This window comes from Pseudomonas sp. GXZC, assembly GCF_026967615.1.
Classification (GTDB): domain Bacteria; phylum Pseudomonadota; class Gammaproteobacteria; order Pseudomonadales; family Pseudomonadaceae; genus Aquipseudomonas; species Aquipseudomonas azotoformans_A.
The window spans coordinates 5465739-5521868 of sequence record NZ_CP114115.1 but is presented as its reverse complement, the minus strand read 5'-3'; the positions used below and the strand labels follow the sequence as shown (position 1 = coordinate 5521868).

57 protein-coding genes (2 of these 57 running past the window's edge) are annotated in these 56130 nt (G+C 59.9%); 43 read left to right on the top strand and 14 right to left on the bottom strand.

Annotated features, from left to right (window positions below):
• On the top strand, window positions 1-1014 hold the 3' portion of the coding sequence (locus OZ428_RS26040) for an MFS transporter (RefSeq protein ID WP_269131775.1). The gene continues 372 nt to the left of window position 1, outside the view; 1014 of the gene's 1386 nt are visible here — the last part of the coding sequence; its start codon lies off the left edge, out of view; its stop codon occupies window positions 1012-1014.
• A 63-nt stretch (window positions 1015-1077) separates the two neighbouring features.
• On the opposite strand, the gene OZ428_RS26035 is transcribed toward OZ428_RS26040, so the two are convergent.
• The 4 genes from OZ428_RS26035 to flgA all read right to left on the bottom strand — a co-directional run bounded on the left by OZ428_RS26035 (window position 1078) and on the right by flgA (window position 3672).
• Window positions 1078-1827 (bottom strand): flagellar brake protein, encoded by a 750-nt coding sequence (locus OZ428_RS26035; protein ID WP_033901291.1) that lies wholly within the window; start codon window positions 1825-1827, stop codon window positions 1078-1080.
• Between the two features lie 96 nt (window positions 1828-1923).
• Entirely contained in the window at window positions 1924-2394 is a 471-nt protein-coding gene (locus OZ428_RS26030; protein WP_033901290.1) for a flagella synthesis protein FlgN, read from the bottom strand.
• 48 nt (window positions 2395-2442) lie between these two features.
• Window positions 2443-2766 carry a flagellar biosynthesis anti-sigma factor FlgM gene (flgM, locus tag OZ428_RS26025; protein WP_033901289.1) on the bottom strand — a complete coding sequence of 108 codons (324 nt, stop codon included), beginning with the start codon at window positions 2764-2766 and terminating at the stop codon, window positions 2443-2445.
• Between the two features lie 141 nt (window positions 2767-2907).
• Window positions 2908-3672 carry a flagellar basal body P-ring formation chaperone FlgA gene (flgA, locus tag OZ428_RS26020; RefSeq protein ID WP_269131774.1) on the bottom strand — a complete coding sequence of 255 codons (765 nt, stop codon included), beginning with the start codon at window positions 3670-3672 and terminating at the stop codon, window positions 2908-2910.
• A gap of 94 nt (window positions 3673-3766) precedes the next feature.
• On the opposite strand from flgA, the gene OZ428_RS26015 reads away from it, so the two are divergent.
• From OZ428_RS26015 to OZ428_RS25985, 7 genes are all read left to right on the top strand, one after another.
• Window positions 3767-4699 carry a chemotaxis protein CheV gene (locus OZ428_RS26015; protein ID WP_269131773.1) on the top strand — a complete coding sequence of 311 codons (933 nt, stop codon included), beginning with the start codon at window positions 3767-3769 and terminating at the stop codon, window positions 4697-4699.
• 43 nt (window positions 4700-4742) lie between these two features.
• Entirely contained in the window at window positions 4743-5570 is an 828-nt protein-coding gene (cheR, locus tag OZ428_RS26010) for a protein-glutamate O-methyltransferase CheR (protein WP_269131772.1), read from the top strand.
• Between the two features lie 237 nt (window positions 5571-5807).
• The gene (flgB, locus tag OZ428_RS26005; RefSeq protein ID WP_010208346.1) at window positions 5808-6215 is read left to right on the top strand and encodes a flagellar basal body rod protein FlgB; all 408 of its coding nucleotides are present in this window, start codon (window positions 5808-5810) and stop codon (window positions 6213-6215) included.
• A 3-nt stretch (window positions 6216-6218) separates the two neighbouring features.
• Complete coding sequence (gene flgC, locus OZ428_RS26000) at window positions 6219-6662, top strand: flagellar basal body rod protein FlgC (RefSeq protein WP_010208347.1); 444 nt, start codon at window positions 6219-6221, stop codon at window positions 6660-6662.
• Window positions 6663-6678: 16 nt separating this feature from the next.
• Window positions 6679-7407, top strand: coding sequence for a flagellar hook assembly protein FlgD (flgD, locus tag OZ428_RS25995; RefSeq protein ID WP_269131771.1), 729 nt, complete (start codon window positions 6679-6681; stop codon window positions 7405-7407).
• A gap of 31 nt (window positions 7408-7438) precedes the next feature.
• Window positions 7439-8755 (top strand): flagellar hook protein FlgE, encoded by a 1317-nt coding sequence (gene flgE, locus OZ428_RS25990; protein ID WP_033901284.1) that lies wholly within the window; start codon window positions 7439-7441, stop codon window positions 8753-8755.
• 184 nt (window positions 8756-8939) lie between these two features.
• Window positions 8940-10034 carry a hypothetical protein gene (locus tag OZ428_RS25985; protein ID WP_269131770.1) on the top strand — a complete coding sequence of 365 codons (1095 nt, stop codon included), beginning with the start codon at window positions 8940-8942 and terminating at the stop codon, window positions 10032-10034.
• 90 nt (window positions 10035-10124) lie between these two features.
• Here OZ428_RS25985 and OZ428_RS25980 read toward each other — a convergent pair whose 3' ends face one another.
• Window positions 10125-13022 carry a ribonucleoside-diphosphate reductase subunit alpha gene (locus tag OZ428_RS25980; RefSeq protein WP_033901283.1) on the bottom strand — a complete coding sequence of 966 codons (2898 nt, stop codon included), beginning with the start codon at window positions 13020-13022 and terminating at the stop codon, window positions 10125-10127.
• A 553-nt stretch (window positions 13023-13575) separates the two neighbouring features.
• Here OZ428_RS25980 and OZ428_RS25975 point away from each other — a divergent pair.
• Window positions 13576-14301 (top strand): response regulator, encoded by a 726-nt coding sequence (locus OZ428_RS25975; protein ID WP_269131769.1) that lies wholly within the window; start codon window positions 13576-13578, stop codon window positions 14299-14301.
• Window positions 14298-15908, top strand: coding sequence for an ATP-binding protein (locus OZ428_RS25970; RefSeq protein ID WP_269131768.1), 1611 nt, complete (start codon window positions 14298-14300; stop codon window positions 15906-15908). The genes OZ428_RS25975 and OZ428_RS25970 overlap by 4 nt, the downstream gene beginning before the upstream one ends.
• Here OZ428_RS25970 and OZ428_RS25965 read toward each other — a convergent pair.
• Window positions 15905-16621, bottom strand: a complete 717-nt coding sequence (locus OZ428_RS25965; protein ID WP_269131767.1) for a 4'-phosphopantetheinyl transferase family protein — start codon at window positions 16619-16621, stop codon at window positions 15905-15907. The genes OZ428_RS25970 and OZ428_RS25965 overlap by 4 nt on opposite strands.
• Before the next feature lie 146 nt (window positions 16622-16767).
• Here OZ428_RS25965 and OZ428_RS25960 point away from each other — a divergent pair, with 146 nt between their 5' ends.
• From OZ428_RS25960 to OZ428_RS25950, 3 genes are read left to right on the top strand one after another with little or no spacing between them, the layout of a single operon-like run.
• Window positions 16768-17076, top strand: a complete 309-nt coding sequence (locus tag OZ428_RS25960) for a hypothetical protein (protein ID WP_016979766.1) — start codon at window positions 16768-16770, stop codon at window positions 17074-17076.
• Window positions 17077-17094: 18 nt separating this feature from the next.
• Entirely contained in the window at window positions 17095-17772 is a 678-nt protein-coding gene (locus tag OZ428_RS25955; protein WP_016973689.1) for a response regulator transcription factor, read from the top strand.
• A complete protein-coding gene (locus OZ428_RS25950) occupies window positions 17769-19115 on the top strand; it encodes an ATP-binding protein (protein WP_061449297.1) in 1347 nt (448 codons plus the stop codon). The genes OZ428_RS25955 and OZ428_RS25950 overlap by 4 nt, the downstream gene beginning before the upstream one ends.
• A gap of 46 nt (window positions 19116-19161) precedes the next feature.
• Here the strand turns inward: OZ428_RS25950 and OZ428_RS25945 are convergent, their stop codons facing one another.
• Window positions 19162-20160 (bottom strand): AraC family transcriptional regulator, encoded by a 999-nt coding sequence (locus tag OZ428_RS25945; protein WP_269131766.1) that lies wholly within the window; start codon window positions 20158-20160, stop codon window positions 19162-19164.
• 338 nt (window positions 20161-20498) lie between these two features.
• Between OZ428_RS25945 and OZ428_RS25940 the strand changes: the two genes are divergently transcribed.
• The 3 genes from OZ428_RS25940 to OZ428_RS25930 all read left to right on the top strand — a co-directional run bounded on the left by OZ428_RS25940 (window position 20499) and on the right by OZ428_RS25930 (window position 23537).
• Complete coding sequence (locus tag OZ428_RS25940) at window positions 20499-21830, top strand: dicarboxylate/amino acid:cation symporter (RefSeq protein ID WP_061449296.1); 1332 nt, start codon at window positions 20499-20501, stop codon at window positions 21828-21830.
• A 139-nt stretch (window positions 21831-21969) separates the two neighbouring features.
• Window positions 21970-22956 carry an XdhC family protein gene (locus OZ428_RS25935; protein ID WP_269131765.1) on the top strand — a complete coding sequence of 329 codons (987 nt, stop codon included), beginning with the start codon at window positions 21970-21972 and terminating at the stop codon, window positions 22954-22956.
• Window positions 22953-23537, top strand: coding sequence for a nucleotidyltransferase family protein (locus OZ428_RS25930; protein WP_269131764.1), 585 nt, complete (start codon window positions 22953-22955; stop codon window positions 23535-23537). The genes OZ428_RS25935 and OZ428_RS25930 overlap by 4 nt, the downstream gene beginning before the upstream one ends.
• Window positions 23538-23600: 63 nt before the next feature.
• Here OZ428_RS25930 and rne read toward each other — a convergent pair whose 3' ends face one another.
• Window positions 23601-26741, bottom strand: coding sequence for a ribonuclease E (rne, locus tag OZ428_RS25925; RefSeq protein WP_269131763.1), 3141 nt, complete (start codon window positions 26739-26741; stop codon window positions 23601-23603).
• A 768-nt stretch (window positions 26742-27509) separates the two neighbouring features.
• Between rne and rluC the strand changes: the two genes are divergently transcribed.
• From rluC to OZ428_RS25910, 3 genes are read left to right on the top strand one after another with little or no spacing between them, the layout of a single operon-like run.
• A complete protein-coding gene (rluC, locus tag OZ428_RS25920) occupies window positions 27510-28469 on the top strand; it encodes a 23S rRNA pseudouridine(955/2504/2580) synthase RluC (protein WP_033901273.1) in 960 nt (319 codons plus the stop codon).
• Window positions 28456-29118, top strand: coding sequence for an HAD-IA family hydrolase (locus OZ428_RS25915; RefSeq protein WP_269131762.1), 663 nt, complete (start codon window positions 28456-28458; stop codon window positions 29116-29118). Before rluC ends, OZ428_RS25915 begins: the two co-directional genes overlap by 14 nt.
• 21 nt (window positions 29119-29139) lie before the next feature.
• A complete protein-coding gene (locus OZ428_RS25910) occupies window positions 29140-30123 on the top strand; it encodes a S49 family peptidase (protein ID WP_033901271.1) in 984 nt (327 codons plus the stop codon).
• 48 nt (window positions 30124-30171) lie between these two features.
• On the opposite strand, the gene OZ428_RS25905 is transcribed toward OZ428_RS25910, so the two are convergent.
• Window positions 30172-30750 (bottom strand): Maf family protein, encoded by a 579-nt coding sequence (locus OZ428_RS25905; RefSeq protein ID WP_269131761.1) that lies wholly within the window; start codon window positions 30748-30750, stop codon window positions 30172-30174.
• Between the two features lie 105 nt (window positions 30751-30855).
• Here OZ428_RS25905 and OZ428_RS25900 point away from each other — a divergent pair, with 105 nt between their 5' ends.
• The 20 genes from OZ428_RS25900 (at window position 30856) to OZ428_RS25805 (ending at window position 48342) form a co-directional block, all read left to right on the top strand.
• Entirely contained in the window at window positions 30856-31386 is a 531-nt protein-coding gene (locus OZ428_RS25900) for a YceD family protein (protein ID WP_010566563.1), read from the top strand.
• A 13-nt stretch (window positions 31387-31399) separates the two neighbouring features.
• Window positions 31400-31582, top strand: coding sequence for a 50S ribosomal protein L32 (rpmF, locus tag OZ428_RS25895; RefSeq protein ID WP_008152339.1), 183 nt, complete (start codon window positions 31400-31402; stop codon window positions 31580-31582).
• A 4-nt stretch (window positions 31583-31586) separates the two neighbouring features.
• Window positions 31587-32597 (top strand): phosphate acyltransferase PlsX, encoded by a 1011-nt coding sequence (gene plsX, locus OZ428_RS25890; RefSeq protein WP_177110762.1) that lies wholly within the window; start codon window positions 31587-31589, stop codon window positions 32595-32597.
• Between the two features lie 126 nt (window positions 32598-32723).
• A complete protein-coding gene (gene fabD / locus OZ428_RS25885; protein ID WP_269131760.1) occupies window positions 32724-33662 on the top strand; it encodes an ACP S-malonyltransferase in 939 nt (312 codons plus the stop codon).
• A gap of 24 nt (window positions 33663-33686) precedes the next feature.
• Complete coding sequence (gene fabG / locus OZ428_RS25880; RefSeq protein ID WP_005790544.1) at window positions 33687-34430, top strand: 3-oxoacyl-ACP reductase FabG; 744 nt, start codon at window positions 33687-33689, stop codon at window positions 34428-34430.
• Between the two features lie 191 nt (window positions 34431-34621).
• Complete coding sequence (acpP, locus tag OZ428_RS25875) at window positions 34622-34858, top strand: acyl carrier protein (RefSeq protein WP_003175607.1); 237 nt, start codon at window positions 34622-34624, stop codon at window positions 34856-34858.
• A 128-nt stretch (window positions 34859-34986) separates the two neighbouring features.
• Window positions 34987-36231 (top strand): beta-ketoacyl-ACP synthase II, encoded by a 1245-nt coding sequence (fabF, locus tag OZ428_RS25870; RefSeq protein WP_269131759.1) that lies wholly within the window; start codon window positions 34987-34989, stop codon window positions 36229-36231.
• Complete coding sequence (pabC, locus tag OZ428_RS25865; protein ID WP_269131758.1) at window positions 36231-37046, top strand: aminodeoxychorismate lyase; 816 nt, start codon at window positions 36231-36233, stop codon at window positions 37044-37046. Before fabF ends, pabC begins: the two co-directional genes overlap by 1 nt.
• A 1-nt stretch (window position 37047) precedes the next feature.
• Window positions 37048-38181: an endolytic transglycosylase MltG gene (gene mltG, locus OZ428_RS25860; protein ID WP_269131757.1), complete on the top strand. Its 1134-nt coding sequence runs from the start codon at window positions 37048-37050 to the stop codon at window positions 38179-38181.
• Window positions 38182-38200: 19 nt separating this feature from the next.
• Window positions 38201-38833: a dTMP kinase gene (gene tmk, locus OZ428_RS25855; protein ID WP_269131756.1), complete on the top strand. Its 633-nt coding sequence runs from the start codon at window positions 38201-38203 to the stop codon at window positions 38831-38833.
• Complete coding sequence (locus tag OZ428_RS25850; RefSeq protein ID WP_269131755.1) at window positions 38826-39815, top strand: DNA polymerase III subunit delta'; 990 nt, start codon at window positions 38826-38828, stop codon at window positions 39813-39815. Before tmk ends, OZ428_RS25850 begins: the two co-directional genes overlap by 8 nt.
• Window positions 39816-39878: 63 nt before the next feature.
• Window positions 39879-40664 (top strand): TatD family hydrolase, encoded by a 786-nt coding sequence (locus tag OZ428_RS25845; RefSeq protein ID WP_033901262.1) that lies wholly within the window; start codon window positions 39879-39881, stop codon window positions 40662-40664.
• A 445-nt stretch (window positions 40665-41109) separates the two neighbouring features.
• Complete coding sequence (locus tag OZ428_RS25840) at window positions 41110-41763, top strand: TetR/AcrR family transcriptional regulator (protein WP_016979740.1); 654 nt, start codon at window positions 41110-41112, stop codon at window positions 41761-41763.
• A gap of 115 nt (window positions 41764-41878) precedes the next feature.
• Window positions 41879-42847 carry a GTP 3',8-cyclase MoaA gene (locus OZ428_RS25835; protein WP_033901261.1) on the top strand — a complete coding sequence of 323 codons (969 nt, stop codon included), beginning with the start codon at window positions 41879-41881 and terminating at the stop codon, window positions 42845-42847.
• 75 nt (window positions 42848-42922) lie between these two features.
• On the top strand, window positions 42923-43528 hold the full coding sequence (locus tag OZ428_RS25830) for a DUF4823 domain-containing protein (RefSeq protein WP_269131754.1): 606 nt from the start codon (window positions 42923-42925) through the stop codon (window positions 43526-43528).
• Window positions 43529-43544: 16 nt separating this feature from the next.
• Entirely contained in the window at window positions 43545-44105 is a 561-nt protein-coding gene (locus OZ428_RS25825; RefSeq protein WP_269131753.1) for a DUF1285 domain-containing protein, read from the top strand.
• A gap of 70 nt (window positions 44106-44175) precedes the next feature.
• Window positions 44176-44889 (top strand): GntR family transcriptional regulator, encoded by a 714-nt coding sequence (locus tag OZ428_RS25820; protein ID WP_033901258.1) that lies wholly within the window; start codon window positions 44176-44178, stop codon window positions 44887-44889.
• Window positions 44886-45887 carry an ADP-ribosylglycohydrolase family protein gene (locus tag OZ428_RS25815; protein ID WP_269131752.1) on the top strand — a complete coding sequence of 334 codons (1002 nt, stop codon included), beginning with the start codon at window positions 44886-44888 and terminating at the stop codon, window positions 45885-45887. The genes OZ428_RS25820 and OZ428_RS25815 overlap by 4 nt, the downstream gene beginning before the upstream one ends.
• A 78-nt stretch (window positions 45888-45965) precedes the next feature.
• Entirely contained in the window at window positions 45966-47432 is a 1467-nt protein-coding gene (locus OZ428_RS25810; RefSeq protein ID WP_033901256.1) for a purine-cytosine permease family protein, read from the top strand.
• Window positions 47425-48342, top strand: coding sequence for a PfkB family carbohydrate kinase (locus OZ428_RS25805; RefSeq protein WP_269131751.1), 918 nt, complete (start codon window positions 47425-47427; stop codon window positions 48340-48342). The genes OZ428_RS25810 and OZ428_RS25805 overlap by 8 nt, the downstream gene beginning before the upstream one ends.
• 537 nt (window positions 48343-48879) lie before the next feature.
• On the opposite strand, the gene OZ428_RS25800 is transcribed toward OZ428_RS25805, so the two are convergent.
• Together OZ428_RS25800 and OZ428_RS34525 are read right to left on the bottom strand one after the other, a co-directional pair.
• Entirely contained in the window at window positions 48880-49131 is a 252-nt protein-coding gene (locus OZ428_RS25800; protein ID WP_269131750.1) for a bacteriocin immunity protein, read from the bottom strand.
• A complete protein-coding gene (locus OZ428_RS34525; RefSeq protein ID WP_330911112.1) occupies window positions 49131-50870 on the bottom strand; it encodes an S-type pyocin domain-containing protein in 1740 nt (579 codons plus the stop codon). Before OZ428_RS34525 ends, OZ428_RS25800 begins: the two co-directional genes overlap by 1 nt.
• Window positions 50871-51244: 374 nt before the next feature.
• Between OZ428_RS34525 and OZ428_RS25790 the strand changes: the two genes are divergently transcribed.
• Window positions 51245-51526 (top strand): recombinase family protein, encoded by a 282-nt coding sequence (locus OZ428_RS25790; protein WP_269131749.1) that lies wholly within the window; start codon window positions 51245-51247, stop codon window positions 51524-51526.
• A 153-nt stretch (window positions 51527-51679) separates the two neighbouring features.
• Here the strand turns inward: OZ428_RS25790 and OZ428_RS25785 are convergent, their stop codons facing one another.
• From OZ428_RS25785 to OZ428_RS25775, 3 genes are all read right to left on the bottom strand, one after another.
• Window positions 51680-51943 (bottom strand): hypothetical protein, encoded by a 264-nt coding sequence (locus OZ428_RS25785; protein ID WP_025854162.1) that lies wholly within the window; start codon window positions 51941-51943, stop codon window positions 51680-51682.
• Between the two features lie 51 nt (window positions 51944-51994).
• Complete coding sequence (locus tag OZ428_RS25780) at window positions 51995-52327, bottom strand: hypothetical protein (RefSeq protein WP_095017287.1); 333 nt, start codon at window positions 52325-52327, stop codon at window positions 51995-51997.
• A gap of 85 nt (window positions 52328-52412) precedes the next feature.
• Window positions 52413-53603 (bottom strand): MFS transporter, encoded by a 1191-nt coding sequence (locus OZ428_RS25775; protein ID WP_269131747.1) that lies wholly within the window; start codon window positions 53601-53603, stop codon window positions 52413-52415.
• A 184-nt stretch (window positions 53604-53787) separates the two neighbouring features.
• On the opposite strand from OZ428_RS25775, the gene OZ428_RS25770 reads away from it, so the two are divergent.
• The 3 genes from OZ428_RS25770 to OZ428_RS25760 all read left to right on the top strand — a co-directional run.
• Window positions 53788-54267, top strand: a complete 480-nt coding sequence (locus OZ428_RS25770; RefSeq protein ID WP_010208407.1) for a GNAT family N-acetyltransferase — start codon at window positions 53788-53790, stop codon at window positions 54265-54267.
• Window positions 54268-54424: 157 nt separating this feature from the next.
• Entirely contained in the window at window positions 54425-55246 is an 822-nt protein-coding gene (locus OZ428_RS25765; RefSeq protein ID WP_269131745.1) for an SDR family oxidoreductase, read from the top strand.
• 32 nt (window positions 55247-55278) lie between these two features.
• On the top strand, window positions 55279-56130 hold the 5' portion of the coding sequence (locus OZ428_RS25760; RefSeq protein ID WP_033901250.1) for a substrate-binding domain-containing protein. Its footprint extends 129 nt past the window's final position; 852 of the gene's 981 nt are visible here — the first part of the coding sequence; the start codon lies at window positions 55279-55281; its stop codon lies beyond the right edge, outside the window.

Below are 56130 nucleotides of genomic sequence, written 5' to 3'. Positions count from 1 at the left end.
GCCAAGCAGCGCGGCGTGGTGTTCAGCGGCTATATGATCGCGTCTTACCTGGGCCTGGTGCTCGGTCAGTTGATCCTGGTCATGCACCCTCAACTGGGGCTTGAGTTGCTGATGCTGGTCGCGCTGTGCTTTGCGCTGTGCCTGGTGCCGGTGGCCATGACGCGACGGATTCACCCGGCGCCTCTGCATCCTGCGCCGATGGAGCCGCGCTTCTTTATCAAGCGCGTGCCGCAGTCCTTGAGTACGGTGCTTGGGGCGGGGTTGATCGTTGGCTCGTTCTACGGTTTGGCACCGCTGTATGCCTCTCAGCAGGGCCTGACCACCGAGCAGGTGGGTCTGTTCATGGGCAGCTGTATTTTTGCCGGGCTGGTGGTGCAGTGGCCATTGGGCTGGCTGTCGGACCGCTATGATCGCGCGCTGCTGATCCGCTGCTTCGCGCTGTGCCTGGCAGTGGCAGCCTTGCCGTTGGCGATACTGACCCAGGTGCCGCTGGAAGTGTTGTTCGTGGCAGGTTTTGTCTGCTCCCTGGTGCAGTTCTGTCTGTATCCGCTGGCAGTGGCGTTCTCCAACGACCATGTGGAAGGTGATCGCCGTGTGTCGCTGACGGCCATGCTGCTGGTGACCTACGGCGTCGGCGCCAGTGTCGGGCCGTTGCTGGCGGGTGTGGTGATGAAGTTGTTCGGCAGCCACATGTTGTATGCGTTTTTCAGCTTGTGCGCGTTGATCCTGGTGTGGCGCATCCGGCCGAAAGCGGTGACCAACCTGCATCAAGTGGACGACGCACCACTGCACCATGTGGCAATGCCCGACAGTATGTCCAGTTCGCCGTTGGTCGCCGCACTTGATCCGCGGGTGGATGAGGCGGTGGTGCAGGAACAAATGCAAACCACGGCCCCGGAGCCTGAACCGCAAACGGAGCCAAGTCCGGAGGCAGAAGAACCGCCCTTCGTGGGGCCTCCTGAACCTGTGGGGCCAGACGAGCACCCTCACGACTTGAGCAGGGCACGCCCCTGAAAGCAAAAAACGGGCAGATCCCATCAGGATCTGCCCGTTTTTTTTTGCCGCGATCTTTAAGCTTTAAAAATCGTCGTCTTTGTCAAAGCGTCGTGCTTCGCGTTGCAACTGGTACACAAAGCGCTCGACCTGGCGCTGCACCAAGCCACTCATGTTGTGGAAGCGTACGCCGGCGAACGTGGTGTTGATCTTCTCTTCGAAGTGCAGGTAACGCAGTTCGACCGAGGTGGTCATGCTGCCAAAGGGCAGGGCGGCGATAAAACGGTCGTAGACCTGGCCCAGTTGCAGGCGCTCGGAGATATCCCCTTCAAAGCGCAGTTTGCAGCCGGTGGCGGAAATATCCAGCAGTTTGCCGCTGACGGGGGCTTTGAGCTTCTCGCCACCCAATTCAATATTGACCAGTTGGGCCAGCTTCAAAGCGGCGCGGAACGCATTGCGGCGCTGGTGGTAGACCACTTCGTCAGGCATGCCGCCGGTGTAGATGCGGTGACCGTCTTTTTCGCTGATGGTGTAAGTGCCGTTGCTTTCCCAGGCGACGCGCACGCCTTCATGAAAACCTTCGATACGAAACGGTTCGCCGCCTTCGAGGAAGCGCTCACCGTCGCGCGGGATCATTTCGTCCAGCGCCAGGGTCTTGCTGTCCCGGTCAACGTCCACCAGGTAGCTCTGGAAGCGCTGGCTGCGTTCGTGGAAGGTGATGATCAGCGGGTCATGGCTGTCTTGCAGCATCCGCAAGGTGCTGGCGATTTCCAGAGGCGTGGTGAGGACCTTGGGTGGCTGCGGGGCATCTTCCGCATTAAGGGCGTTGAACACGGTTCTTCCATCTCCAGACAAAATACGACTACACGCAAGAGCAGGCATTCTGCCAGTATGTGGCGCGCCTTGGATAGGTCGCGCTGTAAACCGGCGTCAGGCTTGGCTGCGGGTGCTTGGCTTGACCAGGCGCGAGGTGGAACCCTGAGCGTTGTAAAGCGCCGGAGGCTCTCCGCCGTGAAGTATACGCAACTGGTTGGCGGTCGTGGCTTGCTGAAGCTGGATCGACTGACCGTTGAGCAGGTTGGCTTCCTGGCACTGGCTGAGCAATTGATTGAGTTCGTTGCTCTGTGCCAGTAATTGATCGCCAACCGAAGAGTGGCTGGCCAGTTGCGCCAGGCCGTCATGGTCTGCCGGCAGGCCCAGGCTGGCGAGGATCTGGCTGCGTTTCTTGCCGTGCTGTTCCAGCAGGACAATCAACGACTGCTTGCGCGCCAGGATTTCTTCCAGCAGCGGCATGTCCCGGCCGTAGAGGGCCAGGGATTCTTCCCTGAGCAGCTCGAGCAGCTGTTGCGTCGGCGCAAGATCGTCAATGATCAGTTGAAGCAGATTTTCGTCGTGATGCATGGCTGGCCTTGGGGTTTAAGCGTCCAAAAGCCCGGCGCAGGCCTTAGCCTAGCGCTCGGCTTCGAAATTAAGCAGCTTGCTGGCTACACGGTTGCTGTCGACTTTATAGCTGCCATCGGCGATTGCCTGTTTCAATTCGGCCACACGGGCTTTATTGACCACCGGTTGATCGCGCAGCGAGTCAGTGACCTTCTGCAACTGTTGAGCCTCATTGCTCAGGTGTACGGATTCCCCGCTCTGGCTGGCGCTGGCCTGTTCTGCCTTGGCGGGCAGTGGCTGGGCCTTGGCTTCTACGCTGTCCTTGGTGACAGTGGCTCGCGTAGGGGCCGACGTGGTCGGGGTGTTATTTAAACGACTGAAATCGATGACCATGATCAAAAAACCTCTGGGTATTTGGACGCTTGCCATGTTTTCGGCCATACCCGGACAAACTTTAGGCTCGATTGACAATAAAACCTACAGGCCAGCATCCAACCGACAGTGTAGGAAAAGCGCGCGCCCGATACCAGTAATCTATAAAGCTACCTCCACCTGACCCGGTGCGGTGACCCGCGCCTTGATCACCCGGTTGGAGTTGAGGTTCTTGACGCGAATCTGTTCGCTCATACCGCCGTTGGACAACGCTTCCCCCGGCATTTTGACCTGCAACGCGCCGCTGCTGGCGGAAATCACTACCTGGTCGCCTTTGCGAATCACCTCCGCCTGCTCAAGATGCACCAAAGTAATGACCTGGTCGGTGACCACTGGTCGGGTCAATTTCTGCCCGACCGCCTGGTCGAGTGAGGTCAGGTAGCCTTGACTGATCATACTGATGTCGCGTTCGCGCAGCACAACGTCGTCGAAACCGATGATGCCGGTGCGTTTCAATGGCCGAGCAACCACTACCACATCGCGGAACAGCTTGACCTGCGCCGGCACGAACACGGTCCAGGGCGAGGCGCCGTCGCAGCGCACTTTGACCGTCACGCGGCCGATGGGCTGGGCGGGGCTTTCCAGGGTGGCTGTCAATTCCTTGTCGCACATGGGCATGCGCAACCGTGGGTCCAGCTGGTTGACCTGGATTTCATATCGCCCTGGCGTCTGGGTAGTCGCCAGATAATCTTCTACAGTGAACTCAAGAAAGCCTTGAGTGACGCCGATAAGTAGATCAGGCAAGGTGACGTTGTCTGCGCGGGCCGTGGCGCCCAGGTCCAAGGCGAGCAACGCCAGCGGTACGCAGAGCAAGCTGCGGTACCGTGTCAGGATGGGGCGTCGGGAAACTGTCGTTTTAATATCCATGACCAATAAATAGCAAAGGCCGTGCCGTTTAGAGTTGGGTGCGCGTCACTGCCCTTATAGGTATGGCCAAAGGTTTTAGCGTGGGAGTCAAGGCATGGCAGGAGTAATGGATTCAGTAAACCAGCGCACACAGCTGGTAGGGCAGAATCGCCTGGAGTTGTTGCTTTTTCGCCTGGATGGCAAGCAGTTGTATGGCATCAACGTGTTCAAGGTGCGGGAAGTGCTGCAATGTCCCAAGCTGACGATCATGCCCAAATCGAGCCCGGTGGTGTGTGGCGTCGCCAACATCCGTGGCGCGACGATCCCGATTCTTGACTTGGCCCTGGCCACCGGTTCGGCGGGTTTGCAGGACCGCGAAAACCCGTTCGTCATCATTACCGAGTACAACACCAAGACCCAGGGTTTCCTGGTGCGCTCGGTGGAACGCATCGTCAACATGAACTGGGAAGAGATTCATCCGCCGCCCAAGGGCACCGGTCGCGATCACTACCTCACGGCGGTGACGCGGGTCGATAACCAGTTGGTGGAAATCATCGACGTGGAGAAGATCCTTGCTGAAGTGGCGCCCACATCGGAGTCAATTTCCGTGGGGGTGGTGGACGCTGAAACCGCGCACAAGGCAATCTCCCTGCGTGTGTTGACGGTGGACGATTCCTCGGTGGCGCGTAAACAGGTAACCCGTTGCCTGCAAACCGTCGGTGTGGAAGTGGTGGCCCTCAACGATGGTCGCCAGGCGCTGGATTACCTGCGCAAGCTGGTGGATGACGGCAAGAGGCCGGAAGAAGAATTCTTGATGATGATCTCCGACATCGAGATGCCGGAAATGGACGGCTACACCCTCACGGCCGAGATACGCAACGATCCACGCATGCAAAAATTGCATATCATCCTGCATACTTCGTTGTCGGGTGTCTTCAACCAGGCGATGGTCAAGAAGGTCGGTGCCGATGACTTTTTGGCCAAATTCCGTCCTGATGACCTGGCATCCCGGGTAGTCGACCGGATCAAGGCAGCAGATCACGGCTAGGGGGATTTCCCCTGGCGGTCACACGATTTAAGAGGCGGTATCATTGTCTACGGGTAATTTGGATTTCGAACAGTTCCGGGTCTTCCTGGAAAAAGCCTGTGGCATATTGCTCGGTGAAAACAAGCAGTACCTGGTATCCAGCCGTCTCAACAAACTGATGGAGCAGCAGGGCATCAAGTCGTTGGGTGAGCTGGTCCAGCGCATCCAGGGGCAGCCGCGCAGCGGGCTTAAGGAGATGGTGGTCGATGCCATGACCACCAACGAAACCCTGTGGTTTCGCGACACCTACCCGTTTGAAGTGCTCAAGAGCAAAGTGCTGCCGGAGGCCATCAAGGCCAGCCCCGGCCAGCGCTTGCGCATCTGGTCGGCCGCCTGCTCTTCGGGGCAGGAGCCGTACTCGATTTCGATGTCCATCGATGAGTTCGAACGGACCAACATGAGCCAGTTGAAGGCGGGGGCGCAAATCGTCGCCACCGACCTGTCCGGCACCATGCTCACCAACTGCAAGACCGGCGAGTACGACAGCCTGGCCCTGGGCCGTGGTTTGTCCCAGGAGCGCTTGCAACGTTACTTCGACCCGAAAGGGGCAGGGCGTTGGGCGGTCAAGGCGCCGATCAAGAGCCGCGTGGAATTCCGCTCGTTCAACCTGCTCGACAGCTACGCCAGCCTGGGCAAGTTCGACATGGTGTTCTGCCGCAACGTGCTGATCTACTTCTCGGCCGAAGTGAAGAAAGACATCCTGCTGCGCATCCATGGCACGCTCAAGCGTGGCGGTTATCTTTTCCTCGGTGCTTCCGAAGCGCTGAACGGTCTGCCGGATCATTACCAGATGGTGCAGTGCAGTCCGGGGATCATCTACCAGGCCAAGTGATGCACGCTTGAACAAACAATGGGAGGCCCCACAAAGGCCTCCCATTTTTTTGGCCGCAAAGCGGCAAACGCCATTGCCGCTTTACTGGCACCACGCGGAAACCGCTTGCCGCTTTTCTGGCATTGCCGCCGGCAACCGCCCCCCCAAACCCTTGATATACGGGCCTTCGTAAGGTTGGCACACACCTTGCTATAACCCAGTTAACGAAAAGCAGGTCAGCCCTTAAAGGTTTCCGCCATGAGCATCAGCTTCGATAAAGCGCTCGGTATCCACGAACAAGCCCTGGGCTTCCGCGCCCAGCGTGCCGAAGTCCTGGCCAACAACATTGCCAACGCCGATACCCCGAACTACAAGGCTCGGGACCTGGACTTTTCCGCCGTGCTCGCCGCACAGCAGGACAAGACCAAGAACGGCACCTTCGCCTTGAACATGACCAACAGCCGTCATATCGAAGCGCAAGGCCTGAGCAATGGTGACGAGTCGTTGCTGTATCGCACGCCGATGCAGCCGTCGATCGACCAGAACACCGTCGACGCGCAGCTGGAGCAATCGGCCTACGCCGAGAACTCGGTGAACTTTCAAGCCAGCTTCACCCTGCTTAACAGCAAATTCAAAGGGCTGATGTCAGCCCTGCGTGGAGAGTAAGCCATGTCCCTGTCCAGTGTTTTCAATATTGCCGGCAGTGGCATGAGCGCGCAGACCACGCGTTTGAACACCGTCGCCAGTAACATCGCCAACGCCGAGACCGTGTCTTCGAGCATTGACCAGACCTACCGCGCCCGTCACCCGGTGTTCGCCACCATGTTCCAGGGCGGCCAGGCGGGCGGCAGCGATTCGTTGTTCCAGGACCAAGGTGCAGCAGGCTCCGGCGTGCAAGTGCTCGGCGTGGTCGAAGACCAAAGCAACCTTGAAGCCCGCTACGAACCCAACCATCCCGCCGCGAACGAAAAGGGTTATGTCTACTACCCGAACGTCAACGTGGTCGAGGAAATGGCCGACATGATTTCCGCCAGCCGCTCGTTCCAGACCAACGCGGAAATGATGAACACCGCCAAAACCATGATGCAGAAGGTCCTGACCCTGGGTCAGTGATAAGGGGCGCCAAATAATGGCCATTGTTGATACGAGTAACAACACGCCAGTCCAGGACCTTTTCAACTCCAAGGTCAAGACCGCGACAGACAACGCCAGCAGCCTGGGTGACGCTTCCAAGGCCGCGACCGGCAAACAGTCGCTGGGCAAGGATGCGTTCCTGCAACTGCTGGTTACCCAGTTGAAAAATCAGAACCCGCTGTCGCCGCAAGACAACGGCGCGTTCGTGGCCCAGCTGGCGCAGTTCAGCAGTCTGGAAGGCATCAACACCCTGAATGACTCGGTGAATGCGATCTCCAGCAACTTCAGCTCGTCGCAAGCGCTGCAGGCGTCGTCGCTGGTAGGGCGCTCGATCATCATCCAGACCGACAAGGCCATGGTGGATACCAGCAAGAGCATGACCGGTTCGGTGGATGTGAAAACGGCGACGGGCAACGTCACCATCAAGGTCACCGACAAAGACGGCAACCTGGTGCGCACCATCGAAATGGGCGCCCAGGCTGTCGGCAGCCAGAGCTTCATCTGGGATGGCAAGAACGACAAGGGCGAGGTCGCCCCGGCGGGCACCTACACCTTCAATGCCACCACCAAGAATGACAAGGGCGACGCCGTTGCCCTGACCACTTCGCTGCCAGCAACGGTAACGAGCGTGACCCTGAGCAAGACCGGCGGCGAAATGCTGCTGAACCTGGCTGGCGGCATGGGCAGCGTCAAGCTGTCGCAAATTCAGACTATCGGTACATAGAGCCGGCTAAATACGGCAGAGGGAGAGAAACATGTCTTTTAACATCGGCCTTAGCGGCCTCTATGCGGCCAACAAACAACTGGACGTGACCGGCAACAACATCGCCAACGTAGCGACCACTGGCTTCAAGTCGTCCCGTGCGGAATTCGCGGACATCTACGCCGCCTCCAAACTGGGCACCGGCCAGAACAGTATCGGCAACGGTGTGAACCTGGCGGCGGTGTCCCAGCAGTTCACCCAAGGTGACGTGAACGGCAGCGGCGGCATCCTGGACATGGCGATCCAGGGCGGCGGCTTCTTCGTGCAGAAGGGCAGCGACGGTTCGCTGGAGTACACCCGTAGTGGTGCCTTCCGTGCCGACAAAGATGGCTATATCACCAACAACACCGGCACTTCGCGCCTGCAAGGTTATGCCGCGGACGAGAACGGCAAGATCATCAAGGGCGGCCTGACCGACCTGCAACTGAACTTGGCGAATCTGCCGCCCAAGGCATCCACCAAAGTGGATTCCACCAGTAACCTGAACTCCTCGGAGCCGGTAATCGACCAAGTGGCGAAGCCGTTCAACCCGAACGACACCAGCACCTTCACCACCCAGTACAGCACCACCTTGTATGACTCTCAGGGCAATGCGCACCCGATGGTGCAGTACCTGGTGAAAACCGACGGCAACAAGTGGAATGCCTATACCCTGATTGACGGTCGCAACCCTGACGGTTCGCCACCTTTCGGTACCGGTGCGGATGTGAAGGCGCCGGTGCCGTCAACCTTGACCTTTGATGGGGCCGGCAAGCTCACCAGTGTCGTGACCGGTACTGTGTCGAATAAAACCCTGACCATTACCGGCTGGGTACCGGGTACCGTGACCGACGGTGTGTGGAAGAAAAATGGTGCTGATGCGAACCCCACCGGGATCGCCGTCAACATGGCCAACATTACCCAGTACAACTCGGCCACGTACCGCAACCCACCGGTCACCGATGGCTACGCCACCGGCCAGATCACCGGCCTGAAAATCGACGGCAGCGGTGTACTGTTCGCAACGTTCAGCAACCAGCAGAGCAAGGCCATTGGCCAGATCTCTCTGGCCAGCTTCAACAACGAACAAGGCCTGCAGCCCAACGGCGGTACTACCTGGAAAGAGACCTTCGCTTCGGGCCAGCCAGGTTATGACACCCCGCAAGCCGGCACCCTGGGGTCTATCGTGGCCAACTCCCTGGAGAACTCCAACGTCAACCTGACCAACGAGCTGGTGGACCTGATCAAGGCCCAGAGCAACTACCAGGCGAACGCCAAGACCATCTCCACCCAGAGCACCATCATGCAGACCATCATTCAGATGACGTAATGTCATTGGTCTGACGCTGGCGAAAGAAAACCCCTCAACGAGGGGTTTTTTTTGCGCGTTCATTTTATAGGCGCGACTTTTCGTACTGCCTGCGTCCCTACGAGACCACTCGTTTTTACTGGAACGGCCGACGCACTTTTCCCTACCAAGTACACCAACGGTGGCTTACGGGCGGGGGAAATTTATGCAATGGGCTCAACAGATATCAGGCCAAACGGCTCGGGTTTATTTTAGCGACAGAACCGCTGCTTTTCTTGCTGAAAACACCCAGGACAAAACCGATGGTGTTCAGAGCCTGGATGCCAATAAGGCGGTGGTATCCAATCTTCTGAAGGCATTGGAGGAGGCGCAGAAAACTGCCAAGAGCCAAACCGTCCAGGACTTGCGTGACAAGCTCAATGAGGTGCGCAAGAAACTCGGAGAGGAGAAGTTCAAGGCGATTATCGAGGCGTTAAAAAAAGACGCATCTGACAGTTGGCTCGCATTTTTGAAGGCGCTTTTTCCAGAGCTGTTTGCAGATGATGAATCGCCCTCTCCACCGGCCCCCCCAGACATTGGTGGCGGTGGAGGAGGTGGCGGTGGCGGACGTGGCCGCCGTGTGAACCCGGAGAATTTTGGCCCTTCCGAATCCATGAGCAACAAGCCCATCACTGAGGGGGCGAAGTACCATGATTACCAGCCCGATAAAAGTGTGCGTGGGAAAAAGCCGAATAACATTTGGAGTGGTTTCTCTCAAGGCTACGAAGGTAATTGCACGACGGTGTCTTCAATCAAGGCTGCCATGCAGCATTTCGGCCAGGACCCCAAAGATGTTTTCAAGAATGTCGAGTTGAAGGGCAATACCTATGAGGTGGAGATGCGTGATGGATTCAAACTCAAGCTGACCAAGGATGAGCTGCGCATGGCTGCGCGAGAGGCGCGCTTCAAGGGCGATGACCCGACCTTAATGACCAACGCCAACTTTATGTATGCGGCGAGTGCCAAGCGAGCGCAGATGGAAGGGAATAGTGGCTCTCCTGGCGAAAACGACAGAAATGCCACCAGAAGCTTCAAGGATGCGCTGATCAGCTTGAATGATGGCGAGCACTCCCGTGAAGGCTTGCACAGGCTTGGGCTGAAAGATCACTACAGGCCGGGCTTTCAAAGTGATTTTGCGCGGGGGATGGTGGGGACTTATGAAACGAATGCGCATTCCATGGCGGTGATTGGCAATCGTAAGGAGCTCTGGGGAGGGCGAGGCGGTGCGCCAGGACCAGGTATTTACACGGTGCTTTTCTAAGCGGCCATAAAAAAGCCGACAAACCCAATCATGCTCAGGTTTGTCGGCTTTTTTCAGTTCCGGATCATTGCGATCCGCAACCGCCTCAGCTTATTGGCAAGCTTCGCAATCCGGCTCATCGATCGCGCAGGCCTTTGGCACGGGGGCCGGGCCGGCTGGCGCTGCAAGCACCGAATCATCACCGTGGTTGCCGCCGCTGGAAACCGCGTTCAGCTTACCGGTGTTGATGGTCGACTTCTCGGTGCTGGTCGCGGCCAGGGCACGGAGGTAGTAAGTGGTTTTCAGGCCACGGTACCACGCCATGCGGTAGGTCACGTCAAGCTTCTTGCCCGAAGCGCCAGCGATGTACAGGTTCAGCGACTGGGCCTGGTCGATCCACTTCTGACGACGGCTGGCGGCGTCAACGATCCACTTGGTGTCCACTTCGAACGCCGTCGCGTAGAGCTCTTTGAGTTCTTGCGGGATGCGCTCGATCTGCTGCACGGAACCGTCGTAGTACTTCAGGTCGTTGATCATGACCGAGTCCCACAGGCCGCGGGCTTTCAGGTCGCGAACCAGGTACGGGTTGATCACGGTGAATTCGCCCGACAGGTTCGATTTCACATACAGATTCTGGTAAGTCGGTTCGATCGACTGCGATACGCCAGTGATGTTGGCGATGGTCGCGGTCGGCGCGATGGCCATGATGTTGGAGTTACGAATGCCTTTCTGCACACGGGCACGTACTGGCGCCCAGTCCAGGGATTCTTCCAGGTCAACGTCGATGTACTTCTGGCCACGTTGCTCGATCAGGATCTGTTGCGAATCCAGCGGCAGGATGCCTTTGGACCACAGCGAACCCTGGAACGTCTCGTAGGCGCCGCGCTCGTCGGCCAGGTCGCAGGAAGCCTGGATCGCGTAGTAGCTGACCGCTTCCATGGACTTGTCGGCGAACTCGACTGCAGCATCCGAACCGTAAGGAATGTGCTGCAGGTACAGCGCGTCCTGGAAGCCCATGATGCCCAAGCCGACCGGACGGTGCTTGAAGTTGGAGTTCTGCGCCTGTGGCACCGAGTAGTAGTTGATGTCGATCACGTTATCGAGCATGCGCACGGCGGTGTTGACGGTACGTTCCAGCTTGGCGGTGTCCAGCTTGCCGTTGACGATGTGGTTCGGCAGGTTGATCGAGCCCAGGTTGCAAACGGCGATCTCGTCCTTGTTGGTGTTCAAGGTGATCTCGGTGCACAGGTTCGAGCTGTGGACTACGCCCACGTGCTGCTGCGGGCTGCGCAGGTTGCACGGGTCTTTGAAGGTCAGCCATGGGTGGCCGGTTTCAAACAGCATGGACAGCATTTTGCGCCACAGGTCTTTGGCCTGGATGGTCTTGAACAGCTTGATCTTGCCAGGGTACTGAGCCAGGGCTTCGTAGTACTCGTAGCGCTCTTCGAAAGCCTTGCCGGTCAGGTCGTGCAGGTCCGGCACTTCGGAAGGCGAGAACAGGGTCCACTGGCCGTCGTCGAAGACACGCTTCATGAACAGGTCAGGGATCCAGTTGGCGGTGTTCATGTCGTGGGTACGACGACGGTCATCACCGGTGTTCTTGCGCAGCTCGATGAACTCTTCAATGTCCATGTGCCAGGTTTCCAGGTAGGCACAGACAGCGCCTTTGCGCTTGCCACCCTGGTTCACGGCGACGGCGGTGTCGTTCACCACTTTCAGGAACGGTACAACGCCCTGGGACTTGCCGTTGGTGCCCTTGATGTACGAACCCAGTGCACGCACCGGGGTCCAGTCGTTGCCCAGGCCGCCGGCGAATTTGGACAACATGGCGTTGTCGTGGATCGCGTGGTAGATGCCCGACAGGTCATCCGGCACGGTGGTCAGGTAGCAGCTGGACAGCTGTGGACGCAGGGTACCGGCGTTGAACAGGGTCGGGGTCGACGACATGTAGTCGAAGGACGACAACAGGTTGTAGAACTCGATGGCACGGTCTTCTTTCTGCTTCTCTTCGATTGCCAGGCCCATGGCCACGCGCATGAAGAACACTTGCGGCAGTTCGAAGCGGATACCGTCCTTGTGGATGAAGTAACGGTCGTACAGGGTTTGCAGGCCCAAGTAGGTGAACTGCTGGTCACGCTCGTGGTTGATCGCCTTGCCGAGTTTTTCCAGGTCGAAGGTGGCCAGGATCGGGTTCAGCAATTCGAATTCGATACCTTTCGCGATATAGGCAGGCAGCGCCTTGGCGTACAGGTCGGCCATTTCGTGGTGGGTGGCGCTGTCGGCGACTTTCAGGAAGCCCAGGCCTTCGGCGCGCAGGGTGTCCATCAGCAGGCGCGCGGTCACGAACGAGTAGTTCGGCTCGCGTTCAACCAGGGTACGGGCGGTCATCACCAGGGCGGTGTTGACGTCGGTCAGGGCCACGCCGTCGTACAGGTTCTTCAGGGTTTCGCGCTGGATCAGGTCACCGTCGACTTCTTCCAGGCCTTCGCAGGCCTCGGTGACGATGGTGTTCAGGCGACCCAGGTCCAACGGGGCAAACGTGCCGTCGGCCAGGGTGATGCGGATCGAAGGGTGAGCTTGTACCGCAGCTTCTTCAGCTGGGGTGCGTACAGCGCGTTCCTTGGAACGGGCGTCACGGTAGATCACGTAGTCGCGGGCAACTTTCTGTTCGCCGGCACGCATCAGGGCCAGTTCGACCTGGTCCTGGATTTCTTCGATGTGGATGGTGCCGCCCGAAGGCATGCGACGCTTGAAGGTCGCGGTGACTTGTTCGGTCAGGCGGGCAACGGTGTCGTGGATGCGCGACGAGGCGGCAGCGGTGCCGCCTTCAACTGCAAGAAACGCTTTGGTGATGGCGACGGTGATTTTGTCATCGGTGTAAGGAACGACAGTGCCGTTACGCTTGATCACACGCAATTGGCCGGGTGCAGTGGCGGACAGATCCAGGTTCGAATCGGCGGCCTGCGGCACGGAGCCTTGCGGGTTCTCGCGAGTTGTGTCGGTTTGCATGGGGGGTTGTCTCCACGTTCTATATTTGATTGCGAGTGCCAGGCTCTTCCTGCAACACCCGTACCGTTTTCCATATCGGGGATGGGAAACAGCTGCCATCCGCGTGAGCGGTTTGGTCTACTGAAAATCGGTTGGTTCCATGCTGCGCTAGCAATAAAACGCTTGAATTTCTTGCCACTTGTGTGGTTGGGCGCTTTCTTCGAAAACCCCACATGTAGGGTCTTCTCCAGTGCCGAGGTACAAGATAATGCGTTTTCGAGGGGTTAGCAACGCAGTAACCTGTGGATAACGCTGTGGGTAAAATGTGTAAGAAAGGTTGAATGGGTGTGTAGGCCGCACTGCTGCTGGATTACGCCGTTTGTCATTAAATGTTTCGGGCTTAAAACAACCTGCCCATTTTCGAAGGGCGCGAACCCTATCACAAAAAAACGCGATCACCGAATGGATTTCCCGGCTTGTGTTTGAGGGCTGGCCCATGGCTACAATCGGCCGCATCGGGCTGTGCAGTTACCCAGATCATGCCCGCCTTTTATGACAGACATTGAGGTCACCCGTGGAGCAAGAAGCCTGGCAGGTATTGATAGTCGAAGACGACCAGCGATTGGCCGAATTGACCCGTGAGTATCTGGAGAGCAACGGCCTGCGAGTGTCCGTGGAAGGCGATGGCGCCCTGGCCGCGGCGCGCATCATCGACGAACAGCCTGACCTGGTGATCCTCGACCTGATGCTGCCCGGTGAAGACGGCTTGAGCATCTGCCGCAAGGTGCGCGAGCGCTATGACGGCGTGATCCTGATGCTCACCGCACGCACCGATGACATGGACCAGGTGCTAGGCCTGGACATGGGCGCCGACGACTACGTGTGCAAGCCCGTGCGCCCGCGCCTGTTGCTGGCGCGCATCCAGGCCCTGCTGCGGCGCAGCGAACCGGCGGAACCGGCGGCCGTGGAGAACCAGCGTCGCCTGCAATTCGGCCCCTTGGTGGTGGACAACGCGCTGCGCGAAGCCTGGCTGAACAATGACGGTATCGAGCTGACCAGCGCCGAATTCGACTTGTTGTGGCTGCTGGTGGCCAATGCCGGGCGCATTTTGTCCCGCGAAGAAATCTTCATCGCCTTGCGCGGCATTGGCTACGACGGCCAGGACCGCTCCATCGACGTGCGTATCTCACGCATCCGCCCCAAGATAGGTGACGACCCGATCCATCCGCGCCTGATCAAGACCATTCGCAGCAAGGGCTACCTGTTCGTCCCTGAAGCTGCCGCCGACATGCCGCTGTGAACTCGATCTTCCTGCGCATCTACGGCGGCATGTGCGCGGCGCTGATCCTGGTGGCGCTGCTCGGCGTACTGGCCCTGCACCTGCTCAATGAAGTGCGCAGCGGCCAATACCGCGAGCGCCTGGCCCACGGCACCTTCGCCTTGATGGGCGACAACCTGCAGCCCATGAGCCCCATCGAACGCCAGCGCGCCTTGGCCGTGTGGGAGCGCTTGCTCGGCATTCCCTTGGAACTGCGCCCCCTGGCCGATGCGCAACTGGACTTGAGCCAGCGCAATCGCCTGCAACGCGGCCAAGTGTTGGTCGAGCAGACCGGGCCTCACGCCGCGCGGGTGCTGCGCCTGGTCAGTGATCAGTCGCAACTGGTGCTCACGGGCGAAGTGCAGCAGATCAGCGAACAGCTGGCGCGCGCGACCATCTACCTGCTCGCCGACGAACTGGTGCGCTTTCCGGTGGCTGAACAGCCGCAACGCCTGGCGGATATAAAAGACGCCAAAGGGTTTGGCTTCGACATGCACCTGATGGCCCTCGACCAGGCCGACATGGACGAAGACCAACGCCGCCGCGTCTCGGAAGGCGACACAGTGATGGCCCTGGGCAAGGGCGGCGATTCGATCCGCGTGTTCGCTGGCATGGTCGGCACGCCTTGGGTGCTGGAACTGGGGCCTTTGTATCAGATGAACCCTTACCCGCCGCAATGGCTGATCTTGATCGCGTTGATCGGCCTGACCCTGATCGGTTTGATCGTCTATCTATTGGTGCGTCAGCTTGAACGGCGGCTGCGCGGCCTGGAAGCCGCGGCCACCCGCATCGCCAAGGGCAACCTGGAAGTGCGTGTGCCGGCCCGTGGCGCTGACTCGGTGGGGCGTCTGGCCGCGGCGTTCAATGGCATGGCCGAGCACTTGCAGCAGTTGCTGGCGATCCAGCGTGAGCTGGTGCGCGCGGTGTCCCATGAACTGCGCACACCGGTGGCGCGCTTGCGGTTCGGCCTGGAGATGGTCGGCGATGCCACCACGGCCGAGGCGCGGCGTAAATACTTGGAAGGCATGGACAGCGATATCCAGGACCTCGATGGCCTGGTCGATGAAATGCTCACGTATGCGCGGCTGGAACAAGGCTCGCCGGAGCTGAATTTCCAGCGGGTCGACCTCGATGCGCTGCTCGATCAGGTGATAGGCGAATTATCGCCACTGCGTCCGCAGGTTAGGGTGAGCAGGGGCATTTGCCTGTCTTCGGCGCATTGGGAGGATGCGTGGGTGGATGCCGAGCCACGTTACCTGCACCGTGCGCTGCAGAATCTGGTGAGCAATGCCATGCGTCATGCCCAGGGTCAGGTGTTGATCAGTTATCAGGTGGGCCAGGTGCGCTGCCGTATCGACGTGGAGGATGACGGCCCTGGTGTGCCTGAGAGTGCCTGGGAGCGCATCTTCACGCCATTCTTGCGCCTGGACGACAGCCGCACCCGTGCCTCCGGCGGGCATGGGTTGGGGTTGTCGATCGTGCGGCGGATCATCTATTGGCACGGCGGACGGGCGCTGATTGGCAAGAGCAATAACCTGGGTGGGGCGTGCTTCAGCCTGAGTTGGCCGAGGGATCAGGAGAAAACCTAAGCCTTGATGGCCACCAGGCTCAATAGTTGCCCATCGTTCACCGAAAACTGCGCTGTCAGCTCTTTGCCATGGCACCACTCGCTGGACAGATCAGTCAGCAACCGCAGTCGCAATTGGCCCGAATCCGACCACTCCAGCATTTCGGCATGCTCAAAATAGAAACGCTTCTGCACAATCGGGTAGAGCGCCTTGAACAGGCTCTCCTTGGCCGAAAACGTCAATGTCACTAATTGTGCGATCTGCTCTCGCGGTAGCGTTGCCATACGTTGCAGTTCATCGGGCGTGAGGATTTCCCCAGCCAGCCGCTCCGCCCGTTCCAGGCTCAGCACGTTCTCCAAGTCCATCCCCAGCCCACGCCATTGCGCCTTGTGCGCGACAATCGCGGCGGCATGCCCAGTGCTGTGGGTGATGGAGCCACAGATATGCGCAGGCCACACCGGCGCACGGTCTTCACCGATTGCCGGGATGTAGTTCAGGTGATCGAGTTGTTGCAGGGCCGCGCGGGCACACACTCGACCGGCCAGGAATTCGGCCTGGCGCTTGGCCACCGAGCGCTGGATGCTGGCCGGTGGCGGTACGGCGCTACGTTGGAAATCGCCGGCCGTTAATAAGGCAGGGTCAAAGCGCGTGCTGAGAAACACCGTGCCTGGCAAGGGTTCGGGCAGCGGCCAATGGGCGTCGAGTGGGGTGCAGCAAGCGGGTAGGGAATTCATGGGCGGTATTTTGCCGAGTTGATGGGCAACAGGATAGCCCGCTGCGGTTCAGGTGAGGTTCAGAGCCTGTTCAGGGGGAGTTCAGGGGCGCCTGCGTAGTCTGGAACTCACACAAGGGCAGCAGCCAAACGCGTAGAGGTAACACCATGACCGTGATCAAACAGCTGATGTTGGCGTTAACCATGCTCAGTGCCACTGCCGGAGCCCAGGCAGGCGATCGTGCCTTTGCCGCGTTCGGCGGTGAGAAAACCAAGAAATCCAGCACTTTGATCCAGCGTGTCAGTTTCGAAGAATCTGCCAGCCAACCCACGCCCTGGGGCCAGTCCCTGGGCCTGGCAACCCCGCAGCCGGCCTATCGCGCCGGCTATGAACACCTGACCGGCCAGTTCAATGGCATTAAACTGCGCCCGCAAGACTTGCAGGGCCGCTATGATATCCCTCTGTCGGACAGTTGATTTGCTTTGGAGAGCCTTATGAAATTGCTGGTGGTGGAAGATGAGGCGCTGCTGCGTCATCACCTGTTGACCCGCCTGACCGACAGCGGGCATGTGGTCGAGGCCGTGGCCAATGCCGAAGAGGCCCTGTACCAGACTGGCCAGTTCAATCATGACCTGGCGATCATCGACCTGGGCCTGCCCGGCATGGGCGGCCTGGACCTGATCCGCCAACTGCGCACCCAGGCCAAGACCTTCCCGATCCTGATCCTCACTGCCCGTGGCAATTGGCAGGACAAGGTCGAAGGCCTGGCGGCCGGTGCCGACGACTACGTGGTCAAGCCGTTCCAGTTCGAAGAGCTGGAGGCGCGGATGAACGCTTTATTGCGCCGCTCCAGTGGCTTTACCCAGTCGACGATTGTCGCAGGCCCGCTGCTGCTGGACCTCAACCGCAAGCAGGCGTCCCTCGACGAACAGCCCCTGGCGCTGACGGCCTACGAATACCGAATCCTTGAGTACCTGATGCGCCACCACCAGCAAGTGGTGGCCAAGGACCGCTTGATGGAACAGCTCTATCCCGATGACGACGAGCGCGATCCGAATGTCATCGAAGTGCTGGTCGGCCGCCTGCGTCGCAAGCTGGAAGGCCCGGCCGGGTTCAAGCCAATCGACACGGTGCGTGGCCTGGGCTACCTGTTCAATGAGCGCTGCCGTTGATTCGCTCGTTACGCGTGCGCTTGATGCTGGCGGCCGCGACCCTGGCCGTGCTGTTCATGCTGGGCTTGTTGCCGGCCATGCAAGGGGCGTTCAGCCTGGCGTTGCAGGATTCCATCGAGCAACGCCTGGCGTCGGACGTCACCACGCTGATCTCTGCCGCGCGGGTCGAAAACAACCGCTTGCTGATGCCAGCGCAGTTGCCGGACGAACGCTTCAATCTCACCGACAGCCGCCTGCTCGGCTATATCTACGACCGTGAAGGCCACTTGGTGTGGCGTTCGCGGGCGACCAAGGAAGAAAATATCAACTACAAACCGCGCTACGACGGGCGCGGCAATGAATTTGCGCGGATTCGCGAGGCCAACGGTCAGGAGTTCTTTGTTTATGACGTGGAGGTCAGGCTGCTCGGCGGCAAGAGCGCGGCCTTCAGTATTGTCGCCCTGCAACCGGTGCGCGAATACCAACTGACCCTCGAAGGCCTGCGCGAAAACCTCTACCTGGGCTTTGGCGCCGCGTTGCTGGTGCTGCTGACCTTGCTCTGGCTGGGGCTGACCTGGGGGTTGCAAGCCCTGCGGCGGTTGAGCCAGGAGCTTGACCAGATCGAAGGCGGGACTCGCGAAAGCCTGTCCGAACAACACCCTCGCGAACTGCTGCGCCTTACCGGCTCCCTCAACCGCTTGCTGCACAGCGAACGTGAGCAACGGGCGCGTTACCGCGATTCCCTCGACGACCTGGCCCACAGCCTGAAAACCCCACTCGCCGTACTGCAAGGTGTGAGCGAAGACATGGCCCAGCGCCCGGAAGACCGCGACCAGGCCTGGGTGCTGCAATCGCAGATCGAGCGCATGAGCCAGCAGATCAGCTACCAGTTGCAACGTGCCAGCCTGCGTAAAAGTGGCTTGGTGCGGCACCAGGTGCGCTTGGAGCCGGTGCTGCAAAGCCTGTGCGATACGCTGGACAAGGTTTACCGCGACAAGCGTGTCACCGTGTCCTTTGAACTACCGGAAGAGTGCGACGTGCCGATCGAGAAGGGCGCCTTGCTGGAGTTGCTCGGCAACCTGCTGGAAAACGCCTACCGCCTGTGTTTGGGCGAAGTGCGCATCAGCTTCGTGGAAAACCTCGAAGGCAGTGAGCTGTGTATTGAAGACGATGGCCCAGGCGTGCCGCCGGATCAGCGGGCAAGGATTCTGCAGCGGGGCGAGCGGCTTGATCGCCAGCATCCGGGGCAAGGTATTGGGTTGGCGGTGGTCAAGGACATCATTGAAAGCTATGGCGCGCGGCTGACCTTGGGTGATTCGCCGTTGGGCGGCGCTGCGTTCAAGATCCACTTCCCCGCCGTTTGATCGGTTTTTGTGGTGAGCCCGCTCACCACAGAGATAACTTTTTCCTCTAGCTCTCTTGGGCCCGATAAGCCCCCGGCGTCAGCCCCGTCCACTTCTTGAACGCCCGATGAAACGCCGACGGTTCGGAAAACCCAAGCTGCTCGGCAATCTCCTGCAACGACAAATCCGCCCGGCCCAGATGATAGATGGCGATGTCCCGCCGCAGCTCATCCTTGAGTGCCTGAAAGCTGGTGCCTTCTTCGCGCAAATGCCTGCGCAGGGTCTGCGGGCTGATGTGCAGGTGCTGGGCCACGGCTTCCAGGTCCGGCCAGGGCGTGCGGTCGCGGCTGAGCAAGCGACGTAGCTGGCTGCTCAAGCTGTCGCCTTCGTCCGGACGAGAGAGCAAGTCGGCGGGGGAGCGTTCCAGGAAGTGCTTGAGCGTGCGTTCGTCCTGTAACAACGGCAGGCTCAGGTAGCGCGCGGGAAACACCAGGCTGCTGTTCGGTGCACCGAATACCTGGGCGCAGGGAAACAACAGGTCATATTCGCTGGCGTGTGCCGGCATTGGGTAGCTGAAGGTGGCCTGATGCAGCCGGATACGCTGGCCGATCAGCCAGCTGCCCAGGCGATGCCAGATCACCAACAGGCACTCGCTCAGGAAGTGATCCGGGTCCCATAGCTGTGAGTCGTCCAGGCTCAAGCGGGCCATTTCGCCTTCACGTGTCAGCTGCCAGCGCGGGCCTTGCGGGAATAGGCTATAAAATAATAAGCCGCGTTCCAGAGCCTTCTCCAGGGTGCGGCAGTGGATCAATGCGTGGCACATCATGGCAAAGGTGCCGCGTTTACTCGGGCCGTCGGCGAATCCCAGGTATTCGTCGTCCAGTGCCAGCCAGAGCATTTGCAGCAGGCGGGTGAACTGCTCCGGGGCGATGCGGGCGCGGGGTTCGGTCAGCAACTCCGGGGTGATGCCTACCTGTTGCAGCAGGCCCGAATAGTCATAGCCCGCCCGACGCGCCCCGCCCAGGGCGGCCCTGGCGTAATGACTGGCGATGGTACGTTCACGCATGCGAAGGCCTCGTCCTTGGAGTGGCGATGGTAGCCATCCCCGAAGGGGGTCACAAGGCGGATATCCGCCAAATTGTAGGACGGGATTGGTTGAGTGGGCGGAAATCCGCCACCTGCTTTGGCGCTTGGTAGGGTGCCTGAAAACCCCAAGCCCTGATGTCTAAAGGCCTCTAAGGTTTTTCAGCAAAGTGGCACGGCGTTTGCGATAAGGATTACAGCGCAGGCCTGGTCCTACAGATCTCGCAAACAACAAATCCCTCCAGTGCAGGAGGGTTCGCAATTCAAGTGTCGTGGGCAACGGCGGATATTTGCCACACGGGACGATTGAGGAACTTTGCAATGACGACTCGTCAGCCAATCTACAAATCCCTGTACTTCCAGGTGATCGTTGCAATCGTAATCGGTATTTTGCTCGGTCACTTCTACCCGCAGACCGGTGTGGCCCTCAAGCCGCTGGGTGACGGGTTCATCAAACTGATCAAAATGGTCATTGCCCCGATCATCTTCTGCACCGTTGTCAGCGGCATCGCTGGCATGCAAAGCATGAAATCGGTCGGCAAAACCGGCGGCTACGCGCTGCTGTACTTCGAAATCGTTTCGACTATCGCACTGCTGATCGGCCTGATCGTGGTCAACGTTGTGCAGCCGGGCGCCGGCATGCACATCGACGTAGCGACCCTGGACGCCTCCAAAGTGGCGGCCTACGTCACTGCCGGTAAAGACCAGAGCATCGTCGGCTTTATCCTCAACGTGATCCCTAACACCATCGTCGGCGCCTTCGCCAACGGCGACATCCTGCAAGTGCTGATGTTCTCGGTGATCTTCGGTTTCGCCCTGCATCGCCTGGGTGCCTACGGCAAGCCGGTCCTGGACTTCATCGATCGCTTCGCCCACGTGATGTTCAACATCATCAACATGATCATGAAGCTCGCGCCAATCGGTGCCCTGGGCGCCATGGCGTTCACCATCGGTGCCTACGGCGTAGGTTCGCTGGTGCAGCTTGGCCAGTTGATGATCTGCTTCTACATCACGTGCATCCTGTTCGTACTGATAGTGCTGGGCGGTATCTGCCGCGCTCACGGTTTCAGCGTGATCAAACTGATCCGCTACATCCGTGAAGAGCTGCTGATCGTTCTGGGTACTTCGTCTTCTGAATCCGCACTGCCACGCATGCTGATCAAGATGGAGCGTCTGGGCGCGAAGAAATCCGTAGTAGGCCTGGTGATTCCAACCGGCTACTCGTTCAACCTCGACGGTACTTCGATCTATCTGACCATGGCTGCCGTGTTCATCGCCCAGGCGACTGACACCCACATGGACATCACCCACCAGATCACCTTGCTGCTGGTGCTGCTGCTGTCCTCCAAAGGCGCTGCAGGCGTGACCGGTTCGGGCTTCATCGTACTGGCTGCGACCTTGTCGGCCGTAGGCCACCTGCCGGTTGCCGGCCTGGCGCTGATCCTGGGTATCGACCGCTTCATGTCCGAAGCCCGCGCGCTGACCAACCTCGTTGGTAACGCCGTTGCCACCATCGTCGTGGCCAAGTGGGTCAAGGAACTGGACACCGACAAGCTGCAAAGCGAGCTGGCGTCCGGCGGTACCGGTATCTCGGAAACCCGCGAGCTGGACGACCTGGGCGTGGCCGAAGGCCCTGCACCTGTCGTCAAGTAAGCCGCTGCTGGCGTAACCAGACGCCACAGCAACCCACAAACGCCCCGACTGGTTCGGGGCGTTTGCGTTTCTAGCGCATTACTTTGGCGGCTTTTGTTTTACAGTAAGTGAATCGGTTGTGACGCTTGCAGGAGGTTTTGTGGACAGTGTTGATTTGAATGTCCTGCGCAGCGTGCTCGAATGGCGCCTCGCCGGGCAGCGAGTGGTGTTGTACAGCGTGGTCCAGACCTGGGGCAGCGCACCACGGCCGCCGGGAGCCATGCTGGCGTTGCGTGGCGATGGCGTGGTGATCGGTTCGGTGTCGGGCGGTTGTATCGAGGATGATTTGATTGCGCGCCTGCAGGATGGGCGGTTGCCTGAGGACGGGCCACCGGTGCAGTTGGTGACCTATGGGGTTACCCGTGATGAAGCCGCGCGTTTTGGCCTGCCATGTGGTGGCACCCTGCGCCTGACCGAGGAGCGGGTGGACGAGTGGGCGTGGGTAGCCGACTTGCTGGCGCGATGTGAAGATCACCAGATCGTCGCACGTGAGCTTGACCTGGCCACCGGCAAGGTCAACTTGAGCGACGCGAGCAAGACTGATGTCGTGACCTTCGACGGCGAACGCTTGCGCGCCATCTACGGCCCGCGCTGGCGCCTGCTGCTGATCGGCGCCGGCCAACTGTCACGTTATGTGGCGGAAATGGCGCGTTTGCTGGATTTCGAAGTGTTGATCTGCGACCCCCGCGACGAGTTCGTCTACGGCTGGGAAGAACAGCACGGTCGCTTTGTGCCGGGCATGCCCGATGAAGCGGTGCTGAACATCCAGACCGATGAGCGCACGGCCATCGTCTGCCTCACCCATGACCCGCGTCTGGATGATATGGCGTTGCTCACGGCGCTCAATTCCTCGGCGTTCTACATTGGCGCCCTGGGTTCGCGGGTCAACACCCAGAAACGCCGGGAAAACCTGGCGGCGCTTGGCTTATCGACCGAGGCGATTGCGCGCCTGCACGGGCCGATTGGCTTGCATATCGGCAGCCACACACCGGCCGAAATCGCGTTGTCGTTGATGGCGGAAATTGTCGCGATCAAGAACGGCGTAGCGCCGATGCAGAAGAAGCCGTTGCCGGTAGTCGCAGAGTGACAGTCACGGCGATTGTGCTGGCGGCAGGGCAGGGCAGTCGTTTTCGCGCTGAAGCCGGGGCGGACCAGGATAAGTTGTTGGCGGATTGCGTTGGCCTGGATGGCGTGGTGCGGCCGGTGATCGAGCAGGTGCTGGTGAACCTGCCTGAGCGCGTCGTGAGGCGTTGGGTGGTGACGTCACCCGATCGTGCGGATGTCATTCGGTTGGCCGAAGCCTATGGTTGTGACGTCCTGCTGCTGCGTTCGGCTGGCATGGGCGACAGTATTGCAGCGGCGGTGGCGGCCAGTGGCCCGGCAGATGGCTGGCTGGTGCTGCTGGGGGACATGCCGTTTATCCGGTCGTCGAGTATTGAGCGCGTAATCGATGGGCTGGAGGCGGGAGGTATCAGCGTGCCGGTGCAGGATGGACGCTACGGGCATCCCGTGGCGTTTGGCCAGGCATTGGGACCTGGGCTGATGGCCTTGACGGGTGATCGTGGCGCCAAGCCGTTGTTTGCTCAGGCGACGGTGTGGGAGGTGCCAGTAGATGACCCCGGTGTGTTATGGGATGTGGATGTGCCTGCGTTGTTGCGCTACCCCTGACCGAGCAAATATAAAAAAGCCCCGCCTGATCACTCAGGCGGGGCTTTTTAGTGGCTGCTCGAATCAGGCGAGAGGTTTGCTCTCGTGTTCTGCTTCCTGTGCCGCGGCAGCAGCTGCTGCGGCTTCAGCTTCCTTGCGACGACGACGCACTTCACGTGGGTCGTTCGGTGCACGGCCGTTTTCAGTCAGGGCACTGACCGGTGCGGCTTCAACCACTGGCGCTGCCACTTCGGCAACGACCGGTGCTTCAACCACGGGCGCAGGTTCAACGACCGGAGCAGGCTCAACCACTGGTGCTGGCTCGGCAACCACGACTTCGGCAACCGGTGCCGGCGCTTCTTCTACCACTGGGGCAGGTTCTGGCGCTTCAACCGGAGCGGCTGGCTCGGCAGTCCATTGGAAGGCGGTCTGTTCTTCACGAACTTCACGAACTTCACGAACTTCTGGAGCGGCGTCGACAACCGGTGCTTCAACAATCGTTTCAACCACTGGCTCAGGCTCAACGACCGCCACTTCAACTTCTGGTTGGGCTTCAGGTGCCTGGGCAACTTCCACTTCCGGAACAGCCGGCGCTTCGATTGGGGTAGTGGCTTCGACAACCGGTGCCTCTACAACTGGCGCTTCAACTGCTGGTGCTTCAACAACCGGCGCTTCAACCACTGGGGGCTGGGCAGCAGGTGCTTCAACCACTACGGTTTCTTCGACAGCAGCAGTAGCGCGTTCAGCCTGCTCGTGAGCCTGGGCTTCAGCAGGAGCGCTGATGACCGAGCTGGCAACAGCCGCGGTAACGGCCAGGCCGGCAGCCAGTTCGGCGCCAGTCGGTTCGCTGGTAGCGGCTTCTGCGTTTTCGCCGGTCTCTTCCGAGCCTTCGATCACGTTGCCGTTGGCATCACGTTGACGCTCACGACGGTTGCTGCGACGACGCTGGCCACGGGAGCGGCGGCGTGGACGATCGCCTTCGGCGCCTTCCTGACCGTCTTCCTGCAGTTGCTCTTCACCGGTCAGCACTTCTTCTTCGCTGGCGGCAGCGGCTTGTTCGGCACGCGGTTGACGCTCTTCTCGCGGGGCGCGAGGTTGGCGCTCTTCACGTGGCGCACGCTCTTCACGTGGCTGGCGAGCTGGGCGCTCTTCGGTAGCAGCGGCGGCACCGGCTACGGCAGCAGGGGCTGCGTCCAGCGGCTCACGCAGTTCACGCACACGTTCTTCACGCTCGCCACGTGGCTTGCGGTCTTCACGTGGGGCACGCGGAGTACGTGGTGCGCGCTCTTCGCGTGGTGCACGTTCCACGGTCGGGGTTTCTTCACGGGCTTCGCGAGGGGCACGCTCTTCACGTGGAGCGCGTTCTTCACGCGGTGCACGTTCTTCGCGCGGCTTGCGTTCTTCGTCACGGCGACCGTTGCGGTTACGGCTCTGTTGGCGACCGTTGCGACGCTCTTCGTTGCGCGCAGGGCGCTCGGAGGCCGGTTTCTCAACCACGACCGGAGCCACTGGCTCTTCCTTGGTGGCGAACAGGCTGACCAGCGACTTCACCAGGCCTTTGAACAGGCTTGGCTCAGGCAGGGCGGCCGGCGCGGCAACTGGTGCTGCAACTTCAGCTGGAACCGGTGCATTGGCGCGAGCTGGAGCGGTCTTGACTGCAGCTTCCTGGCGAACCAGGGTGCGGGTCGCGGCGGCTGGCTGGACTTCTTCCACTTCGGCAGCGGCAGCGGCGATTTCGTAGCTGGACTGGCCGCTGTGGGCTTCCGGGCTGTCGTCACGCAGGCGTTGCACTTCGAAGTGCGGGGTTTCGAGGTGATCGTTCGGCAGGATGACGATACGGGCACGGGTGCGCAGTTCGATCTTGGTGATCGAGTTGCGTTTTTCGTTGAGCAGGAAGGCTGCAACCGGGATCGGCACTTGCGCGCGGACTTCGGCGGTGCGGTCTTTCAGGGCTTCTTCTTCGATCAGGCGCAGGATCGCCAGGGACAGCGATTCAACGTCACGGATGATGCCGGTGCCGTTGCAACGCGGGCAGACGATGCCGCTGCTCTCGCCCAGGGATGGACGCAGGCGCTGACGGGACATTTCCAGCAGGCCGAAGCGCGAGATGCGACCGACCTGTACGCGGGCACGGTCAGCTTCCAGGCATTCGCGGACTTTTTCTTCCACGGCGCGCTGGTTCTTGGCAGGGGTCATGTCGATGAAGTCGATCACGATCAGGCCGCCGATGTCACGCAGTCGCAGCTGGCGGGCGATTTCTTCAGCCGCTTCCAGGTTGGTCTGCAGGGCGGTTTCTTCGATGTCGCTGCCTTTGGTCGCACGCGCCGAGTTGATGTCGATGGACACCAGGGCTTCGGTCGGGTCGATCACGATGGAGCCACCGGAAGGCAGTTCGACCACGCGCTGGAAGGCGGTCTCGATCTGGCTTTCGATCTGGAAACGGTTGAACAGCGGAACGCTGTCTTCGTACAGCTTGATCTTGCTGGCGTACTGCGGCATCACCTGGCGGATGAAGGTCAGGGCTTCGTCCTGGGCTTCAACGCTGTCGATCAGCACTTCGCCGATGTCCTGGCGCAGGTAATCGCGGATGGCGCGGATGATCACGTTGCTTTCCTGGTAGATCAGGAACGGCGCGGAACGATCCAGGGACGCTTCTTTGATAGCGGTCCACAGCTGCAGCAGGTAGTCGAGGTCCCACTGCATTTCTTCGCTGCTGCGGCCCAGGCCTGCAGTGCGAACGATCAGGCCCATGTCGGCCGGTGCGATCAGGCCGTTCAGCGCTTCACGCAGTTCGTTGCGCTCTTCGCCTTCGATGCGACGGGAAATGCCGCCGGCACGTGGGTTGTTCGGCATCAGGACCAGGTAACGGCCAGCCAGGCTGATGAAGGTGGTCAGGGCTGCGCCCTTGTTGCCACGTTCTTCTTTTTCGACCTGGACGATGACTTCCTGGCCTTCGCTCAGGACGTCCTTGATGTTCACGCGGCCTTCAGGGGCTTTCTTGAAGTATTCGCGGGAGATTTCCTTGAGGGGCAGGAAGCCGTGGCGCTCGGAGCCGAAATCGACAAAGGCAGCCTCAAGGCTTGGTTCGATGCGAGTAATACGGCCTTTATAGATGTTGGCCTTCTTTTGCTCGCGTGCACCGGATTCGATGTCCAAGTCGTAGAGGCGTTGGCCATCTACCAGTGCAACACGCAACTCTTCGGGTTGAGTTGCGTTAATCAGCATTCTTTTCATGTTGTACCGTCGGTTTCCGGGCTGCCGGAAACGGCGTTCGGCACACACGACTTCTCACGGTCGGTGTCAGGTGCGTCAAGAGTGGTTGGCCACTCCAGTGTCCAGCAAAAACCAGCCAATTGGGCCGGTATCGCGACGGACGCGTCCTGCTTGTTAGCGGTGGTGACAAAGGCACCACTTCAACAAAAGCTAAGGTCAGGAGGAGGAATCAACCGGCGACTGTGGACGAGATGAAGCGTCTAAATATAAGCCTAGTGCTACACGGTCCGACGGTTGTGCATCTCCACCCTACACGTATCCCTGATAATTCGGGTGCTGCCGCGCGCAGAATCCGCAGCGGGTTGGCATTTACCGTGTTCTCCAATGGGGAGTCCACGCTCATGGCTAAACAAGACTAGGTGTGGGCGGTTGCGCTCTCACTCAGCTCTTAACAGGCGTTGTTTCCGAAGCATTCGCCGTGGTCTGGTCCAAGACTGACTGCACTTTGTGAACTGGCCGTAAATATCGGCGCAGAACGCGAGTATTCACTCTGCTTTCTGCACTCGCTTCAGGCCTCATGTCACCTGCGCTTGTTACAATCTTGAGCCTTCCAGGGTGGCGAAAGCCCCGTAGGACGGCCTCGCGTCCTGATGAATTGCGATGGTCAGGGCCGGCAGTTTGCCGCAAGTCCTCTGTCCAGGCCGCTTTTGGCGGCGTTCGCGACTATAGCAGCAATGATTAAGTGCTTCAATTCCATAAAAAATTGTTATCATCGCCGCCATGACGACTACCGCCCCCCAGACCCCCAGCGTCCAGCTGCTCGAGGTCTCGCCGGAATATGCCGGCCAACGCATCGACAATTTTCTCCTGGCCAGGCTCAAAGGCGTGCCCAAGACCTTGATTTACCGCATCTTGCGTAAAGGTGAAGTGCGGGTGAACAAGGGTCGGATCAAGCCCGAGTACAAGTTGCAGGCGGGCGATATCGTCCGTGTGCCGCCGGTTCGCGTGCCCGAGCGTGACGAACCTGTGCCCTTGGCCCAGGGTTTGTTGCAACGCCTGGAAGCCTCGATTGTCTTCGAAGACAACAAGCTGATCGTGATCAACAAGCCTTGCGGTATTGCGGTTCACGGCGGCAGCGGGCTGAATTTCGGTGTGATTGAAGCCTTTCGCCAGTTGCGCCCGGATGCCAAGGAGTTGGAGTTGGTCCATCGCCTGGACCGCGACACCTCAGGCCTGCTGATGATCGCCAAGAAACGCAGCATGTTGCGCCACCTGCACACCGCCCTGCGTGGCGATGGCGTGGACAAGCGCTACATGGCGCTGGTGCGTGGCAACTGGGCCAGTTCCATCAAGAGCGTCCGCGCGCCGTTGCAGAAGAGCAACCTGCGCTCCGGCGAGCGCATGGTGGAAGTGGATGAGGAGGGCAAAGAGGCCCTGACCCTGTTCAAGGTGCTGCGTCGCTTCGGTGACTTCGCCACCATGGTCGAGGCCAAGCCTGTGACCGGGCGTACCCATCAGATTCGCGTGCACACCTTGCACGCCGGCCATTGCATTGCTGGTGATACCAAGTACGGCGACGAGGATTTCTCCAAGGAAATCCGCGACCTGGGCGGCAAGCGCCTGTTCCTGCACGCCTACATGCTCACGGTGCCACTGCCTGATGGTGGCGAGTTGAAGCTGCAGGCGCCGGTCGATGAGATGTGGGCCAAGACCGTGGAGCGTTTGAGTGTCGCACCTTGATTACAAACTGCTGATTTTCGATTGGGACGGCACCCTGGCCAACTCCATTGGCCGGATTGTCGAGTCTATGCACGCGGCGTCGACCCGCTCGGGCTATGCGCTGTGCACCGATCATGCGGTCAAGGGCATCATCGGCCTGGGCCTGCCTGAGGCGATTCGTACCCTATACCCCGAGATCAGCGACGCCGAACTGGTCACCTTCCGTGATCACTATGCCGATCACTACATCGCCCTGGAGGCCACGCCTTCGCCGTTGTTCGACGGTGTGGTGCAGTCTCTGGATGCGTTTCGCGCCGAGGGTTATCACCTGGCGGTCGCCACCGGCAAGGCGCGTCGTGGGCTGGATCGGGTGCTCAAGGCTCACGGTTGGGAAGATTATTTCGATATCACCCGCGCCGCCGATGAAACTGCCAGCAAGCCTCACACTCTGATGCTGGAGCAGATCCTGGCCCATTGCGGCGTGTCGCCACGCCAGGCCTTGATGGTAGGCGATGCTTCTTTCGACCTGATGATGGCGCGCAATGCGGGCATGGACAGTGTGGCGGTCAGCTATGGCGCCCAGGCTGCCGAGGCCTTGCAGCAATACGAGCCGCGTCTGACGATCGATCATTTTTCCGAATTGCAGGCCTGGCTCAGCCGGGCCCAATAAGTCTTTGCTGGGGTTGATGGCATGAGTGACGAGTGGAAAGCGCCCGAAAAGGCTGAAAACAGCGACGACAAAAGCTGGAAACTGCTGGAGAAAACCCTCCTGGCCAGCGTCCAGGAACAGCGCCGTGCACGGCGCTGGGGGATTTTCTTCAAGCTGCTGACGTTCGTCTGGCTTATCGCCATGCTCGCATTGTTCAGTCCGCTGATGGACATGGAAAAAAGCGCAACCCGTGGTGCCAACTACACCGCCCTGATCGAAGTGCGCGGGGTGATTGCCGACAAGGAGTCCGCCAGCGCCGACAACATCGTCAGCAGCCTGCGTGCCGCGTTTGAAGACCCCAAGGTCAAGGGCGTGATCCTGCGCATCAACAGCCCAGGCGGCAGCCCGGTGCAGTCCGGTTACGTGTACGACGAGATTCGCCGCCTGCGTGGCCTGCACCCGGATACCAAGCTGTATGCGGTGATTTCCGACCTGGGAGCTTCGGGTGCCTATTACATTGCCAGTGCTGCTGACCAGATCTACGCCGACAAGGCCAGCCTGGTGGGTTCCATCGGTGTGACGGCAGCCGGCTACGGCTTTGTCGGCACCATGGAGAAGCTCGGTGTAGAGCGTCGCACCTACACGTCGGGCGAGCACAAGTCGTTCCTGGATCCGTTCCAGCCGCAGAAGGCTGACGAAACCCAGTTCTGGCAGGGCGTGCTCGACACCACGCATCGTCAGTTCATCGCCAGCGTGAAGCAGGGGCGCGGCGATCGTCTGAAGGATAAAGACCATCCGGAGTTGTTCTCCGGCCTGGTGTGGTCGGGCGAACAAGCGTTGCCGCTGGGCCTGATCGACGGCCTGGGCAGTGCCAGTTCGGTGGCGCGGGATGTGATTGGCGAGAAAGAGTTGGTGGACTTCACCGTCGAAGAGTCGCCATTTGACCGGTTTTCCAAGCGGCTGGGTGCCAGCGTGGCAGAGAAGCTGGCGTTGTATATGGGCTTCCAGGGCCCGACGCTGCGCTGACAGTCCAAGGTCAAAAAGAACCGGCCCTTGCGGCCGGTTTTTCGTACGTCAGGGGATCTGTACGCCTTCGGCCAGCAGCATATCCACCAGTCGGATCAGTGGCAGGCCTACCAGGCTCGTCGCATCCGGCCCCTCTGTGCGCTGGAACAGGCTCACGCCCAACCCTTCAGCCTTGAAACTGCCCGCACAGTCATACGGCTGCTCAACCCGCAGGTAACGCTCGATGCGTTCCGCGTCCAGTTCACGCATGTGCACGGTAAAAGGTACGCAGTCGACCTGACACTGCCCGGTTTTGCTGTTGAGCAGCGCCAGGCCAGTCAGGAAGCTCACACGCTTGCCACTGGCCGCCAGCAGTTGTTCGCGAGCGTTTTCGAAGGTGTGGGGTTTGCCGATGATCCGGCCATCGAGCGCCGCGACCTGGTCGGAGCCTATAATCAGGTGCCCTGGATGGCTGGCGGCGAGGGCGCGGGCTTTCTGTTCGGCCAGGCGCTTGACCAGTTCCATGGCGGACTCATTTTCACGGTGGCTTTCGTCGATATCCGGCGAGCTGCAGATGAACGGCAGGTGCAGGCGGCTCAGCAATTCCCGGCGATAAACCGAGCTGGATGCGAGTAATAAAGGCAGCATGGGCGTCTCCTCAGGGCAGCCGGGGATTCTAGCGGGGCGACCGGCTGACGCACAGGGCTGAATTTCCTTTGACATGGCTGGGTGCATCCCTATAATGCTGCGCCTATGTTGAATGACCCGATTCCACCTCACGTTGACCCGCGCAAATTGGCTGATCGTGGCACTTCCCTTCAAGGTGAATTGCTGCTGGCCGATTTGGAGAGACTCTGCGACCCGCTTTCCGACACTGTCGGTACGGTGCAGGCCAAATTCGTTTTTGAACGAGATGAACGTAAGTCTGTGGTAATCCACAGCTTTATCGACACCGAAGTCAAAATGGTTTGCCAGCGTTGTCTTGAGCTGGTCACCCTGCCGATCCACAGCGAGTGCAGTTATGCTGTGGTGAAGGAGGGTGCGAATACCCAGTCGTTGCCGAAAGGTTATGACGTGCTGGAACTGGGCGAAGATCCTTTGGATCTGCATGCACTGATCGAGGAGGAGCTTCTGCTCGCCTTGCCCATTGTGCCTGCTCATCATCCGGAAGAATGCCAGCAGCCGGCGGGTCTCGATGACGAGCCCGAACCGAGCGAGGACGAGGTAACGCGGTCCAACCCGTTCAGTGTATTGGCGCAGTTAAAGCGTGACCCAAACGTTTAGGAGTTAATCAATTATGGCTGTTCAGCAGAACAAAAAATCCCGCTCTGCCCGTGACATGCGTCGTTCGCACGATGCCCTGACGGCGAGCACTCTGTCTGTAGAAAAAACCACCGGTGAAATTCACCTGCGTCACCACGTATCGCCAGAAGGCGTATACCGTGGTCGTAAAGTGATCGACAAGGGCGCTGACGAGTAATCACTTGTCTGCTCTAGTCATCGCGATAGACGCAATGGGCGGGGACTTCGGTCCCCGCAGCATTGTTCAGGCCTGCATTGCCAGCCTGTCTGCTACACCCTCGCTGCACCTGACCCTTGTCGGTCAACCCTCCCTACTTGAAGAACTGATTGCCAGCCATCCGGCGGTGGATCGCGCGCGCCTGACGATTACGCCAGCGAGCGAAACCATCACCATGGATGAAAAGCCGGCGGCGGCCCTGCGTGGCAAGCCCGACTCTTCGATGCGGGTAGCGCTGGAGCTGCTGCGTGATGGCAAGGTGCAAGCCTGTGTCAGCGCCGGCAATACCGGGGCCCTGATGGCGTTGTCGCGGTTTGTGCTCAAGACCTTGCCCGGTATTGATCGGCCGGCGATGGTCGCGGCGATTCCGACGCAGAAAGGCTACTGCCAACTGCTGGACCTGGGCGCGAACGTCGATTGCAGTGCCGAGCACCTGTTCCAGTTTGCCGTGATGGGCTCGGTGGCCGCCGAAGCGCTGGGTGTTGCCCGGCCACGGGTGGCCTTGCTGAATATCGGCACCGAAGACATCAAGGGTAACCAGCAGGTCAAGCTGGCCGCCACTTTGCTGCAAGGCGCGCGGGGCTTGAACTACATCGGTTTTGTCGAGGGTGACGGTTTGTACCGTGGCGAAGCCGATGTGGTGGTGTGCGACGGGTTTGTCGGAAATATCCTGCTTAAATCCAGCGAAGGGTTGGCGACCATGATCGCCACGCGTATCGAGGCGTTGTTCAAGCAGAACCTGGCGTCGCGTCTGGTTGGCGCCCTGGCGTTGCCGTTGATGCGTCGCCTGCAGGCCGACCTTGCCCCGGCGCGGCATAACGGTGCGAGTTTCCTGGGTTTGCAGGGCATTGTGGTGAAAAGCCATGGCTCGGCGGGTGTGGAAGGCTTTCAAAGTGCGATTGCGCGGGCCCTGATCGAGATCCAGGAAAACCTGCCGCAACGCTTGCACGGCCGTCTTGAGGACCTGTTGCCTTAGGCGAATCGGCCCGAGAGTGCTTAAATGTGACCGGCCAGTTCAATTGACCATCCAATCTGTCAGTTTCGTGCGCTCCCACCGTAGGAGTGCGCATTTTTGACGACCAGATCATTAGGGGCTTGTTACATGTCTACATCCCTCGCATTCGTCTTTCCAGGGCAGGGTTCGCAGTCCCTCGGCATGTTGGCCGAGCTGGGCGCGCAATACCCGCTGGTCCTGGACACCTTTAAAGAGGCTTCCGACGCCCTCGGTTACGACCTGTGGGCACTGACCCAGCAAGGGCCGGAAGAGCAGCTCAATCAAACCGATAAAACCCAGCCGGCCATCCTGACCGCTTCGATCGCCCTGTGGCGCTTGTGGCTGGCGGAAGGCGGCGCGCGTCCGGCATTCGTCGCCGGTCACAGCCTGGGCGAATACAGCGCCCTGGTTGCCGCGGGCAGCCTGACCCTCGCTGAGGCGGTCAAGCTGGTCGAGCGCCGTGGCCAACTGATGCAAGAAGCCGTTCCGGCCGGGCAGGGCGGCATGGCCGCTATCCTGGGCCTGGATGACGCCGTGGTGATCGAAGCCTGCGCCGAAGCGGCCCAGGGCGAAGTGGTCAGCGCTGTGAACTTCAACTCGCCTGGCCAGGTGGTGATCGCCGGTGCCAAGGCTGCGGTCGAGCGTGCTATCGAAGGCTGCAAAGCCCGTGGCGCCAAGCGTGCGCTGCCATTGCCGGTGAGCGTGCCGTCGCACTGCGAGCTGATGCGTCCGGCGGCTGAGCGTTTTGCCGAGTCCATCGCTGCCATCAACTGGCAGGCGCCGCAGATTCCGCTGGTACAGAACGTCAGCGCCGCCGTGGCTGCCGACCTCGACACCCTCAAGCGCGACCTGCTGGAACAACTCTACAAGCCCGTACGCTGGGTTGAATCGGTCCAGACCCTGGCGGCCAATGGCGCCACCGAGCTGGTCGAGTGCGGTCCGGGCAAAGTCCTGGCCGGCCTGAACAAGCGCTGCGCCGACGGCGTGTCGACTGCCAACCTCAATACCCCGGATGCCTTCGCTGCCGCTCGCGCGGCACTGGCCTAATCCCCGAACTAAGGAGAAGCCTGCATGAGTCTGCAAGGTAAAGTTGCACTGGTTACCGGCGCAAGCCGTGGCATTGGCCAGGCGATCGCCCTGGAACTGGGCCGTCAGGGCGCCGTTGTGATCGGCACCGCCACTTCCGCTTCGGGCGCCGAGCGTATCGCCGCGACCCTGAAGGAAAACGGCGTGCAAGGGACTGGCCTTGAGCTGAACGTGACCAGTGATGAGTCCGTGGCTGCCGTACTGGCCGAGATCACCGCACAGTTCGGTGCGCCGGCGATTCTGGTGAACAACGCCGGTATCACCCGCGACAACCTGATGATGCGCATGAAAGACGACGAGTGGTACGACGTGGTCGACACCAACTTGAACAGTCTGTTTCGCCTGTCCAAGGGCGTTTTGCGCGGCATGACCAAGGCGCGTTGGGGCCGAATTATCAATATTGGCTCCGTAGTGGGTGCCATGGGCAACGCAGGCCAAGTAAACTACGCCTCCGCCAAAGCCGGTCTGGAAGGTTTCAGCCGTGCATTGGCACGTGAAGTCGGCTCGCGGTCGATTACGGTCAACTCGGTGGCCCCAGGGTTCATCGACACCGATATGACCCGTGAGCTGCCGGAAGCACAGCGTGAAGCCTTGCTGACGCAGATTCCGCTGGGCCGTCTGGGCCAGGCCCAAGAGATCGCGAATGTGGTCACTTTCCTGGCATCCGACGGTGCGGCATACGTGACTGGGGCTACAATCCCGGTGAACGGCGGGATGTACATGAGTTAAATTGTGACGGATCGCTTCAAAAAAATGTCATACGAGCTGTCTAAAATCCGTTATAAAGCTGCAACTTAATTTATAGGCAGGTGGCCGACCGGGTACAGGGTGAAGCTTTCAGTTGAAAAGCTGAAAAGGCTTTCTATACACTTACCCACTGGCCAGCTGCCTGAATTTGTCCATTAGGAGTTAAACAAGGTATGAGCACCATCGAAGAGCGCGTCAAGAAAATCGTCGCCGAGCAACTGGGCGTTAAAGAAGAAGAAGTGGTCAACACTGCTTCCTTCGTAGAAGACCTGGGTGCCGATTCCCTTGACACCGTTGAGCTGGTGATGGCTCTGGAAGAGGAATTCGAGACCGAAATCCCGGACGAAGAAGCTGAAAAAATCACTACTGTTCAAGCTGCTATCGACTACGTTACTAGCCACCAGGCGTAATAGTTTGTAGTCGTCGCTTGCTGTCAGGGAAAAACCGCACTGCTGTAACGGCGTGCGGTTTTTTCTTTAGCCCTGATGAAAAACAAGCGCTGAAGCAAAAGTGTCGTCATTAGAAAAAGGAGAGTGCTGTGTCGCGTAGACGCGTCGTAGTCACCGGTATGGGTATGTTGTCGCCACTGGGCACGGATGTGCCGAGCAGTTGGCAGGGCATTCTGGCTGGCCACAGTGGTATTGGTCTGATCGAACACACGGACCTTTCTGCCTATTCCACCCGTTTTGGCGGCTCGGTAAAGGGTTTCAATGTCGAGGAATACCTCTCGGTCAAAGAATCCCGCAAACTCGACCTGTTCATTCAATACGGCCTGGCAGCCGGTTTTCAGGCAGTGCGTAACGCCGGCCTGGAAGTCACCGACGCCAACCGTGACCGCATCGGCGTGGCCATGGGTTCGGGTATTGGCGGTTTGACCAATATCGAAGAAACCAGCCGCACGTTGCACGATTCCGGCCCCCGTCGAATTTCACCGTTCTTCGTTCCGGGCTCGATCATCAACATGATTTCCGGTTTCCTGTCGATCCACTTGGGCGCACAGGGGCCTAACTACGCCATCGCCACGGCGTGCACCACCGGCACGCACTGCATCGGCATGGCGGCGCGCAACATCGCCTATGACGAAGCCGACGTGATGATCGCCGGCGGCGCCGAAATGGCGGCCTGCGGCCTCGGCATGGGCGGCTTCGGCGCGTCCCGTGCGCTGTCGACCCGCAACGACGAACCCACCCGCGCCAGCCGTCCATGGGACAAAGGCCGTGACGGTTTCGTACTGTCCGACGGTGCCGGTGCCCTGGTGCTGGAAGAGTTGGAACACGCCAAGGCGCGTGGCGCCACGATCTACGCCGAGCTGATCGGCTTTGGCATGAGCGGCGATGCTTACCACATGACGTCGCCACCGTCCGACGGTGCCGGTGCTGCGCGTTGCATCACCAATGCCCTGCGCGATGCGAAGGTCAATGCGGACCAGGTGCAGTACATCAACGCCCACGGCACGTCGACCCCGACTGGCGACCTGGCCGAAGCCGAAGCCATCAAGTCAGTGTTCGGCGCACACGCCTACAACCTTGCGGTCAGCTCCACCAAGTCCATGACCGGCCACTTGTTGGGTGCGGCGGGCGCGGTCGAAGCGATCTTCAGCGTCATGGCCATCAAGGATCAGGTCGCTCCGCCGACCATTAACCTGGATGAGCCGGACGAAGGCTGCGACCTGAACTTCGTGCCCCACGAAGCGCAACCGATGCCGATCGAGGTGGTGATCTCCAACTCGTTCGGTTTTGGTGGCACCAACGGTTCCCTGGTGTTCCGCCGGTTCGCCGAGTGATGCACAGCTGGGTCGACGGTCAGCCAGCGGACAGCGTGCCCCTGAAAGATCGCGGCCTGGCGTACGGTGATGGGCTGTTCGAGACCATCGCCGTCAGGGCCGGGCAGCCGGTGCTGCTCGACCGTCACCTGCAACGCCTCGATGAGGGTTGCAGGCGTCTCGCCTTGGTTGCGGACCCCGTGGTGATCCGCAGCGAAGTGCTGGTCTATGCCGCCGCCCTCGGCGACGGTGTCCTCAAGTTGATCCTCACCCGTGGCGACAGCCTGCGCGGTTATGGCATCAACCCTGGCGCGCCTGCGCGCCGTATCTTGCAGGGCAACCCGCCCCCTACCTATCCCCACGCCCATGCAGTCGACGGTATCCGTCTGTTTGCGTGTGCGACGCGCTTGGCCGAACAGCCGTTGCTGGCCGGTCTCAAGCACCTCAATCGCCTGGAGCAGGTGATCGCCCGCGCCGAATGGCAAGACGCCGAGCACGCTGAAGGCTTGATGCTGGATGTGTCCGGGCGTGTCATTGAGGGCGTATTCAGCAACCTGTTCCTGGTGCGCAACGGCTTGTTACTAACCGCTGATCTGACCCGATGCGGCGTTGCAGGCGTGATGCGCGCCGAGATTCTGGCCCAGGCACATTCCCTGGGAATCCCGGTGGCCGTGGCCGACATCGATCTTGAGCAGTTGCAGCAGGCCGACGAAGTCTTCGTGTGCAACAGCGTTTATGGCATTTGGCCGGTGCGCGGTTGCGCTGGGATGAGCTGGCCGGTTGGGCCGCTCACCCGTAAACTGCAGGGCATTGTTCGCGCGCTATTGGAAATTTGAGTTGATACGAAAACTGGTTGTACTGCTGCTGATCGGTCTGTTCTCGGCGGCGTTGCTGTTGGGCTATGGCGCGTGGAAATACGACGCGGCCCTGAAGCAGCCCTTGAACCTGACCCAGGAGCAATTGCTCGACGTACCGGCTGGGGCGACCCCGACCGGCACGTTCAATCGCCTGGAAGCTGACGGCGTGCTGGATGACGCCTTCTGGTTGCGCCTGTACTGGCGCTTCAACCTCGACGGCCAGCCGCTGCACAGCGGCGAATACCGCATGACCCCTGGCATGACGGCGCAAGGCCTGATCGGCCTGTGGCAACGTGGCGAAGTGGTGCAATACAGCCTGACGCTGGTGGAAGGTTGGAACTTCCGTCAGGTGCGCTCGGCGTTGGCCAAGCATGAAAAGATCGTGCAGACCCTCGCAGGCCTGAGCGACACGGAAGTGATGGACAAGCTCGGCCACCCTGGCGTGTTTCCCGAAGGGCGGTTCTTCCCGGATACCTATCGCTTCGTGCGTGGGATGACCGACGTCGAATTCCTGAAAAAAGCCTACAACCGTCTGGATGATGTACTCGCCCAGGAGTGGAGCAAGCGTGCGGCCGATGCGCCGTACACCGATCCTTATCAAGCGTTGATCATGGCCTCCCTGGTGGAGAAAGAGACGGGCGTGCCTGAAGAGCGTGGGCAGATCGCCGGCGTCTTTGTGCGTCGCCTGAAGGTCGGCATGCTGTTGCAGACCGACCCGACGGTGATCTACGGCTTGGGCGAGCGCTACAACGGCAAGTTGACCCGCGCCCACCTCAAGGAAGCCAACCCTTACAACACCTATATGGTCGCCGGCTTGCCGCCGACGCCCATCGCCATGGTCGGTCGCGAGGCGATCCATGCCGCGCTGAACCCGGTGCCGGGCAGCAGCCTGTATTTCGTTGCCCGAGGCGATGGCAGCCATATTTTCTCCGATAACCTGGATGCGCATAATGCCGCCGTGCGGGAGTTCCAGCTCAAGCGCCGCGCCGATTACCGCTCCAGCCCGGCGCCAGTGCTGAAGCCTGCGGAAGATGCAACGCCGCCGGCCGATGTGCCCGTTGAAAAGCCGGCCGAGTCTGCGCCAGATGTTGAAGCGCCGCAAAACCCGCAATAATTCTGACTAAGGACTGCCTGTGACTGGCTTGTTTATTACCCTGGAAGGCCCCGAAGGCGCCGGCAAAAGCACCAACCGCGATTACCTGGCTCAGCGCTTGCGCGCCGAAGGGATCGAAGTGGTGCTGACCCGCGAGCCCGGTGGCACGCCGCTGGCCGAGCGTATCCGCGAGGTGCTGCTGGCGCCGGGTGAAGAGCAGATGAACCCGGACACCGAGCTGTTGCTGGTGTTCGCCGCCCGTGCCCAGCACCTGGCCGAGGTGATTCGCCCAGCCCTGGCGCGCGGTGCCGTGGTGATCTGCGACCGGTTTACTGATTCCACCTATGCCTACCAGGGCGGTGGTCGGGGCCTGTCCCTGGAGCGCATCGCCACGCTCGAAACCTTCGTTCAAGGCGACCTGCGTCCTGATCTGACCCTGGTCTTTGACCTGCCGGTGGAAGTGGGCCTGGCCCGCGCCAGCGCCCGTGGTCGCCTGGATCGTTTCGAGCTGGAAGGCCAGGCCTTCTTCGACGCCGTACGCACCGCGTTCCTCAAGCGCGCTGCGGCCGAGCCAGCGCGCTACTACTTGCTGGACGCCGCCCAACCGCTGGCCCAGGTGCAACACGCCATCGACGCCTTGTTGCCGACACTGCTGGAGCGCGCCCGTGGCTGAAGCCTACCCGTGGCAGGACAGCCTGTGGCAACAACTGGCTGGCCGAGCCCAGCACGCCCACGCCTACCTGTTGCATGGGCCGGTTGGGATCGGCAAGCGTGACTTGGCCGAGCGCCTCATGGCCAGCCTGCTGTGCCAGCGCCCGGTCAACCTGGAAGCCTGCGGCGAGTGCAAGTCCTGCCTGCTGCTCAAGGCCGGCAGTCATCCGGATAACTACCTGTTGGAGCCCGAGGAAGCCGACAAGGCGATCAAGGTCGACCAAGTGCGCGACCTCGTCAGCTTCGTGGTGCAGACCGCGCAGATGGGCGGGCGCAAGGTTGTGTTGATCGAGCCGGTGGAGGCGATGAACATCAACGCCGCCAACGCCTTGCTCAAGAGCCTGGAAGAGCCGTCCGGCGATACCGTGTTGTTGCTGGTCAGCCATCAGTCCAGTCGTTTGTTGCCGACCATCCGCAGCCGTTGCGTGCAGCAGGCGTGTCCACTGCCGAGCGAGGCCATGAGCCTGGAATGGCTCGCGCAGGCGTTGCCCGAGTGCAGCCAGGACGAACGGGTCGAACTGCTGACCCTGGCGGCCGGCTCACCCTTGGCGGCGGTGAAGCTGCACGCCCAGGGCGTGCGTGAGCAACGCGCGCTGGTGGTGGAGGGCGTGAAGAAACTCATCAAGCAGGAAGTCTCCGCCACCCAGCTGGCCGAAACTGCCTGGAAGGACATTCCCCTGTTGTTGCTGTTCGATTGGTTCTGCGACTGGTCAAGCCTGATCCTGCGCTACCAGCTGACCCAGGATGAAAATGGCCTGGGCCTGCCGGACATGCGCAAAGTGGTGCAATACCTGGCGAAGAAAAGTGCCCAGGACAAAGTGCTGACGATCCAGGACTGGATCCTCGCCCAGCGCCAGAAGGTGCTCGGCAAGGCCAACCTTAACCGCGTGCTGTTGCTTGAGGCGCTGCTGGTGCAATGGGTCGGCTTGCTTGGCCGTCGTTAAATTCCGTGGCCGACGGGTGTATCGTCGGCCAGACACTTTTCGTGACTGAAGTTGTAGATCCCTATGCTCGTAGATTCCCATTGCCACCTCGACCGCCTCGACCTGGCCCAGCACGGCGGCTCCCTGGATGCTGCCCTCGAAGCCGCGCGCCAGCGCGGAGTAGGGCACTTCCTGTGCATCGGCGTCAGCGCCGAAAACGCAGCCGATGTCAAAGCCCTGGCTGATCGCTACGCCGATGTGGATTGCTCGGTGGGCATTCACCCGCTGGACCTCAAGCCCGGTGAAGCCCCAGCGCTTGATTGGCTGCTAACTGAGCTCAATCATCCTCGCGTGGTGGCCATCGGCGAAACCGGCCTGGATTACCACTACGAGCCCGAAGCGGCGCAGGTGCAGCAGGCTTCGTTCCGCCTGCACCTGCAAGCCGCCCAGCAGACCGGCAAACCAGTGATCGTCCATACCCGTGGCGCCCGCGCCGACACCCTGACCTTGCTGCGCGAAGCCGCGCTGCCCCAGGCCGGCGTGTTGCATTGCTTCACCGAAGACTGGGACATGGCCAAGGCGGCCCTGGACCTGGGGTTCTACATCTCCCTGTCGGGCATAGTCACCTTCCGCAACGCCGACGCCCTGCGTGACGTCGCACGCCAGGTGCCAGCCGACCGCCTGCTGGTGGAAACCGACTCGCCGTACCTGGCGCCCATCCCCCATCGCGGCAAGCCGAACCTGCCCGAATATGTGCGCGATGTGGCGGATTACCTGGCGATGCTGCGCGGCGAGTCCTACGAGCGGTTTGCCGAGCAGACCACCGAGAACTTCAAGCGCCTGTTTCCGTTGGCTCACGTCGCTGGCTGACGCGGCCAAATCCCAGGCAAAAAAAACCCGGGTTCTGGGGGGTGAATCCGGGCTAAGACCATTAGGAGTAAAACAAGGGTACGCGGTCCGTTGGTACCCAGGTCGGCGCGTCACTTGGGGGAGATGTCACGCCGACAGTTCAAGTATTGATCAGTATCCGATTCAGTCCAGTCGCGACTGGTCGTTTTTTAAACAGATTTGGAATACGCGCGCTTCGCTTGAGTTCTCATTGGGTAGGCGTACGGCGGCAGTTGTTGCGTATTATTTCTGACTGAGATCCATGAAAACGTTGGCGCACTGAAAGTAAAGTGCGTTTGCGGTTCACATAGGCATTGCCCAGCGACCGTTCAGTCGGGATAATCCCTCGCACCGGGTAAATCGTATCGCCGCGTATCCGTGGCCCTGCGTAACCCTCCCTATTTTGACCTTTGCAGACCTCTTCCTCATGCACAAAGAACCCCGTAAGGTCCGTGAGTTTCGCCGCCGTGAGCAGGAAATTCTCGACACCGCACTCAAACTGTTCCTCGAACAGGGTGAAGACAGCGTCACCGTCGAGATGATCGCGGATGCCGTGGGTATCGGCAAAGGCACGATCTACAAGCACTTCAAGTCCAAGGCCGAGATCTACCTGCGCCTGATGCTCGACTACGAGCGTGACTTGAACGAGCTGCTGCATTCGGCCGATGTGGACAAGGACAAAGAAGCGCTGTCCCGCGCCTACTTCGAGTTCCGCATGCGTGACCCGCAGCGCTATCGCCTGTTCGACCGCCTGGAAGAGAAGGTGGTCAAGGGCCATCAGGTGCCGGAGATGGTCGAGGAACTGCACAAGATCCGTGCGTCGAACTTCGAACGCCTGACCCTGTTGATCAAGGGCCGCATCAGCGAAGGCAAGCTGGAAGACGTACCGCCGTATTTCCACTACTGCGCCGCCTGGGCCTTGGTGCATGGCGCCGTGGCGCTGTATCACTCACCGTTCTGGAGCAATGTGCTGGAAGATCAGGAAGGGTTCTTCCAGTTCCTGATGGACATCGGCGTGCGCATGGGCAACAAGCGCAAGCACAGTACCGAGCAGCCGCCGCTGGAATCGCCTTCCACGTAATGATTTGCTGCCACGCGTAGTACCCCAGGAATATACTCAGGCAAGGACTCTTGCTAAAAGCTGATTTATCAGTCAGCTTTTAGCGCGCCCGAATCATCCTCTGCCGGAGTGATCCATGATCGTTGATCGTCAAGGCAGGCGTTTTCGCAATTTGCGGATCAGCCTGACCTCAGCCTGCAATTACGCGTGTACCTACTGCGTGCCCAACGGCAAGCGGCTGGTGGCTGCCCAGGACGAACTCTCCGCCGAGGCCATGGCCCGTGGCGTGGCTTATCTGATCGAGGCTGCCGGCATTGACCGCCTGCGCATCACTGGCGGTGAACCGCTGGTCAGTCCCAAGCTGGAAGCCTTCATGGGGGCCGTCGGGCAAATGGGCTTGAGTGACATCAGCCTGACCACCAATGGTCAACTGCTCGCGCGCAAACTGCCGCTGTTGGTGGACGCCGGGATCAAACGCATCAACGTCTCCCTCGATACTTTGGATGCGGACGCCTTCCGCAGCATCGCCCGTGGCGGCGACCTGGCCACCGTGCTCGACGGCATGGACCAGGCCCGCGCCGCCGGAATCAAGATCAAGGTCAACATGGTGCCATTGCGCGGCCAGAACCTCGACCAGGTGATGCCGCTGCTCGAGTACTGCCTGGAGCGGGGTTATGAACTGCGCTTTATCGAGCTGATGCGCATGGGCCACCTGGCCAAGGATTCCAACGCATTCCTGCAGCAATTTGTCAGCCTGCAACAACTGCTCGGCCTGATCGGCGAGCAGCATGAATACCTGCAAGCCAGTGCGCCCATTGACGCGACGGCGGTACGTTATGAAATACCCGGCAAGGGCTATTTCGGCGTCATCGCCAACGAAAGCGTGCCGTTCTGCCGGACCTGTTCGCGGTTGCGGTTGTCGTCCACGGGGTGGCTGCACGGTTGCCTGTCGTCGAGTAACCGCCACTATGTCGGGGACCTGCTGGACAAGCCTCGCCATCAAGCATTACCGGCGCTGCAGGGCTTGTTGATGAAGGCGTTGGGCGACAAGCAGGAAGTCGCCTTCTCCGGTGGCGCGACCATCATGAAGATCATCGGCGGCTAGTATTCCAAGCTGGCGCAGAACCTGCATCACACGCCCATTCGCCGGTTTTCCGTCACCGGCTTCTGGAGGATTAGGATGCGTAGTCTGGTTTTGTTGCTGGCGTCGTTGACGCTGAGTGGTTGCATGACCGTCAGCGATATGGCCGAAGGCACCCGCTATCAGATGAGCGATGCCGGTTTGCTGGATCACAGCGATACCCGTCGCACCGCCTCGGTTCGCATACAGCCGGATTCTTTCGTGTTTATCGCCCAGGGCGCCTTTGTGCCGCCGGGCAGCGCTTATCCGCGTCCAAACGTGGTGGCCGAGGAAGCCTTCAACGGCTTTATCGAGTATTTCCCCATGGTGCGTCGCGCCCGTCAGCCGGAAGGCCTGGAGCAGGCAATGTCCGAAGCCCGCGCGGCCGGCGCTCACTACCTGCTGTACTGCCGTTTCGCCAAGGCGGATGACCGTATCGGCAACGCCGATGAGTGGGCCGACCAGGAAGCCCTCGACCGTGTCGGGCTGGACAGCGGCGTCATCCAGATCATGTTGATCGAGACCAGCACCCAGTATTTGATTGATACTGCACGTATTCGCAGTCGTGGCGGTTTACTGACGTTCCACGACAACAAGCCAGAAGATCTGATTGCTCGCCCGGTGCGCCAGTACGCTCGCAGTCTGCTGGGCATGAGTGATCAATAAGCACCAGGAGAACCCCATGACCGATTCCGCCAAGGCCAACGATCTGTTGGCCCAACTGCCCAAAGGTAAGGGGCCGGCGCCGGTACATCTGTGGAACCCGGACTTCTGCGGCAACATCGACATGCGCATTGCCCGCGATGGCACCTGGTTTTACCAGGGCACGCCGATCGGGCGTAAGCCGATGGTCAAACTCTTCTCCAACATCATCCGTCGCGATGGCGATGATTACTTCCTGGTCACTCCCGTGGAAAAGGTCGGCATCAGCGTCGATGATGCGCCGTTCGTGGCGGTAACGCTGGAGGTCGAAGGGCAGGGCGAAAGCCAGTTGCTGCGCTTTACCACCAACGTGGACGATCAGATCGAAGCGGGCCTTGAACACCCCTTGCGGGTGGTGATCGACCCAATCACCCAGGAACCTGCGCCCTATCTGCGGGTGCGCACCAACCTCGAAGCCCTGGTGCATCGCAATGCGTTCTACCAATTGGTGGAGCTGGCGGTGAGCCGTCCGATCAACGGTCAGAACTGGCTGGGCGTCTGGAGCGGCGGCGAGTTTTTCCGTATCGGCCTGGAACCCTGAGGCCGGTTTTTTCATCTCCCTGAAATAATTCGCTTGCTGCAAACGACCGCTTTCGGTTATCAATTTGTACATGATTAGACATGTTCGATTTGATAAGAAAAAACGCGTCGTCGACGAGCTCATCCGCCGTATCGAGGGTGGGGTGATGGCCGACGGTTTCCTGCTGCCGGGCGAGCATCAATTGGCTGAAGAGTTTGCCGTCAGCCGTGGCACCCTGCGCGAAGCCCTCGCCGAGCTGAAGCGACGTAACTACATCGCGACCCAGAGCGGCGTCGGCTCCATCGTCACCTTTGACGGCATGGTGCTCGACCAACGCAGCGGTTGGGCCCAGGCCCTGGCTGACACAGGGGCGCGAGTGAACACCGACATCCTGCGCCTGGAAGCGGTGACCCGTCCCGACCTGTTCAGCCGTTTCGGCAGTGACCAATTCATTGCCCTTGATCGCCGTCGCCGCACCACCGACGGCACGGCGGTCTCGCTGGAACGCTCGTTGATGCCCGCGTCCGGCGGCCTGGAAAGCCTGCCTAAAGTCGGCCTGATCGATAATTCCCTGACCATCACCCTGGCTGCCTACGGTTACGTCGGCGCCGAAGGTGACCAATGGATCGGCGCCGAACCCCTCAGCGACGAAGACGCCGAACTGCTCGGCCGCCCTGCGGGCACGGTGTTTCTCAAGGCCTCACGGACCACCTACGACCGCCGTGAGCGTTTCATGGAGCATGTCGAAAGCTTGCTCGACCCGCTGCACTTTCGCCTGCACCTTCAGTTTGGAAACCCGAAATGACCCCGCACACTCGCGCCCTGGGCGCTTTCTACGGCTTGGCGTTGGGCGATGCCCTGGGCATGCCGACCCAGTCCTTGAGCCGCGAGCAGGTCCGCGCGCGTTTCGGTGCCATCACTGGCCTGGAAGACGCCGACGCCGACCAGCCGATTGCGCCGAACATGCCCGCCGGTTCCATCACCGATGACACCGAGCAGGCGATTCTGGTGGGCGAGTTGCTGGTGGAAGGGCAGGGCGTGATCGAGCCGACGGTGCTCGCCCAGCGCTTGATCGACTGGGAAGCGGTGATGCGCGCCAAGGGCTCGCAGGATCTGCTCGGCCCGTCCACCAAGCGTGCGATCGACATGATTCTCGCCGGTCACACTCCTGAAGAGTCCGGTCGTTATGGCACCACCAACGGCGCTGCGATGCGCATCACTCCGGTGGGGATCGCCACCGATGTCAGCGACCCGGCGCGGTTTGTCCAGGCGGTGATCCAGGCCTGCCAGGTCACCCATAACACCACCCTGGGGATTTCCAGCGCGGCGGCGGTGGCGGCGGTGGTCTCGGCCGGCATCAACGGTGTGGACCTGGGCGAAGCCCTGAACATCGGCACCCAGATTGCCCAGCAAGCGGAAGGGCACGGTCACTGGATTGCCGGCGGGCGTATTTCCACGCGCATCAGTTGGGCGCGCACCCTGAGCGTCGGCAGCGGCGACAAAGCTCTGTTCGCCGACTTGCTGTACGAATTGATCGGCACCTCCGTCGCGTCCCAGGAGTCGGTGGTGGTCTCGTTCGCCCTGGCCCAGCAAGTGGCGGTGGGCGAGTTGAACGCCTTTGAAGCGCTGTGTCTGGCCGCCAGCCTTGGCGGTGACACTGACACCATTGCCGCCATTCTCGGCGCCATGCTGGGCGCGTGCCTGGGCCTGCAGTGCTGGCCTGAGGCGATGATCGAACAGGTCAAGCAGGTCAATGGCCTGGAGTTGCAGCCGCTGGTTCAAGAACTGTTGAAAATGCGCTGAGTCAGGACGACCGGAAACACGATTCGCTTTGTACCCCTGCCACAACCACAACAATACAGGCACCAGGAGCACCCCCTCATGAGCAGCACCTCTTCCGGCCAAAGTGCCGGGCAATTGGAAACACGCGGCATCGAACCGGTCCCTGAAGGCGAGTGCAACGGGCACCCGCTGCAACTGTTCTGGGTGTGGTTCGCCGCCAACATCAGCATCCTCGGCTTGCCGCTCGGCGCCACGTTGGTGGCGTTTCGCGGCCTGGCGATCTGGCAGGCGATTATCGTCGCGATCCTCGGCGCTGCCGGTTCGTTCGCGGTGGTGGGCATCATCTCCATCGCCGGTCGTCGTGGTCGTGCGCCGAGCCTGACGCTGTCCCGCGCCATCTTCGGTGTGCGCGGCAATATCGGGCCGACGCTGGTGTCGCTGATGTCGCGCCTGGGCTGGGAAACGGTCAACACCACCACGGCCGCCTTTGTGCTGCTGTCGTTGTGCTCGATCCTGTTCGGGTCGCCGGTCGAGGCGAAAAGCGCGCCGGTGCTGACCCTGATCTTTATCGCGATCTTCGTGTTGCTGACCCTGTCGGTTTCCGGCCTGGGCCACGCCACGTTGCTGGTGATTCAGAAGTGGGCCACCTACGTCTTCGGCGCCTTGAACATCCTGGTGGGCGGCTTCCTCTGCGCCACCATCGATTGGAGCGCGGTGTTCAACGCGACCCCGGCGCCGTTGAGCGCGATGATCATCGGTGTCGGTACCATGGCTGCCGGTACGGGTATCGGTTGGGCGAACGCCGGCGCCGACATGTCGCGCTACCAACATCGCAGCGTCACGGCTGTGCGCCTGGTGGCCTCGGCTGCGTTTGGCGCGGGCATTCCGCTGGTGTTGCTGATCACCCTCGGCGGCCTGCTGTCGGTGGGCAACAACGACCTGGCCTCGGCCACCGACCCGATCGTCGCGATCCGCGACATGCTGCCGACCTGGATGGCGGTGCCGTACCTGATCACCGCGTTTGGTGGCCTGCTGCTGTCCAACAACCTGTCGGTGTACTCGGCGGGCCTGACCACGCTGACGCTGGGGCTGAAGGTCAAGCGCGTGCATGCGGTAATCGTCGACATCGTGGCGATCTTCGCCGGCTCGATCTACTTCATGTTGATCGCCGACAGCTTCTACGGCCCGTTCATCACCTTCATCTCGTTGCTGGCCGTGCCGATTACGGCGTGGGTCGGCATCTTCGTGGTTGACCTGATCCACCGTCACTACTACAGCCCCAAGGACCTGCTGGACGTGAGCCCAAGCAGCGCCTACTGGTATCGCGGCGGTGTGGAGTGGCGTGCGTTCGGCGCCTGGGCGGTGGCGATCGTACTGGGCTTCAGCTTCACCACCATCGGCACCACCGCCGAAAATATCTGGTTCGCCGGGCCTTTGTCCGACTCCTGGCTGGGCCACAACGGCCTGGGCTGGATCGTCACCTTCGTGGTGGCCGGCGGGATTTATGCAGTACTGGGTGGCGCCGCTGACCGTCGCCCGGCTTTGGTAGAGCGTCCTAATGTCTAGATTGCTGCACACAGGCCAAGTCATCGTCGATCTGGTCATGGCCCTCGATACCTTGCCCGCTACTGGCGGCGACGTGCTGGCGCAATCGGCCAGCTTCGAAGCCGGGGGTGGCTTCAATGTGATGGCGGCCGCGCGGCGCAATGGGTTGTCGGTGGTTTACCTCGGCCGTCATGGCAATGGGCGCTTTGGTGACCTGGCCCGTGCGGCGATGCAGGCCGAAGGGGTCGAAATGGCCCAGGCGGCCAGCACTGATAAAGACACGGGTTTGTGTGTCTCACTGACCGAAGCCACCACCGAGCGCACCTTCATTTCCCATCTCGGCGCTGAAGGTGACTTGAGTGCCGAGGACCTGGCGCGCGTGGTCCCGCAACCGGACGATTACGTGTATGTCAGCGGCTACAGCCTGTTGCTGGAAGGCAAGGCGCAGGCATTGCTCGACTGGCTGCTGGCGCTGCCGCGAGCGATCACCGTGGTGTTCGATCCGGGCCCGTTGGTCAAGGCGCCGGATTCCGCGCTGATGGTGGCGTTGCTGCCGCGTATCGATATCTGGACCAGTAATGGCCCGGAGGCCTTGGCCTTTACCGGGGCGGGTACGATGGCGGATGCGCTGGTCGATCTCAATCGTCACCTGCCCGTGGATGCCTTGCTGGTGGTGCGGGATGGACCGAATGGTTGCTGGGTCAGCCGCAATGGCCAGGCGCAGCATGTGCCGGGGTTCAAGGTAAAGGCGGTGGACAGCAATGGCGCGGGGGATGCCCATGCGGGGGTGTTTATTGCGGGGTTGGCTGATGGCCTGGCACCCGCTCAAGCGGCACGTCGTGCCAATGCGGCAGCGGCTTTGGCGGTGACACGCTGGGGGCCAGCAACCTCACCCGGCACTGCCGAGGTCGATGCTTTACTAGTTGGCTAAAGGGGGTTGGGGAGCAATGGAACAGAAAGTGCACTTAAGCTGGCAGCTTTCTAGCCACAACGGATTACCGAATAACCTGGTCAATCGTCGTTTGGATTATGCAGTGGCCTCAGCTCGCCCCGAGCGACCTCATCCGGTACCGCAAAGGGGTAACGTCCCAGCATATTGATACGGATATCAGGTCGAGCCTGACCGAATGGCGAGCCAGTCCATTGAGTTTTCCATAATCCGCATCCGCTATTCGGCTACGCGGGATATGTGCTGCTGTCGGTAACGTGACTCCCCACCCTCGTACATCATCTAGCCGACGCAGTGCCCTGACCAGAGAGGGGCCGCTGACCATCACGGGGGCCGGAGCTTAATTGATCTTGAGGAAGTACTGAAAAGTCGTCGGGGAATGCTCCAAGGTAGCGCAGGCTGGTCAGCTGTACGGCATAACCAAGGCGGCTTTTTGATATATCGGCAATAAATATTGACATGCAAAAATGGCAAAAACCCCATCACCTTGAGTTTGGCGACGGGGCAAGGTCACGTTAATTAAACGGTTTTGAAGCCTGGCTTACCGTTAGCAGCTCGCCAAGCCTTCACTTCTTCCACTACAGCCTCTGGACCACTTTTACCGGCTTCAGGATAGTAAAGTAAATCTGAACCAGCAGGGTGCTCTGAAATTGCCTCAAACTCCATTACGGCATTATCATGTGCTTCTTCAGATGGATAGTCTGCGCTATATAATTTATTAACAAATGAAAGAAAGTCAGATTCTGTCATTTCATTTATTGATGTGCTCATTATTTATTCTCCTGATGAGTTTCGATATGTCGCTTTGGAGTAATTACGTTAACATTTTCAATGTCAAAAACATTTCCACCTGTGGAAATGTAGTTTTTATGGTGCAGTTCGTATTTTTTACGTGCTCCCGCACGCTCTATCTTTCGGACGAATGGCGCATATCCCTTTTTCATGGCTGCGACACTACCAGGATCAAATTGTTTCGCGAGTTCTGGTTCATTCGCAACAGCTTTCCAAAACGCCTCTCGGAACCCTCTGAAGTTCTTGAACTCCTTACCCCGAAGCTGATCAGCAATTTGCGACGGAATCGGCGCTCCTTCACCTTGCGATGCAGTCCCTAGCCAGATCCCCGACACGAGTTGACCTACACCACTTACCACACCGGGATCTTCACGCCGATCCCGGAACATCACATAGATCGGAGGCAACCCCGAGTCTGCCGGGAATACGGTGATGAAGTCATCGAAATCAGCATCCGCAACTCCTGGGAAAGTGTCAATCCGGCCCTCAACTGGCGTTACCGTTGCGCCAGTATAGACCGGCAGTGCAGGCTGTTCAGCAGGCAACGTGGTTGAGTTGTTCCCTGGGTTGAAAATAGGCGTCCAGGTCAAGTTCCTGGGCGGGGTGTCTCCTGTCGTTACGCTATAAACGTTCTGCGCAGCATCGTAGTTAGCAACCACTACCCTGACGCTTGAAGGAATAGTCGTCCCATCAGTCATAACTACGATGATTTCCGACTGCCCATCTGCTGCTGTTTTTGAGTTAAGCCGGACGGGTAAATTAACGGTACCGCCGGCAGAGGCAATGGCAGACAAATCGTGGTTTTGCCCTGGTTCAAGATCCGACAGAGGCGTGCTGAACGTATAACGCTCAGGTAGTTCTCCATTAGCCAGTTTTGGCGAATAGATCAGAGCAGAAACACCCACCAAAAGACCTGAGGCGGTACCGGCTAGCAAACTGGTCAGTTCGGCAATTGCGGAGCGAATAGCCGCTTGCAAGGTCACTGCTGCCGCTTCAATAACATTTACGGTACCCGCTGCGGTAATAACAACTGGGCCAGTTGCTGACGCTGGACCTAGTGTGCGGAACCTGTTGGAGGCTCGAACGGCTTCAGCAGCTTGGGCAGTAATACGCGCCTCTTCGAGTTGAAGGGTCAACCAAGCTTTTTGCCTGGTAGCCAACTCAATTACGTCTGCGAGACGTTTAAGTTGATAAGCTGATAGAAGCGATTTCCTCCAGTTATCGTAGGTATAATTTCGGTTTGACTCATGGTACAGCTCAAGCTTGGTAGCTTCCCTGATAAATGCGTTGATGGGCTGACCGAAAAAATTTCCCTTATAAAAGCTATCTGCAATCGGTTGAAGTGAAGCGATCTGTTGATTAGTTTGTGAAATAATCTTGTCGACGGTCGTTATTTCGCTTGTGAGATTGGCAACACGATCTCCTGGGCCGATGCCACTGGCACGCTTATCATCTTCAACTTCTTTCTGAAGGTCTGCAGCTATTAGCTGGCGTTTTGCGGCATACTCAGTTTCCTGATCGCTGGCATCTTTATTGATCAGTGGTTTATATCCATCGCTGATGGTTTTTCCTATATTCGCTGTAATCTTAATCAGTATCGGATCTTTAGAAATGTCATTGTATCCCCCGCCCCCGACAGGGCCGGTCCCGTAGGTCTGTTCCTGATAGGCTCTGATTTCGGTCAAGCCAAGTTGAAGCTCATTACCAGTTTCACTCATGGATGTTCTCCTTAACGTCCGATTAAAACTCATATCTTGATCACACGAGCTGGCTGGCCCTTCGATTGAGGGTTGCAATGCGTCGGGCGCAAAAGCGCAGCTCGCATACACTGTATATTCATACAGCTATAAAGAGAATCGAAATATGCATTTGTGCATAAATTCAGACGGGCGGCAATAACTCAAAGGCTGTGTACCTTTCCGAAAGAGGATCGACGGTTAAAGAGAACGGCCAAGGCTCGACCAGGCCCTGGCGGCATTGACGCTGGTTGTCCCTAAACTCGACCGCCTTGCACGCTCCGTTCCTGACGCGCGTGTGATTGGCGATGAGCTTGCAGTCCGCTGCGTGAGGCTGCAAATCGGGACCAACGTCCATGACCCTTCCCAAGCTGTTCTTCAACATTCTTGCCACGTTCGCCGAGTTCGAGTCGGACCTCATCAGACTAAGCACGCGGGAGGGAATGGCCATCGCACGGGCCAACGGTAAGTTGCGCGGTGAGAAGCCAAAGCTTACGGATCGCCAGCAGAAAGAGTTGTGTCGGATGCACGACTCTGGAGAGTACTCGATCAGTGATCTGGCCGAGGTGTTTTCCATATCCAGACCGACCGCCTATCGGACGCTCGCACGCCAAACGAACGAAGTTACTGCGAAATGAGCGTTTTGGCTTTTGTAGGCCACGAGCGACCAAGGACAGTTACTGGCCTTCAGTGCACTTTCTGTTCCGTTGCTCCCCAAACCCCGCTAAACGCGGACAAAATTGTGGGAGCGAGCAAGCCCGCTCCCACATTATTGAGTTTTGCAACGGCTGCTAGTTAGTCTCAGATTCCAACTTACGCGCCTCATCCACCCCGGACGCCGTCAGCTTGATCGGCAGATTCAACGCGTACTCACCGGCCGCGTCAGTGGTCACATGCCCATCCTTGATCAACCCACGGTCCTGCAGGAACGCCAAGACACTGGCCACCTCTTTTTCGCCGCGGTAGTTATCCAGCACCTCCTTGCCCAGTCCTTGCGGATGAGCGTGCAGCAGGCGGGTGAGGACTTCTTTCTCAAGGTTTCTATCGACGTTCATGCGTACCTCTTCACTGGGAAATGATCGGGTGTTCGTCTTGCATTCGATGGATCAAGGCGCAGGTTGTTTCGGCGCGCCTGGGACGTTGGAATCATCGCCCTTGTTGATGTTGGGCTGGTTGATCGCCGGGCCCATTTTGCCGTTACCGACGGCAGCAGGCGCTTGACGCTGGGTATCGTTGCCTTGGGTGCGCGGGTCAGCACCAGGCTCAATGACCGCGCCACCATTGGTGTCCATGCCGGTACCCATGGATTTCTGCGACTCAGTGGTGGCATTCGGCGTTGGATCGGTTGGCCCGGTGGTCGAGCTGGCAGCAAAGGCGCTCAGCGACGCAGCGGACAACAGGCCCGTGAGGGCGAGGGCAGCAAACTTGGAATTTTTCATGAGGGTGTCTCCATATGATTAATGTCCTTACCCTCTATTGGTCAGCCCGGCCTTGGTGTTCGTGCCTGGGTGGCGACGAACGGTCTTAGCTCACCTGTAAGATTTTGTGTGCCGAGACCCGTCGCCAGACCAGCCTGGCGACGCTGATCAACCAATTGATCAACGCCACTGCCGTCACACTCAGCAGCAGCGATTGCAGGCCATATTCGACGATGATCCGCCCGGCCAGCAGCGGGAAACCGAACACCCCGACGAAGTATCCGAGGCTGAACAGCAGCAACGCCTGGGACGTGGTGCCGACGGGCGCTTCATTGGCCACCAGTCCGTTGATCACCGAGTACGTCAGCCCATAACCCACGCCCAGGGTGATGGCGGCGAGCAGGTAGCTGAAGGTCCCCGACACCGTGAAGCCGAACATCAACACCGACACCAGCATCAGCCCCGACAGTACGCACGCCGAGCGATAGGCATCACGCTTGACGACAAATCCGGCAATCAACAAACGGCTGGTAATCGCCGCGCTCAGGAAACCCAGGAAGAACAGCGAATAGTCCAACGAATGCGCCGCCGCATAGCTGGTCTGAAACGAAGACAACCCACCGAACACACAACCGCCCAGGCCGACCATGATGATTGCGAACACAGCCTTCGATGACAGCACCTGGCGGGCGGCACGCCAGGAGATTTTTGCCACTGCTGCGTCTTGCTTGAGATGAGCACCCAGTCGCCAGAACATCACCACACCGACAAGGCTGGCGCAGGCCGCGATGTAGAACGCGCTGGTCAGCGGCAGCCCCAACGCGCTCGCCGCGCGGCCGAGCAAGGGGCCGGCACCGATCCCGCTCATCATGCTGCCGGACAACAACGCAAAGTACTTCGCCCGCTGTTGCGGTTCTACCAGCAGGGCCACGATGATCGGCCCCAAGGTATAGAACACCCCCCAACCGAGGCCCAGCGCCAGGCCAAACCCCATCAAGCCCTGGCCGAACCCAGGCATCAGGGCAAAACCCAGGCACGCCACCACCAACAGCAGGCCCATTCCCGCAATCGCCCGTGCCGCGCCCAGTGCATCGGCCAAATGTCCGGAAACCACCACGGCCACAAAGGTGCTGAGCATTGCCATGGAGATCACACTGCCTGCATCGTGCTCGTTGCCGCCGCGGGTATGAATCAGCAACGACAACAGAAAGGTCGAGCCGTAAGACAGCGACAATAGAAAACTGGCAAGGCAAAACAGGGTGAACAACGGCGTGCTCACTGCAGATTTGGAATGCATGGGATGGCCTGCAAGTCATTGGAGTTATGCCGGACGTTTTACCATGCACCGCTTGGCCGATTGTTGTGGGGTTGCTGGTGCCAGCGTTACCTGGGGGCGGAGTAAGGGCACGTCGTGAAATTGCACTGCAATCCGTCACGAAAGCGCCTTAGTATGTGTGCTTTGAAATTGCCAAGGCTCGCCCATGACCATCGAGATTCGCCCCGCCGTGCCCAGCGATGCTGCGCAAATCCTGACCTTCATCACGGAGCTGGCTGAGTACGAAAAAGCCCGGCACGAAGTGATCGCTAGTGTGGTGGACATCGAGCGCAGCCTGTTCAGCGAGGGCGCCACCGCCCATGGCCTGATCTGCCTGCGTGACGGCTTGCCGATTGGTTTTGCGGTGTTCTTCTTCAGCTATTCCACCTGGTTGGGCAGCAACTGCCTGTACCTGGAAGACCTTTACATCAACCCTGAACAGCGCGGTGGCGGAGCGGGCAAGAAGCTGCTGCGCCACTTGGCGAAGATCGCCTTCGATAACGGTTGCGGGCGCTTCGAGTGGAGTGTGCTGGACTGGAACGAACCGGCGATTGCCTTCTACAAATCCATCGGCGCCCAGCCCCAGGAAGAGTGGGTGCGCTACCGCATGGAAGGCGACGCACTGCGCGACTTCGCCCTCGGCTGACGGAGAAGGCCCTACAAATAACCGGCGACGATTCGCCGGTTTTTTTATTTTTATGCTCACTATGTGGGATGCAAATTTATATATTGAGATATTTCAAATGATGGGTTTATAGTCGGCTGCATCAGCACTCACTACCAAAAATAAAACAGGTGAAGCGATGCAGGCACAACCCTTGTCACTCCCCGCCGTGCCCGAGCCCACCTACGGCGAACGGCTCAAAGGCAAAGTGGTGATCATCACCGGTGCCGCCCAAGGCATTGGCGAGGCGATCGTCGCGTGTTTTCAGGCCCAGCAGGCGCGCTTGATCATCGCGGATATCCAGGACGAAAAAGTCGAGAAGGTCGCCGCCCACTGGCGCGAACGCGGCGCTGAGATCTACGCGCAAGCCGTCGACATCACCTCAAAAGACCAATGGCAAGCGCTGGTCAACCTGGCCATCGAGCGCTTCGGTCGGGTGGATGTGCTGGTCAACTGCGCCGGGGTCAATGTGTTCCGCGACCCGCTGGAAATGACCGACGAAGACTGGCGCCGCTGCTTCGCCATCGACCTCGACGGTGCCTGGTTCGGCTGCCGCGCGGTGTTGCCGCACATGATCGAGCAGGGCATCGGCAACATCATCAACATTGCGTCCACCCATTCCAGCCACATCATCCCCGGCTGCTTTCCCTATCCCGTGGCCAAGCACGGCCTGCTCGGCCTGACCCGCGCCCTCGGCATCGAATACGCACCCAAAGGCATCCGCGTGAATGCCATCGCGCCGGGCTACATCGAAACCCAGCTCAACGTCGACTACTGGAACGGGTTCCCCGACCCCCACGCTGAGCGTCAGCGCGCGTTCGACCTGCACCCGCCCAAGCGCATCGGCCAGCCGGTGGAGGTGGCGATGTCGGCACTGTTCCTGGCGACTGACGAGGCCCCTTTTATCAATGCAACCTGCCTGATGATCGATGGCGGGCGTTCTGTGATGTACCACGACTAAAGCGTTTTCCAATAACAAGAAGGAGGTGGTCCATGTTCAAGAAGACTCTAGGCACCCTGGCGCTGGCAATGGCGTTCAGCAGCGTGGCACTCGCCGAGGAAGTGAAGATCGGCTTCCTGGTCAAGCAAGCGGAGGAACCCTGGTTCCAGACCGAATGGGCCTTCGCCGAAAAAGCCGGCAAGGACCAAGGTTTCACCGTGATCAAGATTGCCGTGCCGGACGGTGAAAAAACCTTGTCGGCCATCGATACCCTGGCCGCCAATGGCGCCAAGGGTTTCGTGATCTGCCCACCGGACGTGTCCCTCGGCCCGGCGATCATGGCCAAGGCCAAGCTCAATAACCTCAAGGTGCTGGCGGTGGACGATCGTTTCGTCGACGCCAAGGGCAAGCCCATGGAAGACGTGCCTTACGTCGGCCTGGATGCCTACAAGATCGGCCAGAAACAAGGCGAAGCCATGGCCGCCGAAGCCAAGCATCGCAACTGGGATTGGAAAGAAACCTACGCCGTCATCAACACCTTCGATGAGCTGGAAACCGGCAAGAAACGCACCGACGGTTCGGTCGAAGGCCTCAAGGCTGCCGGCTTGCCCGCCGACCACATCCTGTTCAGCGCGCAGAAAACCCTCGATGTGCCCGGCAGCATGGACGCCACCAACTCGGCCCTGGTGAAACTGCCCAGCGGCGCGAAAAACCTGATCATTGGCGGCATGAACGACAGCACCGTACTGGGCGGCGTGCGCGCTACCGAAAGCGCCGGTTTCAAGGCGGCGAACGTGATCGGCGTGGGCATCAACGGCACCGATGCGATTGAAGAGCTGAAGAAAACCGACACCGGCTTTTACGGCTCAATGCTGCTGAGCCCTGACGCCTCCGGCTACAAAACC

Bases quoted from the DNA above. Each gene is read 5' to 3' on its own strand.
- OZ428_RS26030 (WP_033901290.1), bottom strand. From the start codon at position 2,394: ATGCATCACGACGAAAATCTGCTTCAACTGATCATTGACGATCTTGCG.
- flgM (WP_033901289.1), bottom strand. From the start codon at position 2,766: ATGGTCATCGATTTCAGTCGTTTAAATAACACCCCGACCACGTCGGCC.
- flgA (WP_269131774.1), bottom strand. From the start codon at position 3,672: ATGGATATTAAAACGACAGTTTCCCGACGCCCCATCCTGACACGGTAC.
- OZ428_RS26015 (WP_269131773.1), top strand. From the start codon at position 3,767: ATGGCAGGAGTAATGGATTCAGTAAACCAGCGCACACAGCTGGTAGGG.
- flgB (WP_010208346.1), top strand. From the start codon at position 5,808: ATGAGCATCAGCTTCGATAAAGCGCTCGGTATCCACGAACAAGCCCTG.
- flgC (WP_010208347.1), top strand. From the start codon at position 6,219: ATGTCCCTGTCCAGTGTTTTCAATATTGCCGGCAGTGGCATGAGCGCG.
- flgD (WP_269131771.1), top strand. From the start codon at position 6,679: ATGGCCATTGTTGATACGAGTAACAACACGCCAGTCCAGGACCTTTTC.
- flgE (WP_033901284.1), top strand. From the start codon at position 7,439: ATGTCTTTTAACATCGGCCTTAGCGGCCTCTATGCGGCCAACAAACAA.
- OZ428_RS25985 (WP_269131770.1), top strand. From the start codon at position 8,940: ATGCAATGGGCTCAACAGATATCAGGCCAAACGGCTCGGGTTTATTTT.
- OZ428_RS25980 (WP_033901283.1), bottom strand. From the start codon at position 13,022: ATGCAAACCGACACAACTCGCGAGAACCCGCAAGGCTCCGTGCCGCAG.
- OZ428_RS25965 (WP_269131767.1), bottom strand. From the start codon at position 16,621: ATGAATTCCCTACCCGCTTGCTGCACCCCACTCGACGCCCATTGGCCG.
- OZ428_RS25960 (WP_016979766.1), top strand. From the start codon at position 16,768: ATGACCGTGATCAAACAGCTGATGTTGGCGTTAACCATGCTCAGTGCC.
- OZ428_RS25955 (WP_016973689.1), top strand. From the start codon at position 17,095: ATGAAATTGCTGGTGGTGGAAGATGAGGCGCTGCTGCGTCATCACCTG.
- OZ428_RS25945 (WP_269131766.1), bottom strand. From the start codon at position 20,160: ATGCGTGAACGTACCATCGCCAGTCATTACGCCAGGGCCGCCCTGGGC.
- OZ428_RS25940 (WP_061449296.1), top strand. From the start codon at position 20,499: ATGACGACTCGTCAGCCAATCTACAAATCCCTGTACTTCCAGGTGATC.
- rne (WP_269131763.1), bottom strand. From the start codon at position 26,741: ATGCTGATTAACGCAACTCAACCCGAAGAGTTGCGTGTTGCACTGGTA.
- rluC (WP_033901273.1), top strand. From the start codon at position 27,510: ATGACGACTACCGCCCCCCAGACCCCCAGCGTCCAGCTGCTCGAGGTC.
- OZ428_RS25910 (WP_033901271.1), top strand. From the start codon at position 29,140: ATGAGTGACGAGTGGAAAGCGCCCGAAAAGGCTGAAAACAGCGACGAC.
- OZ428_RS25905 (WP_269131761.1), bottom strand. From the start codon at position 30,750: ATGCTGCCTTTATTACTCGCATCCAGCTCGGTTTATCGCCGGGAATTG.
- OZ428_RS25900 (WP_010566563.1), top strand. From the start codon at position 30,856: ATGTTGAATGACCCGATTCCACCTCACGTTGACCCGCGCAAATTGGCT.
- rpmF (WP_008152339.1), top strand. From the start codon at position 31,400: ATGGCTGTTCAGCAGAACAAAAAATCCCGCTCTGCCCGTGACATGCGT.
- fabD (WP_269131760.1), top strand. From the start codon at position 32,724: ATGTCTACATCCCTCGCATTCGTCTTTCCAGGGCAGGGTTCGCAGTCC.
- fabG (WP_005790544.1), top strand. From the start codon at position 33,687: ATGAGTCTGCAAGGTAAAGTTGCACTGGTTACCGGCGCAAGCCGTGGC.
- acpP (WP_003175607.1), top strand. From the start codon at position 34,622: ATGAGCACCATCGAAGAGCGCGTCAAGAAAATCGTCGCCGAGCAACTG.
- pabC (WP_269131758.1), top strand. From the start codon at position 36,231: ATGCACAGCTGGGTCGACGGTCAGCCAGCGGACAGCGTGCCCCTGAAA.
- OZ428_RS25845 (WP_033901262.1), top strand. From the start codon at position 39,879: ATGCTCGTAGATTCCCATTGCCACCTCGACCGCCTCGACCTGGCCCAG.
- OZ428_RS25840 (WP_016979740.1), top strand. From the start codon at position 41,110: ATGCACAAAGAACCCCGTAAGGTCCGTGAGTTTCGCCGCCGTGAGCAG.
- OZ428_RS25835 (WP_033901261.1), top strand. From the start codon at position 41,879: ATGATCGTTGATCGTCAAGGCAGGCGTTTTCGCAATTTGCGGATCAGC.
- OZ428_RS25830 (WP_269131754.1), top strand. From the start codon at position 42,923: ATGCGTAGTCTGGTTTTGTTGCTGGCGTCGTTGACGCTGAGTGGTTGC.
- OZ428_RS25825 (WP_269131753.1), top strand. From the start codon at position 43,545: ATGACCGATTCCGCCAAGGCCAACGATCTGTTGGCCCAACTGCCCAAA.
- OZ428_RS25820 (WP_033901258.1), top strand. From the start codon at position 44,176: ATGATTAGACATGTTCGATTTGATAAGAAAAAACGCGTCGTCGACGAG.
- OZ428_RS25815 (WP_269131752.1), top strand. From the start codon at position 44,886: ATGACCCCGCACACTCGCGCCCTGGGCGCTTTCTACGGCTTGGCGTTG.
- OZ428_RS25810 (WP_033901256.1), top strand. From the start codon at position 45,966: ATGAGCAGCACCTCTTCCGGCCAAAGTGCCGGGCAATTGGAAACACGC.
- OZ428_RS25805 (WP_269131751.1), top strand. From the start codon at position 47,425: ATGTCTAGATTGCTGCACACAGGCCAAGTCATCGTCGATCTGGTCATG.
- OZ428_RS25800 (WP_269131750.1), bottom strand. From the start codon at position 49,131: ATGAGCACATCAATAAATGAAATGACAGAATCTGACTTTCTTTCATTT.
- OZ428_RS34525 (WP_330911112.1), bottom strand. From the start codon at position 50,870: ATGAGTGAAACTGGTAATGAGCTTCAACTTGGCTTGACCGAAATCAGA.
- OZ428_RS25790 (WP_269131749.1), top strand. From the start codon at position 51,245: ATGACCCTTCCCAAGCTGTTCTTCAACATTCTTGCCACGTTCGCCGAG.
- OZ428_RS25785 (WP_025854162.1), bottom strand. From the start codon at position 51,943: ATGAACGTCGATAGAAACCTTGAGAAAGAAGTCCTCACCCGCCTGCTG.
- OZ428_RS25780 (WP_095017287.1), bottom strand. From the start codon at position 52,327: ATGAAAAATTCCAAGTTTGCTGCCCTCGCCCTCACGGGCCTGTTGTCC.
- OZ428_RS25775 (WP_269131747.1), bottom strand. From the start codon at position 53,603: ATGCATTCCAAATCTGCAGTGAGCACGCCGTTGTTCACCCTGTTTTGC.
- OZ428_RS25770 (WP_010208407.1), top strand. From the start codon at position 53,788: ATGACCATCGAGATTCGCCCCGCCGTGCCCAGCGATGCTGCGCAAATC.
- OZ428_RS25765 (WP_269131745.1), top strand. From the start codon at position 54,425: ATGCAGGCACAACCCTTGTCACTCCCCGCCGTGCCCGAGCCCACCTAC.